At 66.4% G+C, this 57,671-nt stretch carries 28 protein-coding genes and 1 riboswitch (1 of these 29 running past the window's edge); of the genes, 19 read left to right on the top strand and 9 right to left on the bottom strand.

Annotated elements, in window-relative coordinates:
• On the top strand, positions 1 to 18,812 hold an 18,812-nt coding region (locus A9W99_RS24970), incomplete at its 5' end, for a non-ribosomal peptide synthase/polyketide synthase (RefSeq protein WP_253870404.1).
• Positions 18,813 to 18,823: 11 nt separating this feature from the next.
• On the opposite strand, the gene A9W99_RS24975 is transcribed toward A9W99_RS24970, so the two are convergent.
• A complete protein-coding gene (locus A9W99_RS24975) occupies positions 18,824 to 19,498 on the bottom strand; it encodes an isoprenylcysteine carboxylmethyltransferase family protein (protein ID WP_067384893.1) in 675 nt (224 codons plus the stop codon).
• 37 nt (positions 19,499 to 19,535) lie between these two features.
• On the bottom strand, positions 19,536 to 25,787 hold the full coding sequence (locus A9W99_RS24980; RefSeq protein WP_067384896.1) for a type I polyketide synthase: 6,252 nt from the start codon (positions 25,785 to 25,787) through the stop codon (positions 19,536 to 19,538).
• 301 nt (positions 25,788 to 26,088) lie between these two features.
• Between A9W99_RS24980 and A9W99_RS24985 the strand changes: the two genes are divergently transcribed.
• The 5 genes from A9W99_RS24985 (at position 26,089) to A9W99_RS25005 (ending at position 33,005) form a co-directional block, all read left to right on the top strand.
• A complete protein-coding gene (locus A9W99_RS24985; protein ID WP_067384899.1) occupies positions 26,089 to 27,828 on the top strand; it encodes an AMP-binding protein in 1,740 nt (579 codons plus the stop codon).
• A 314-nt stretch (positions 27,829 to 28,142) separates the two neighbouring features.
• Complete coding sequence (locus A9W99_RS24990) at positions 28,143 to 29,561, top strand: MFS transporter (protein ID WP_067384902.1); 1,419 nt, start codon at positions 28,143 to 28,145, stop codon at positions 29,559 to 29,561.
• Positions 29,562 to 29,619: 58 nt separating this feature from the next.
• Entirely contained in the window at positions 29,620 to 31,341 is a 1,722-nt protein-coding gene (locus A9W99_RS24995) for an AMP-binding protein (RefSeq protein ID WP_067384905.1), read from the top strand.
• A gap of 3 nt (positions 31,342 to 31,344) precedes the next feature.
• Entirely contained in the window at positions 31,345 to 32,433 is a 1,089-nt protein-coding gene (locus tag A9W99_RS25000; protein WP_067384908.1) for a zinc-binding dehydrogenase, read from the top strand.
• 8 nt (positions 32,434 to 32,441) lie between these two features.
• Entirely contained in the window at positions 32,442 to 33,005 is a 564-nt protein-coding gene (locus A9W99_RS25005; RefSeq protein ID WP_067384911.1) for a carboxymuconolactone decarboxylase family protein, read from the top strand.
• A 216-nt stretch (positions 33,006 to 33,221) separates the two neighbouring features.
• Here the strand turns inward: A9W99_RS25005 and A9W99_RS25010 are convergent, their stop codons facing one another.
• Positions 33,222 to 33,656, bottom strand: a complete 435-nt coding sequence (locus A9W99_RS25010) for a PaaI family thioesterase (protein ID WP_067384914.1) — start codon at positions 33,654 to 33,656, stop codon at positions 33,222 to 33,224.
• A gap of 58 nt (positions 33,657 to 33,714) precedes the next feature.
• On the opposite strand from A9W99_RS25010, the gene A9W99_RS25015 reads away from it, so the two are divergent.
• The 4 genes from A9W99_RS25015 (at position 33,715) to ileS (ending at position 39,739) form a co-directional block, all read left to right on the top strand.
• Complete coding sequence (locus A9W99_RS25015) at positions 33,715 to 34,839, top strand: nitronate monooxygenase family protein (RefSeq protein WP_067384917.1); 1,125 nt, start codon at positions 33,715 to 33,717, stop codon at positions 34,837 to 34,839.
• Positions 34,836 to 35,504, top strand: a complete 669-nt coding sequence (locus tag A9W99_RS25020; RefSeq protein WP_067384920.1) for a TetR/AcrR family transcriptional regulator — start codon at positions 34,836 to 34,838, stop codon at positions 35,502 to 35,504. The genes A9W99_RS25015 and A9W99_RS25020 overlap by 4 nt, the downstream gene beginning before the upstream one ends.
• Before the next feature lie 76 nt (positions 35,505 to 35,580).
• Positions 35,581 to 35,750: riboswitch (M-box (ykoK) riboswitch) on the top strand.
• Positions 35,751 to 36,039: 289 nt separating this feature from the next.
• Positions 36,040 to 36,288, top strand: coding sequence for an Rv1535 family protein (locus tag A9W99_RS25025; RefSeq protein WP_067384923.1), 249 nt, complete (start codon positions 36,040 to 36,042; stop codon positions 36,286 to 36,288).
• A 319-nt stretch (positions 36,289 to 36,607) separates the two neighbouring features.
• Complete coding sequence (gene ileS / locus A9W99_RS25030; protein ID WP_067384927.1) at positions 36,608 to 39,739, top strand: isoleucine--tRNA ligase; 3,132 nt, start codon at positions 36,608 to 36,610, stop codon at positions 39,737 to 39,739.
• A gap of 65 nt (positions 39,740 to 39,804) precedes the next feature.
• On the opposite strand, the gene A9W99_RS25035 is transcribed toward ileS, so the two are convergent.
• A complete protein-coding gene (locus A9W99_RS25035) occupies positions 39,805 to 40,371 on the bottom strand; it encodes a class I SAM-dependent methyltransferase (RefSeq protein ID WP_067384930.1) in 567 nt (188 codons plus the stop codon).
• A gap of 48 nt (positions 40,372 to 40,419) precedes the next feature.
• Here A9W99_RS25035 and A9W99_RS25040 point away from each other — a divergent pair, with 48 nt between their 5' ends.
• Entirely contained in the window at positions 40,420 to 41,817 is a 1,398-nt protein-coding gene (locus A9W99_RS25040; protein WP_172828950.1) for a DNA polymerase IV, read from the top strand.
• Here the strand turns inward: A9W99_RS25040 and A9W99_RS25045 are convergent.
• On the bottom strand, positions 41,782 to 42,717 hold the full coding sequence (locus A9W99_RS25045; RefSeq protein ID WP_067384936.1) for an asparaginase: 936 nt from the start codon (positions 42,715 to 42,717) through the stop codon (positions 41,782 to 41,784). The two genes, A9W99_RS25040 and A9W99_RS25045, sit on opposite strands and share 36 nt — an antisense overlap.
• Positions 42,718 to 43,363: 646 nt before the next feature.
• On the opposite strand from A9W99_RS25045, the gene tnpB reads away from it, so the two are divergent.
• The 3 genes from tnpB to A9W99_RS25065 are packed head-to-tail and all read left to right on the top strand — an operon-like array spanning position 43,364 to position 46,424.
• Positions 43,364 to 44,887, top strand: coding sequence for an IS607 family element RNA-guided endonuclease TnpB (tnpB, locus tag A9W99_RS25055; RefSeq protein ID WP_253870407.1), 1,524 nt, complete (start codon positions 43,364 to 43,366; stop codon positions 44,885 to 44,887).
• A 14-nt stretch (positions 44,888 to 44,901) separates the two neighbouring features.
• Positions 44,902 to 45,501 (top strand): signal peptidase II, encoded by a 600-nt coding sequence (gene lspA, locus A9W99_RS25060; RefSeq protein ID WP_067385262.1) that lies wholly within the window; start codon positions 44,902 to 44,904, stop codon positions 45,499 to 45,501.
• Entirely contained in the window at positions 45,498 to 46,424 is a 927-nt protein-coding gene (locus A9W99_RS25065) for an RluA family pseudouridine synthase (protein WP_067384939.1), read from the top strand. Before lspA ends, A9W99_RS25065 begins: the two co-directional genes overlap by 4 nt.
• A 6-nt stretch (positions 46,425 to 46,430) precedes the next feature.
• On the opposite strand, the gene A9W99_RS25070 is transcribed toward A9W99_RS25065, so the two are convergent.
• From A9W99_RS25070 to A9W99_RS25080, 3 genes are all read right to left on the bottom strand, one after another.
• Complete coding sequence (locus A9W99_RS25070) at positions 46,431 to 47,189, bottom strand: class I SAM-dependent methyltransferase (protein ID WP_067384942.1); 759 nt, start codon at positions 47,187 to 47,189, stop codon at positions 46,431 to 46,433.
• A 39-nt stretch (positions 47,190 to 47,228) separates the two neighbouring features.
• Complete coding sequence (locus tag A9W99_RS25075; protein WP_253870410.1) at positions 47,229 to 48,194, bottom strand: Ldh family oxidoreductase; 966 nt, start codon at positions 48,192 to 48,194, stop codon at positions 47,229 to 47,231.
• Between the two features lie 115 nt (positions 48,195 to 48,309).
• Positions 48,310 to 48,720: a group 1 truncated hemoglobin gene (locus A9W99_RS25080; protein WP_067384948.1), complete on the bottom strand. Its 411-nt coding sequence runs from the start codon at positions 48,718 to 48,720 to the stop codon at positions 48,310 to 48,312.
• A 237-nt stretch (positions 48,721 to 48,957) separates the two neighbouring features.
• Between A9W99_RS25080 and A9W99_RS25085 the strand changes: the two genes are divergently transcribed.
• The 5 genes from A9W99_RS25085 to dnaE all read left to right on the top strand — a co-directional run bounded on the left by A9W99_RS25085 (position 48,958) and on the right by dnaE (position 57,201).
• Entirely contained in the window at positions 48,958 to 49,974 is a 1,017-nt protein-coding gene (locus tag A9W99_RS25085; RefSeq protein ID WP_067384951.1) for an SDR family NAD(P)-dependent oxidoreductase, read from the top strand.
• A gap of 4 nt (positions 49,975 to 49,978) precedes the next feature.
• Positions 49,979 to 50,782 carry an SDR family oxidoreductase gene (locus tag A9W99_RS25090; RefSeq protein ID WP_067384954.1) on the top strand — a complete coding sequence of 268 codons (804 nt, stop codon included), beginning with the start codon at positions 49,979 to 49,981 and terminating at the stop codon, positions 50,780 to 50,782.
• A 55-nt stretch (positions 50,783 to 50,837) separates the two neighbouring features.
• The gene (locus tag A9W99_RS25095; RefSeq protein ID WP_067384957.1) at positions 50,838 to 53,084 is read left to right on the top strand and encodes an MMPL family transporter; all 2,247 of its coding nucleotides are present in this window, start codon (positions 50,838 to 50,840) and stop codon (positions 53,082 to 53,084) included.
• A 63-nt stretch (positions 53,085 to 53,147) separates the two neighbouring features.
• Positions 53,148 to 53,579: an SRPBCC family protein gene (locus A9W99_RS25100; protein WP_067384960.1), complete on the top strand. Its 432-nt coding sequence runs from the start codon at positions 53,148 to 53,150 to the stop codon at positions 53,577 to 53,579.
• A 67-nt stretch (positions 53,580 to 53,646) separates the two neighbouring features.
• Positions 53,647 to 57,201: a DNA polymerase III subunit alpha gene (dnaE, locus tag A9W99_RS25105; RefSeq protein ID WP_067384963.1), complete on the top strand. Its 3,555-nt coding sequence runs from the start codon at positions 53,647 to 53,649 to the stop codon at positions 57,199 to 57,201.
• 76 nt (positions 57,202 to 57,277) lie between these two features.
• Here the strand turns inward: dnaE and A9W99_RS25110 are convergent, their stop codons facing one another.
• On the bottom strand, positions 57,278 to 57,671 hold the 3' end of the coding sequence (locus A9W99_RS25110; RefSeq protein WP_067384966.1) for a class I SAM-dependent methyltransferase. Its footprint extends 452 nt past the window's final position; 394 of the gene's 846 nt are visible here — the last part of the coding sequence; the start codon falls outside the window, past its right edge; the stop codon is at positions 57,278 to 57,280.

Consider the following 57,671-nt stretch of genomic DNA (forward strand, 5'->3'; position numbering starts at 1 on the left):
TCGTCGCCATGTTGGCCGTGCTGAAAACCGGGGCGGCATACCTGCCGATCGACCCGGCGCATGGCGCAGCGCGGATGGAGTTCATGGTTGGCGATGCGGCGCCGATCGCCGCGATCACCACCGAGGGCCTGCGGTCGCGGCTGGATGGATGTGACCTGCTGGTCATCGATTTCGCCGACCCAGTTGTTGACACCCAACCCAGCACCGCACTACCGCTGCCGGCCCCCGACGACATCGCCTACCTCATCTACACCTCCGGCACGACCGGTGTACCGAAGGGCGTGGCGGTCGCCCACTGCAACGTGACCCGGCTGCTGGGAACATTGGACGCCGAGCTGGCGCCGGGACGCGTTTGGTCGCAGTGTCACTCGTTGGCTTTCGACTTTTCGGTGTGGGAAATCTGGGGCGCGCTGCTGGGTGGCGGGCGGCTGGTGGTGGTGCCCGACGAGGTGGTCCGCTCACCGGAAGATATGCACGCCCTCCTGGTCGCTGAACAAGTCAGCGTGTTGAGCCAGACCCCATCGGCGTTTTACGCGCTGCAAACCGTCGACGCTCAACTGTGGTGGCAAACCGAGATCACGTCGTTCGAGCGCTCGGTGACGCACTGGCTCGGCATGAGCCAATCGCGCTCGGCTGAGACCGAAGGTCAGCTCAAGCTGCAGACTGTGGTGTTTGGCGGTGAAGCGCTCGAACCCCGACGCCTTGAGACATGGCTGGACAACCATCCCGGATCACCGCGGCTGCTCAACATGTATGGCATCACCGAAACGACGGTGCATGCCTCGATCCGGCAGATCGTCTACCGCGATGTCGCCAGCACCGCCAGCCCCATCGGCGTGCCGTTGGCGCATCTGGCCTTTTTTGTGCTGGATAACTGGTTGCGTCCGGTGCCCGTCGGTGTGGTCGGTGAGTTGTATGTGGCCGGCGCCGGATTGGGCGTCGGGTATTGGCGTCGGGCCGGTTTGACGGCGTCGCGGTTTCTGGCCTGTCCGTTCGGCGGTGCGGGGACGCGCATGTATCGCACCGGGGATCTGGTGCGTTGGGGCGCCGATGGGCAGCTGCAGTATCAGGGTCGCTCCGATGAGCAGGTCAAGATCCGCGGGTACCGCATCGAGCTCGGTGACGTGCAAGCCGCCCTGAGCGGGCTGGACGGCGTGGAGCAGGCGGAGGTCATCGTCCGCGAGGACCACCCCGGCGACAAGCGGCTGGTGGGGTATGTGACCGGGACCGCAGACCCGGTTCTGGTGCGCACCGCGCTCGCCGAGCGGCTGCCGGCCTACATGGTCCCGGCGGCGGTGGTGGGGTTGGAGGCGCTGCCGCTGACTGTCAACGGCAAACTCGACAAACGAGCCCTTCCGGCACCGGAATACCAGGAAGGCGATCGTTACCGCCCCCCGGCCAACGCGGTCGAGGAGATCCTGGCCGGCATCTACGCCGGGGTGCTGGGCTTGGAGGGGGTCGGGGTCGACGACTCGTTCTTCGAGCTGGGTGGGGACAGCATCCTGACGATGCAGGTCGTGGCGCGCGCTCGTGCGGCCGGCCTGCTGTGCAAGCCGCGCGATGTTTTCGCCGAGCAGACCGTGGCCCGGCTGGCCAGAGTGGCCCAGGTGGCCGACGCTGCCCGTGGCGTCATCGACGAAGGCATCGGGCCGGTGCTGGCCACCCCGATCATGCGGTGGCTGCAGGGCGTGGATGGCCCGATCGATCAGTTCAACCAGGCGGTGGTGATCCAGGCTCCCGCTGATGTGACCGACGCCGACGTGGCGGTGGTATTGCAGGCGTTGCTGGATCGGCATGCGATGTTGCGGCTGCGCGTCGACGACGACGGCGCCGGTGGTTGGTCGTTGCACGTGCCCGAAGCGGGATCCGTGCAGGCGAGCGGGTGCCTGCACGCGGTGGACGTGCTGTCGGACAACGCGCTGCGGCAGGCGCGCGCCCGGTTGAACCCAGCCGCCGGGGCGATGGTGAGCGCACTGTGGGTGACCCCCACCAGCCAATTGGTCGTGCTCATCCACCATCTCGCCGTCGACGGAGTGTCGTGGCGAATTCTTCTGGAAGACCTCAACGTGTCCTGGGGCCAGCATCGCGCCGGGAAGGCGGCGAGCTTGCCGATGGGCGGGACGTCGTTTGCCCGGTGGGCGAAGCTGCTGGTCGAGTATGCGCGCCGCCCCGAGGTTGTGGAGCAAGCCGAGACGTGGCGGCGGGTGGCGGCGACACCGGCCGCGCTTCCGCCGGTGCGCCCCCAGACGGATACCTATGAACGCGCCGGGCACCTGTCAGCGGATCTGGATGTCGAGACCACCCGCATGCTGCTGGGAGAGGTCCCCGCGGCGTTCCATGCCGGGGTGCAGGACGTTCTGCTGATCGCGTTCGGCCTGGCGTTGGCACAGTTTTTGGGCACCGGTCGGACGCCGATCGGCATCGATGTGGAGGGCCACGGCCGCCAAGAGGAGCTGGCCTCCGATGTGGATTTGTCGCGCACGGTGGGTTGGTTCACCAGCAAATACCCGGTGGCGTTGAACGTCGCGAGGACGGTTGTTGGCCCGTCGTGGGAGCAGGTGGTGGCCGGCGAAGCCGTGCTGGGGACGGTGATCAAGGACGCCAAAGAGCAGCTGCGAGCCCTTCCCGACGGGTTGACCTACGGTGTGCTGCGCTATCTGAACAGCGAGGTCGACCTAGACGGCGCCGACCCGCCGATCGGGTTCAACTATCTGGGGCGGCTGGGCGTTGCTACCGAGCTTTCCGACGACCTGTGGCGGGTTAGCCGAGAAGGCTTATCATCGACCCGCGCGGCCGCGGCACCCATGCCGCTGATGCACACCCTGGACCTCGACGCCGGCACCGTGGACAACGGCATCGGCCCGCAGTTGCGCGCCAACTGGACATGGGCGGCGTCGGCACTGGATCACCCACAGATCAGCCGCCTCAGCCAATTATGGTTCGAAGCCCTGGCGGGCATCTGCGCGCATGTGCGTCGCGGTGGCGGCGGGCTGACCCCGTCCGATATCGCACCTGCCCGGTTGAGCCAGCCTGAAATCGACGAGCTGTGCCGGCAATATCGAATCGCTGACGTGCTCCCGCTGACGCCGGTTCAGCAGGGGCTGCTCTTTCACGCCAGCGCCGCGCAGGGCGGCACTGACGATATATACGCGGTGCAGTCGGCTATCACCGTGACCGGCCCGCTGGACCCCAACCGCCTGCGCGATGCGGTGCAGACCGTGATCAGCCGGCACCCCAACCTGGCCGCCCGATTCTGCTCACAGTTCGACGAGCCGGTGCAGATCATCCCGGCCCATCCCGAGGCGGGGTGGCGGTATGTCGAAATGGACGGCGCCGCCGGCGTAAAGGCACTCGACGCTGAGGAGCAGATTCAGCGGCTGTGCGCCGAAGAGCGCGCCGCGGTCTGTGACCTCGCCAATCCCCCGGCGTTCCGGGCGACTTTGATCCGCACGGCAGCCGACCGGCATCGCGCCGTGTTCACCTTTCACCACATCGTGCTGGATGGCTGGTCGTTGCCGGTCCTGCTGCAGGAAGTCTTCGCCAGCTACCACGGACACCGACTGCCTGCCGCCCCGCAGTACCGCAGGTTTGTCAGCTGGCTGGCCGATCAAGACCTCGATGCCGCCCGCGCTGCCTGGCGCGAGCTGCTGGCCGGATTTGACGCCCCCACCTTGGTGGGCCCGGCGGGCCGGCTAGAGCTCGGGCAGCGCGGGGTCGCGTCGTTCCAGGTGCCGGAAGCGACCACCGAGGCGCTGGGCCAGCTGGCCCGCTCGCACCAGACCACCGTCAACACCGTGCTGCAGGGCGCCTGGGCGCAGCTGCTGATGTGGCTGACCGGCCAGCATGACGTCGCATTCGGGATTGCGCTGTCGGGCCGCCCGGCGGAGGTCGCCTGGGCGGAATCAATGGTGGGCCTGATGATCAACACCGTGCCGGTGCGCGCACACAGCACGCCGGCAACCACGTTCGCAGACTTGCTCGACCAGCTGCAGCGTGCCTACAGCGACACCCTCGACCATCAGCACCTGGCGCTCAGCGAGATTCACCGCATCACCGGCCACGATCACCTTTTCGACACCCTCTTCGTCTACGAGAACTACCCGATCGATAGCGCCGCGATGTCGAGCGCCGACGGACTGACCATCGCCGAGGTCACCGGCCGCGAATACAACCATTACCCCCTTGCGGTGATGGTGTTGCCCGGCACCGAACTGGGCCTTCGCGTCGAATACGACACGGACGTGTTCAACGCGGCCGCCGTCGACAAGCTCATCGACAGGTTGCAGCGGCTACTGCTGGCGATGATCGCCGACCCCACCGCGCGGTTGTCGTCGGTGGATCTGCTCGACGGGCCCGAGCATGCCCGGCTGGCTGAGTGGTCCAACCGAGCGGTATTGAACCAGCCTGTGTCAGCCTCCGCCGCGTCGATTCCGGCGGTGTTCGCCGCGCAGGTGGCGCGTGCCCCAGGTGCGGCGGCGTTGACGTGTGGGCAGCGCTCATGGAGCTACCAAGAGTTGGATGAGGCTTCTAACCGGTTGGCGCACTTGCTGATTGGGCACGGTGCGGGCCCGGGCCAGTGTGTGGCGTTGATGTTTTCCCGGTCGGCTGAGGCGATCGTGTCGATTCTGGCGGTGCTCAAGACGGGGGCGGCGTACATGCCAGTCGACCCGGCACTGCCGGTGGCGCGGGTGCAGTTCATGGTGGGCGATGCGAGGCCGGTTGCCGCGCTGACGACCGCGGCGCTGACCGATCGGCTGGCTGGGTGTGAGCTCGTGGTCGTCGACGTCGAGGACCCCCGCGTCCAGGCGTATCCAGGCACGGGGCTGCCGGCACCGGCGCCCGACGAGCTGGCTTACCTGATCTACACCTCCGGCACCACAGGTGTGCCCAAAGGGGTTGCCGTTGCCCACCGCAACGTGACCCAGTTGGTGGAGTCGCTGCCCGCGGGCCTACCGGGCCAGGTGTGGTCGCAGTGGCATTCCTACAGCTTCGACGTGTCGGTGTGGGAGATTTTCGGAGCGCTGCTGCACGGTGGCCGCCTGGTGGTGGTGCCCGAGTCGGTGGCGCGATCACCGGAAGATTTTCATGCCCTGCTGGTCGCTGAAGAAGTCAGCGTGTTGGGCCAAACCCCTTCTGCGGTAGGCATGTTGTCACCGGAGGGCCTGGGCTCGATGGCGTTGATGGTCGCCGGTGAGGCGTGTCCGGTCGAGCTGATGGACCGGTGGGCTCCGGGGCGGGTGATGATCAACGCCTACGGCCCGACCGAGGCCACGGTGTACGCGGCCATGAGCGCGCCGCTGAGGGCGGATTCGGCGAAAAACGGGATTGTGCCGATCGGCTCGCCGATGCCACGCGGAGCATTGTTCGTGCTGGACGGATGGTTGCGTCAGGTGCCCGAAGGTGTGGTCGGCGAGCTGTATGTGGCCGGCAGCGGAGTGGCCTGCGGGTATATGCGCCGGGCCGGGCTGACGTCGTCGCGCTTTGTGGCCTGCCCGTTCGGCGGACCCGGGGCGCGCATGTACCGCACCGGGGATCTGGTGCGCTGGGACGCCGACGGGCAGCTCGAGTATCTGGGCCGCGCCGACGAGCAGGTCAAGATCCGCGGCTACCGGATCGAGCTCGGCGAGGTACAGGCAGCGCTTTCCAGCCTCGACGGTGTCGAGCAGGCGGTGGTGATCGCCCGCGAGGACCGTCCCGGCGACAAACGTCTCGTCGGCTACGTCACCGGAACCGCGGATCCGGCCGCGGCGCGCGCAAAGCTCGCCGAGCGACTGCCGGGCTATATGGTCCCGGCCGCGGTGGTGGTAATCGACGCGGTGCCCTTGACCGTCAACGGGAAACTCGACAGGCGCGCCCTGCCGGCGCCGGAATTCCAGGATGCCGCCGGCTACCGCGCCCCGACCACGGCGATCGAGGAAATCCTGGCCGGCATCTACGCCCAGGTGCTGGGCTTGGAGCGGGTCGGCGTTGATGATTCGTTTTTCGATCTCGGCGGGGATTCCCTGTCGGCGATGCGCGTCGTCGCGGCGATCAACGCCGGCCTGGATGCGCACCTGGGTGTGCGCGGCTTCTTCGACGCGCCCGCCGTCGCCAAGTTGGCGCCCCTGATCGGTGCCGAAGGCGGTGGCCTCGAGCCGCTGGTGCCGGCCGAGCGACCCGCGGTGGTCCCGTTGTCGTTTGCCCAGAGCAGGTTGTGGTTCCTGGATCAGCTGCACGGGCCGTCGCCGATCTACAACATGCCGGTGGCGTTGCGGCTGCGCGGGCGCCTCGATGTCGAGGCGCTGCGTGCGGCGATCGCCGACGTGGTGGACCGCCACGAGAGTCTGCGGACGTTGTTCCCGGCGGTCGATGGCGTACCGCATCAGCAGGTGGTGCCGGCGCTGCGGGGCGACTTCGGTTGGGCTGTCGTTGACGCCACCGGGTGGCCGGCGAGCCGGCTGGCGGAGGCCATCGACGCCGTGGTGCGCCACCCCTTCGACTTGGCGGCCGAAATCCCTTTGCAGGCAAGGCTTTTCCGCATCAGCACAGAGGAGCACGTGCTGGTCGCGGCGGCACATCATATCGCCGCTGACGGCTGGTCGATCACCCCCTTGGTGCGTGACCTGGGGATGGCATATGCCAGCCGGTCTGCGGGTCAGGCCCCCGGCTGGGCGCCGTTGGCGGTGCAATATGTCGACTACACGCTGTGGCAGCGGGCGCAGTTCGGCGACCTGGACGACAGCCACAGCCGCATCGCCGCCCAGCTCGCGTATTGGGAAGACGCACTGGCGGGGCTGCCGGAACGGGTGCAGCTGCCCACCGATCGCCCCTACCCGCCCGTAGCCGATTACCGCGGCGCCACGGTGGCTGTGGACTGGCCCGCCGAGCTGCAGCAGCGGCTGCACGCTTTGGCCCGCGAGCACAACTCGACCAGTTTCATGGTGGTTCAGGCCGCGCTGGCGATATTGCTCTCCAAGATCAGCGCGAGCAGCGATGTGGCAGTGGGATTCCCGATCGCCGGGCGGCGCGACCCGGCCCTCGACGACCTGGTCGGGGCGTTCATCAACACCTTGGTGTTACGCGTCGATCTGGGCGGTGACCCCACCATTGCCGAGTTGCTCGCCCAGGTTCGCGGTCGCAGCCTGGCCGCCTACGACCATCAGGACGTCCCCTTCGAGGTGCTCGTCGAGCGGCTCAACCCGACCCGCAGCCAAACCCATCACCCGCTGGTCCAGGTGATGCTGGCCTGGCAGAACTTCGCCGGACAGGAGGGGGCCGGACAAGACGAGCTGTCCCTGGGCGATTTGCAGGTCGCGCCGCTCTCGGCCGACACCCACACCGCGCGGGTCGATCTGACGTTTTCGCTGGCTGAACGCTGGAATCAGGCGGGGGAGTCTGCCGGAATCGGCGGGACTGTGGAGTTTCGGACGGATGTGTTCGACGCGTCGAGCATCGAGGCGCTGATCGCGCGGTTCCGGAGGGTGTTGGCGGAGATGACCGCCGACCCCGGCCGGCGGCTGTCGTCGATGGATCTGCTCGATGCCGACGAGCATGCCGCCCTGGATGGGTGGGGCAACCGGGCGGTATTGAACCAGCCTGTGCCGGGCTCCGCCGCGTCGATTCCGGCGATGTTCGCCGCTCAGGTGGACCGTGCCCCGGAGGCCGTCGCGCTGGTATGCGGGGAGCGTTCGTCTACCTATCGCGAGTTGGACGAGGCTTCTAACCGGTTGGCGCACTTGCTGATTGGGCAGGGCGCGGGTCCAGGTCAGTGTGTGGCCCTGCTGATGGAGCGTTCGGCCGAGGCCGTCGTGTCGATTCTGGCGGTGCTCAAAACCGGGGCGGCGTATTTGCCGATGGACCCAGCGCACCCGTCGGCGCGGATCGAGTTCATGGTGGCCGACGCCGCCCCGATCGCGGCGATTGCGTCGACCGGGCTTGCTGAGCGGCTGGGCGGTGGTGGCCTGTGTGTCATCGATCCCGATGACACCCGCATCGGCAGCTACCCGAATACCGCGTTGCCGGCGCCGGCCCCCGACGGGATCGCCTACATCATCTACACCTCAGGGACCACCGGCGTCCCCAAGGGCGTGGCAGTCACCCACCGCAACGTCCACCAGCTGCTGGAGGCCCTGGATTCCGGGCTCGATCTGTTGCCGGGTCAGGCATGGACGCAGTGCCACTCGTTGGCGTTCGACTACTCCGTGTGGGAGATCTGGGGTGCCCTGCTGCACGGCGGGCGGCTGGTGGTGGTGCCCGACCGTGCGGTGCGCTCGCCGCAGGACCTGCATGCCTTGTTGGTCAATGAGCAGGTCAGCGTATTGAGCCAGACGCCGTCTGCGTTCTACGCATTGCAGACCGCCGACACGCTGGCCCCCGAATTAGGGCAGCGGCTGCAGCTGCAGACGGTGGTGTTCGGCGGTGAAGCGCTGGAACCACAACGCCTCCGCACCTGGCTGGACCGTCATCCACGATCGCCGCGACTGATCAACATGTACGGCATCACCGAGACGACGGTGCATGCCTCGTTCCGCGAGGTCACCGACGGCGACGTCGCCGGCAATGCCAGCCCCATCGGGGTTCCGCTGGCCCATCTCGGCTTTTTCGTCCTGGACCAGTCGTTGCACCAGGTGCCCACCGGCGTGGTCGGTGAGCTGTACGTGGCCGGTGGTGGGCTGGCGTGCGGGTATGTGGGCCGTTCGGATCTGACGGCGACGCGGTTTGTGGCGTGCCCGTTCGGGGCGTCCGGACAGCGCATGTACCGGACCGGGGACCTGGCGTCGTGGGGCGCTGACGGGCAGCTGCAATATCTGGGGCGCGCCGACGAACAGGTCAAGATCCGCGGGTACCGCATCGAGCTGGGTGAGGTGCAGGCCGCGCTGGCCGGGCTGGCCGGTGTGCAGCAGGCGGTGGTGATCGCCCGCGAGGACCGTCCCGGCGACAAACGTTTGGTGGGATACGTCACCGGGACCGTTGACCCGGCCGGGATGCGCGCGGCGTTGGCCGAGCGACTGCCGGCCTATATGGTGCCGTCCGCCGTGGTCGCCATCGATGCGCTGCCGGTGACGGTGAACGGCAAACTCGACAAGCGCGCTCTGCCGGCTCCCGAATACCAGGAGACCGACCGCTACCGCGCCCCCGCCACGGCCATCGAGGAGATCCTGACCGGCGTCTACGCCCAAGTCCTCGGGATCGAGCGGGTCGGAGTCGACGACTCGTTCTTCGACCTCGGCGGGGACTCACTCTCGGCGATGCGGGTCGTCGCTGCGATCAATACCGCCCTGGAGGTCGGCCTGGCGGTGCGCACGGTCTTCGAGGCACCCACCGTGGCGCAATTGGCGCCGCGCATCGGTGCCGACGGCGACCGTCTGGACGCGTTGGTGCCCGCCGAGCGGCCTTCGGTGCTGCCGTTGTCGTTTGCCCAGAGCCGGTTGTGGTTCCTCGACCAGTTGGAGGGGCCGTCGCCGGTTTACAACCTAGCTGTGGCATTGCGGCTGGTCGGGAGGCTGGATCCCGAGGTGCTGAGAACGGCGCTGGCCGACGTGGTGAGCCGCCACGAGACCCTGCGCACCGTCTTCGTCGCCGCGGAGGGAACCCCGCACCAGGTGGTGTTGTCGCCCGAGCGGATCGACTTCGGCTGGCAGGTCGTTGACGCAACGGGGTGGTCGACGGGCCGGCTGGCCGAGGCCGTCGGCGCCGCGGCGCGGTACCCGTTTGACCTGGCGAGCGAAATGCCTTTCCAGGCAGAGCTTTTCCGTGTCGCCGACGGCGAGCACGTGCTGGTCGCCGTGGTGCACCATATCGCCGCTGACGGCTTGTCGGTGACGCCGTTGGTGCGTGATCTGGGTGTGGCCTATGCCAGCCGGTCCGCGGGTCAGCCCCCAAGTTGGGCGCCGTTGCCGGTGCAGTACGTCGACTACACGCTGTGGCAGCGCGAACAGTTCGGCGAGCTGCAGGATCCGCACAGCCGAATCGGCGTCCAGTTGGCTTACTGGCAGGACGCGCTGGCCGGGATGCCCGAGCGGGTGCAGCTGCCCACCGACCGGCCCTATCCGCCGGTCGCCAATCAGCGCGGGGCCACCGTCGCGGTGGACTGGCCGGTCGAGTTGCAACAGCGGGTCCGTGCGACGGCGCGTGAACACAACGCCAGCAGCTTCATGGTGATGCAGGCCGCCCTGGCGGTGCTGTTGTCCTCGCTGAGTGCCAGCAGCGACGTGGCGGTGGGCTTCCCGATCGCCGGGCGGCGCGATTCCGCACTGGACGACCTGGTGGGCTTCTTCGTCAACATCCTGGTGCTGCGGCTGGACCTGAACGGTGATCCCACCGTCGCCGAGCTGCTGGCGCAGGTCCGTCAGCGCAGCCTGGCCGCGTACGAACATCAGGATGTGCCCTTCGAGGTGCTGGTGGACCGGCTCAACCCGATCCGGTCGCTGACCCACCACCCGCTGGTACAGGTGATGCTGGCCTGGCAGAACTGGCAGGACACCGATCCCACCGCTGGACTGGCACTGGGAGATCTGCAGGTCAGCCCGGTTCCGGTGGACACCAATACCGCTCGCATGGATTTGACGTTCTCGCTGGCCGAACGCTGGACGGCGGCCGGCGAACCCGCCGGGATCGGCGGGACTGTGGAGTTCCGCACCGATGTGTTCGACGCGGCCGGCATCGAGGCGCTGGTCGAGCGGCTACGCCGGGTGCTGGCGGCCATCACCGCTGACCGCGGGCTGCGGTTGTCGTCGATGGATCTGCTGGATTCCGCCGAGCGCACCCGGCTGGAGCGGCTGGGCAACCGGTCGGTGCTGGCCCAGCCGCTGACGGCCCCGTCGATCCCGGCGGTGTTTGCCGCCCGGGTGGCGAGTCACCCGGACGCGCGGGCACTGACCTTCGCAGGCCGCTCGATGACGTATCGCGAGCTCGACAAGGCGGCGGACCGGTTGGCGCAGGTGTTGGCCGGGCAGGGCGCCGGTCCGGGACAGTGTGTGGCCGTGTTGATGGAGCGCTCGGCGCGGGCCGTCGTGGCGATCTTGGCGGTGCTCAAGACCGGGGCGGCGTATCTGCCGATCGACCCGGCGCATCCCACGGCACGAATGGAATTCATGATTGCCGACGCCGCACCGGTTGCCGCGATCAGCATGTCGGGGCTGGCCGACCGGCTCAAGGGATCCGGCCTGCCGGTCATTGACGCAGACGACTCCGTCGCCGACATCCATCCGAAGGCAACGTTGCCGACGGTGAACCCCGACGAGGTTGCCTACCTCATCTACACGTCGGGGACCACCGGCATCCCCAAAGGCGTGGCGATCACCCATCGCAACGTGACTCAGCTGCTGGAGTCACTGGACGCCGGCCTGCCGCCGGCGGCGGTGTGGACACAGTGCCATTCCCTGGCTTTCGACGTTTCGGTGTGGGAGATCTTCGCTCCGCTGCTCGGCGGTGGGCGGCTGGTTGTGGTTCCCGAGGCGGTGGTCCGTTCGCCGGGCGACCTGCAGACGTTACTGGTCGACGAACAGGTCACTGTGCTCACGCAGACGCCGTCGGCGATCGCGGTGCTCTCGCCCAAGGGCCTGGAATCAATGGCCTTGGTCCTGGTCGGTGAGGCCTGCCCGGCCGAGGTGGTGGATCGGTGGGCGCCGGGGCGGGTGATGATCAACGCCTACGGCCCGACCGAGACCACGATGTGTGTCGCGATCAGTGCGCCGCTGCAGGCGGGGCAGGGCGACAAAGGGCCGGTGCCGATCGGATCGCCGGTGCCGGGTGCGGCGTTGTTCGTGCTCGACGGCTGGTTGCGGCCGGTCCCGGTCGGTGTGGTTGGCGAACTGTACGTCGCGGGTGCCGGCCTGGCGCGCGGGTATGTGCGCAGGTCGGGGTTGACGGCGTCGCGGTTTGTCGCTTGCCCGTTCGCGACCGTGGACAGTGCGGGGCAACCGGGACAGCGGATGTATCGCACCGGCGATCTGGTGTGCTGGGGTCCCGGCGGCCAGCTGCAATACCTGGGCCGCGCCGACGATCAGGTCAAGATCCGTGGACATCGGATCGAACCGGGCGAAGTCCGCACGGCGTTGGCCGGCGTGAACGGGGTAGAGCAAGCGGTCGTCGTCGCGCGAGAGGACCGGCCCGGAGACAAACGGCTGGTCGGTTATGTCACCGGCACCGCAGACCCGGCGGCGGCCCGCGCCGAGCTGGCCGAACGACTGCCGTCGTACATGGTTCCGTCCGCGGTGGTGGTGATCGGCGCGCTGCCGCTCACTCCCAACGGCAAACTCGACACCCGCGCCCTGCCGGCTCCCGACTATCAGGACGACGGTCGTTACCGCGCCCCGACCAACGCGATCGAGGAGCTGCTGGCCGGCATCTATGCGCAGGTCCTCGAAATCGAGCGGGTCGGCGTCGACCATTCGTTCTTCGACCTGGGTGGGGATTCGTTGTCGGCGATGCGGGTGGTCGCAGCGATCAACACCGCGCTGGATACCCGCCTTGCGGTGCGGACCATGTTCGAGGCACCCACGATTGCCCAGCTGGCGCCCCGGATCGGTGTGGGTGGGGCCCAGGTCCCGCGCTTGGTGGCGGTGGAGCGGCCCGCCGTGGTTCCGTTGTCGTTCGCGCAGAACCGACTGTGGTTTATCAGCCAGCTGCAGGGGCCCTCGCCGATTTACAACATCCCGGTCGTGTTGCGGCTGGGCGGACGGGTTGACGGGGACCTGCTCGGTGCGGCGCTGGCCGATGTGGTAGGCCGCCATGAGAGCCTGCGCACGCTCTTTCCGGCGCCCGACGGGATACCTCAGCAGCTGGTCATTCCGGTCGACCGGCCCGATTTCGGCTGGCAGGTCATCGATGCGGGCGACTGGTCGCCGGCTCAGCTCGGTGCGGCCATCGACGCCACGGCCAGTTACCCGTTCGACCTTGCGACCGAAATCCCGGTGCAGGCAAGGCTTTTCAGGCTCTCCAGCGAGGAACACGTGTTGGTGGCCGTGGTTCACCACATCGCCGCCGACGGGGTGTCGATGGCCCCGCTGCTGCGCGATTTGGATGTGGCGTATGCCGGCCGCTGTGCGGGTGGGGTACCGGGATGGGCGCCGTTGCCGGTGCAGTATGCCGATTTCACCCTGTGGCAGCGCGGGCATCTGGGCGATCTGACCGATAGCGACAGCCCTATCGCCGCGCAGCTGGCGTACTGGCAGCGTGCGCTGTCCGGGATGCCCGAGCGGCTGCAGCTTCCGACCGATCGGCCCTATCCGCCGGAGGCTGACTACCGCGGGGCCCGGGTTGCGGTGGACTGGCCGGCGCAGGTGCAGCAGCAGGTTGCCCAGGTCGCCGGTGCGCACAGCGCGACCAGTTTCATGGTGGTCCAGGCCGCCCTGGCGGTGCTGCTGTCGAAGATCAGCGCCAGCAGCGATGTGGCCGTCGGGTTCCCGATCGCCGGGCGCCGCGATCCCGCCCTCGATGACCTGGTGGGCTTCTTTGTGAACACCCTGGTGTTGAGGGTCGATCTGTCCGACGATCCCACCGTCGCTGAGTTGCTGGCCCAGGTGCGTCAGCGCAGCCTGGCCGCCTACGAGCATCAGGACGTGCCCTTCGAGGTGCTGGTGGAGCGTCTCAATCCCACCCGGAGCCTCGCCCATCACCCGCTGGTGCAGGTGGTGCTGGCCTGGCAGAACTTCGGCCGCCAGCTCAGCGACCCTGGACTGGCGTTGGGCAATCTGCAGGTCACCCCGCTTGGCGTGGACACTCGCACCGCTCGCGTGGACCTGACATTTTCACTGGCTGAACGCTGGACCGAGGCAGGGGAGCCCGCCGGCATTTCCGGTGAGGTGGAATTCCGCACGGATGTGTTCGAAGCGGCCAGTATCGAGGTGCTGGTCGAGCGGTTACGGCGCGTGTTGCTGGCCATGACCGCTGACCCGGGCCGGCGGCTGTCGTCGCTGGACGTGCTCGACGGCGGCGAGCGCGCCGGGCTTTACGAGTGGGGTAACCGTGCGGCGCTGACCGCGCCCACGCCGCGCGCGGCATCGATCCCGGCTTTGTTTGCCGCGCAGGTCGAGCGGGCGCCGGAAGCCGTGGCGCTGACCTTAGACGGTCGCTCCATGACCTATCGCGAGCTGGATGAAGCCGCCAACCGGTTGGCGCACCTGCTGATCGGGCACGGCGCGGGCCCGGGCAAGCGGGTGGCGCTGCTGTTGCCCCGCGCGACTGAGGCGGTCGTGGCGATTTTCGCGGTACTCAAAACCGGAGCCGCGTATGTGCCGATGGACCCGGCGCATCCGGCGGCGCGGATGGGATTCATGCTCGACGACGCCGCGCCGATCGCGGCCGTCACGAGTGCCGGGCTGGCCGACCGGCTGGACGGGCGCGGGGTGCCCGTCGTCGACGTCGACGATCCGAGGATCGACACCCAACCCGTCACCGCGTTGCCGGCGCCGGCGCCCGATGACGTCGCATACCTGATCTACACCTCGGGAACCACAGGTGCGCCCAAAGGTGTTGCAGTTTCGCATCAGAACGTGAGCTGGCTGCTCGAGACGCTGGACCACGACCTGGACCTGTCGCCGGGCCAGGTATGGACGCAATGCCATTCGCTGGCATTCGACTTCTCGGTGTGGGAGATCTTCGGTGCGCTGCTGCACGGCGGGCGGCTGGTGATGGTGCCCGACCATGTGGTCCGCTCACCAGAAGACCTGCACGCCTTGCTGGTTTCCGAACACGTCAGTGTGTTGAGCCAGACACCGTCCGCGTTTTATGCGTTGCAAACCGCCGACGCCCTACAGGCGGAAACGGGACGTCAACTCAAGCTTCAAACGGTGGTGTTCGGCGGTGAAGCGCTGGAGCCGCAGCGCCTTGGCAGCTGGCTGGACCGCCATCCGGGATCGCCCCGCCTGATCAACATGTATGGAATCACCGAGACGACGGTGCACGCCTCGTTCCGGGAAATCGTCGGCAGCGACGTCGGAGCTTCGGTGAGCCCGATCGGGGTGCCGTTGGCGCATCTCGGCTTTTTCGTGTTGGACGCGTGGCTGCGGCCGGTGCCGGTCGGTGTCGCCGGTGAACTTTATGTCGCTGGTCGCGGGCTGGCGCACGGGTATGTCGGCCGCGCGGGATTGACGTCGTCGCGGTTTGTCGCGTGCCCGTTGGGCGCGCCCGGACAACGGATGTACCGCACCGGGGATGTGGTGAGTTGGGGAGCTGACGGACAGCTGCACTACATGGGCCGCGCAGACGATCAGGTCAAGATTCGTGGGTACCGCATCGAGCTGGGGGAGGTGCGCGCAGCGCTGGCCGGCCTGGCCGGAGTGGAGCAGGCGGTGGTGATCGCCCGCGAAAGCCGTCCGGGTGACAAACGTCTGGTGGGCTATGTGACCGAGTCGGTAACCGGGACGGTGGACCCCGCGACTGCGCGGACTGCGTTGGCCGAGCGGCTCCCGGCGTACATGGTTCCCGCTGCGGTGGTGGTGATCGACGCGCTGCCCCTGACCGTCAACGGCAAACTCGACACCCGTGCGCTACCGGCGCCGGAATACCAGGAGGCCGACCATTACCGGGCTCCGGCCAGCGCGGTCGAGAAAATCCTGGCCGACATCTACGCGCAAGTCCTGGGCCTCGAGCGAGTCGGAGTCGACGAGTCGTTCTTCGAGCTGGGTGGGGACAGCATTCTGTCCATGCAGGTGGTCGCCCGGGCCCGGATGGCCGGGGTGGTCTGTCGGCCTCGCGATATCTTCGTCGAGCAGACGGTGGCCCGGCTGGCCCGGGTGGCGCGGGTGGCCGACACTGCCGGTGCCGTGGCCGACGAGGGCGCCGGGCCGGTGGTGACCACCCCGATCATGCGGTGGCTGCAGGGCATGGACGGCCCAGTCGACCGGTTCAACCAGACGATGGTGGTGCAGGCTCCCGCGGGCGTGACCGAAGGCGACGTGGTGGTGCTGTTGCAGGCGTTGCTGGATCGGCATGCGATGTTGCGGCTGCGCGTCGAGGACGACGGCGCCGGCGACTGGTTGCTGCAGGTGCGCGAGGCCGGGTCCGTTGCCGCCGGCGGCTGCCTGCAATCGGTGGACGTGTTGTCCGAAGAGGTTGTGACACAGGCGTTGTCGCGGCTGAACCCGGCCGCCGGGGCGATGCTCAGCGCGGTGTGGGCGAGTGCTGCCGGTCAATTGGCGTTGATCGTTCACCATCTGGCGGTGGACGGCGTGTCGTGGCGAATTCTGTTGGAGGACCTCAACATCGCCTGGGCTCAGCATCGTGACCGTCAGCCCGTGGCGCTGACGGGGGAGGGTACGTCGTTCGCGCGATGGGCGTCGCTGCTGGCTGACTATGCGCAGTCGACGGCGGTAGTAGCCCAGGCCGAGGTGTGGCGCCAAGTGGCGGCCACGCCCACGGTGTTGCCGGCGGTGCAGCCTGGAGTGGACACCTTCGCCAGCGCCGGACATTTGTCGGTGGAGTTGGACGTCGAGACGACCCGGATGCTGCTGGGCGAGGTGCCCGCGGCGTTTCATGCCGGCGTGCAGGACGTCTTGCTGATTGCGTTCGGCTTGGCTGTCGCCGAGTTCCTGGGCACCGGTTCTGGGCCGGTCGGTATCGACGTCGAAGGTCACGGGCGCCACGAGGAGCTGGGCGACGATATCGATCTGTCCCGCACGGTGGGCTGGTTCACTACAAAGTATCCGGTGTCCTTGCATGTCGGGGCGGCCGTCGGTGAGCTCACGTGGGAGCAGGTGATCTCCGGTGAGGCGGCCCTGGGAGCGGTCGTCAAAGACGTCAAGGAGCAGCTGCGCGCTTTGCCGGACGGGTTGACCTACGGGGTCCTGCGCTACTTGAACCCCGACGTTGACCTGGACGGCGCTGACCCCCCGATCGGGTTCAACTATCTCGGGCGTCTGGGTGCTGCTGCCGCCGAACTCTCCGAGGATTTCTGGCGCGTCGCCCAAGACGGCTCGGCGGGCGCCAGCATGGATCTGCCTCTGACGCTCGCCCATACCATCGAGGTCAATGCCAGCACTGCTGACACTGATAGCGGTCCAAGTCTGCACGCCAACTGGACGTGGGCGCCCTCCGCGGTGGACCGCGCACAGGTCAGCCGCCTGAGCCGGTTGTGGTTTGAGGCCCTGGCGGGCATCTGCGCCCATGTCCGCCGCGGTGGGGGCGGGTTGACGCCCTCGGATGTCGCGCCGGCCCAACTGAACCAGCAGCAGATCGACGAGCTGTGCAGGCAATACCGCGTCGCCGATGTACTACCGCTGACGCCGCTGCAGCAGGGGCTTCTGTTCCATGCCGGCGCCGCGCAAGAATCCGGCGACGACGTGTACGCGGTGCAGCTGGACATCGCCGTTTCCGGGCCGCTCGACCAGCGCCGGCTGCGCGATGCGGTACACACGGTGGTCGGCCGGCATCCCAACCTGGCGGCCCGATTCCTTGCACAGTTCGAGGAACCGGTGCAGATCATCCCGGCCGACCCCCAGCCCGCCTGGCGGTATGTCGACTTGGCCCACAACGTCGACGCGGATGAGCAGCTAACGGGGATATGCGCCGCCGAACGCGTCGCTGTCTGTGACCTGGCCGAGCCGCCGGCCTTCCGGGTGGCGTTGATCCGCACCGCACACGATCGACACCGGATCGTGCTGACGTTCCACCACATCTTGATGGATGGCTGGTCGCTGCAGATCCTGCAGCAGGAGTTGTTCGCCAGTTATGGCGGGCATCGGCTGCCTGCGGCCGTGCCGTACCGCAAGTTTGTGACCTGGCTGTCCGGTCAGGACCGCGCCTCGGCCCGAGCGGCTTGGCGCACGGTGCTGACCGGTCTCGACACTCCCACGTTGGTGGGTCCGCCGGACCGGCTAGGACTAGGGCAGCGAGGGGTACAGTCCTTCCTCGTCCCTGAAGAGACCACGCGCGCCATCGGCGAGCTGGCGCGCTTGCGCCACACCACCGTCAGTACGGTGCTGCACGGCGCCTGGGCGCAGATACTGGCTTGGCTGACCGGCGCGCCGGATGTCGCCTTCGGTGCAGTGGTTTCCGGTAGGCCCGACGAGGTGATCGGCGCCGAAGCGATGGTGGGGCTGTTGATCAACACGGTCCCGGTGCGGGCGCGGATCGCGGCTACAACCACCACCGCAGACCTGCTCGAGCAGTTGCAAACCGCGCGCAACGACACCCTTGAGCACCAGCATCTGGGGCTGCGTGAAATTCATCGGATCGCGGGTCATCACCAGCTGTTCGACACCGTTTTCGTATACGAGAACTACCCGGTTGGCCAGGACGCGTCGTTCGCCGCGGACGGACTGGTCGTCGACGAGGTGACCAACCGTGACCCCTACCACTACCCGTTGACCATCCAGGCCGTCCCCGGCCGTGAAATCGAGCTCCGTGTCCAATTCCGCACGGATGTATTCGACACGGCCGGCATCGAACGGCTGATGGAGCGATTCAATTGGTTGCTGGCGCTGATGGCCGCCGAACCCACTCGGCAACTGTCGTCGATCAACCTGCCGGGTAGCAGTGATCGGCCACGGATCGGCGAACACCGCAACCACGCGTTGCCGACCCAGGCGGTCAGCACGTCGCCGTCGAAGCCGGAAAACTCGGAGAACGGTCATCGCGCACCGGCCACTCTCGTCGAGCAGATCCTGGCCGACATCTACGCGCAGATATTGAAGCTGGACCGGGTCGGGGTTGGTGAGTCGTTCTTCGATCTCGGCGGGGATTCGCTTTCCGCGCTGCGGGCAATCGCCGCGATCAACGCGGCATTTGATATCCACCTTCCGGTGGGTGCCCTGTTCGAGGCCCCGACCGTTAGCGACCTGAGCGAGCAGTTACGCAGTATGCCGGCCTGGGAGAGAAAGCTTCCCGAGTGAGCACGCGGCCGCTACCACATGCACGGCACCAGGCGACTGCGAACTTTCTGCGTGTACTCCTGGTATCCGCGCAATTCTTCCCGGAGCAGCTCTTCCTCATCGCGGATGCGCCAGGTGAGTATCAATAGGCCAGTCACGACGAAGACGAGTCCCCAGTACGAACCGAGAGCAAGCGGGACGCCGACCATCAGAATCACGTTGCCGGTGTACATGGGATGGCGTACGACCCTGTAGAGACCGGTGGAGATAAGCTCCTGGCCTGACTCGACCCGGATCGTTGCGGACGCATAGCTGTTCTGAACGACAACCAGCATCATCACGCTAACGCCAACGGCTACCAGGACATCACCGACCACACAAATTGCCGTTGGCACGTGCGACCAGCCGAAGCGATGGTCGAGGGCGCTGACCACCATCATCGCGGCCAGCGACAACCATGCGATACCCATGACCGCCTTCTGCGCCGGTCTGGCCTCCGCGGTTGGTCCCCCCCGCCTGCGACGCTCCAGCGCAGCCGGATTCGTACGCAGCAAGTAGATGCCGAAAAGGTAGCCCGGAACGGTGAATGCTGCCAGGAAAACCCATCCTTGCCAGTAATTGAGCGTGAATGCCGCCGAAAAGATCAACAAGCCGAACTCAACAGGCTCCAAAAGCGCTAATAGTAACTTTTTGAGCAAGCTCTTCACGATTCTCCGTCCAATCGGCTTCGCGAATAGCGCGACGTCACGCCACTTGCCTGGCGGTTAGTTTTTCGTGCAGCAGTTCGGCCAGGCCGCGGATGGTGCTGATTTTTGCGAGGTCGGTGGATGTGACGCGGATTCCGGTTTCGGTTACGAGGCGGGTGCGTAGTTCGTGGGCGCCCAGTGAGTCCATGCCGTATTCGGGGAGGGGCCGGTCGGGATCGACCTCGCGGCGCAGAATGAGGCTGACCTGGTCGGAGATCAGTCGCCGTAGCCGGGCGGGCCATTGGTCGGGGGGTAGTCCGTCGAGTTCGGCGCGGAGCTTTTTGCTGCCCGTGCTGTGGTGGATGTCGGCGCGGAACGCTTCAGCGAAGGGGCTGCGGTGGGCGAAGGCGCTCAGCCACGTGGTGGCGGCGGGGGGTGCGTAGCCGGTGGTGGCGCGGTCGTGACGGAGCAGGGTTTGAAACGCGTGAGTGGCTTGCTCGGCGGTGATGGTGCTTGGGTCGGGGCTGTCGGCGGTGGGGGCCCAGGGACCCCACGCGATGGTGGTCGCGGTCAGGCCCCGGGTTCGGCGCCATCGGGTGAAGGCGTCCAGCCAGCTGTGTGCTGCGGCGGGCGCGGCGGGGGGGGCCGCGCCGAGCAGTGCGCTGGCCGAGGTGAACACGCAAAACCAGTCCAGCGGGTGCGCGGCGCTGGCCAGATGCAGGTTCCAGGCGCCATAGACCTGGGGCGCCCAGCTCTGCGCGAGCAGCTCGTCGGTGAGATCGCTCGCGGTGGGGTCGTGGCGCAGCGCGGCGGCGTGTAACACCCCGCGCAGCGCGAGCCCGGTGGCCGTCGCGGCGGAGACCAACCGCTGCGCGGTGTCAGCCTCGGCTATGTCGCCGCACTCCACCACGACCTCCGTGCCGTGCCCGCGGATAGCCTCGACCCTCGCCAATGCGTCGGGGGCGGGTTGTGAGCGCGAACCCAGCACAATGCGCTTACAGCCGGCCTCGGCCAGGTGTGCAGCAAAAAACAGCCCCGGCTCGCCCAGCCCGCCGGTGACGATGTAGGCGCCGTCACCACGAAACACCCGGGCCTGTTGCGGCGGCACCGTCACGCGGTTGGTGCCGGCGCGTGGGATGTCGAGCACGAGTTTGCCGCTGTGATCGGGATTGCTCATCTCCGCCAAGGCGGTGGCGGCCTGGGTCAGCGGGTAATGCGTGGCCTCGGGCACCGGCAGCACCCCTTCGGCGCTGAGCCGATACACCGTGCTCAGCAATGTGTGCACCCGGTGGGGGTGGCTCTGTGCCAGCACCGCGAGATCCATGGCGTAGAAGGTGAGGTTGCGCCTAAAAGGTGCAAGTCCTAGCCGGGTGTCGGCGCACAGGTCAGCCGCGCCGATCTCGACGAATCGCCCGCCGGGGGCGAGCAAGTCCAAGCTGGCGCGCCGGAGCGTGCCGGTAGCCAAGTTGAGCACCACGTCCACCCCGTAGCCGCCGGTATGAGCACGGATCAGCTCAGCGAACTCGATGCTGCTCGCGTCGTACACCTGCTCAATGCCCAACTCGCGCAACCATTGCCGATGCGCCTCGCGGGCGCCGGTGGCAAAGACCTGGGCTCCCGCCGCGCGGGCGATCGCGACGGCCGCCTGCGCGATATCGTGGGTCGCCGAGTGAATCAACACCTTGTCGCTCGCCTCGACACGGGCCAACTCCTGCAAGGCGTACCACGCGGTGGCGTTCGCGGTGGTCAACGCGGCGGCTTGCGGCTCCGACAACCCGTCCGGCAACGCCGCGACCAGGCGCGCATCACAGGTCACAAACCCGGCCCAAGCGCCGCCGGGGCACAGGCCACCGACCCGCTCACCCACCCGATGGGCCTCCACTCCAGGACCCACCGCGGTGATTACCCCGGCAAAATCAGTCCCCAACTGCGCTCCGTCGCGGGAGCGGCCCGCAGCGGCGCGCACCTCGGCCGGATTGACACCGCAGGCGCTGACACCGACCTCGATCTGCCCTAGCCCGGGCGCAACCCGATCACAGGCAGCCAGTTCCACAGTTTTCAGGTCTTCCGGTGCGCGGAGCTGCACGCGCACCCCGTCACGGGCATAATCGACCACCGCAATACGGCGCTCCTCGGCACGCAACGGGCTGCGCACCAACCGGGCCACAAACCACCCCCCGCCCCGCCACGCCGTCTCATCTTCCCCCGACCCGCCAAGCATCTGCGCCGCCAACAGTTCGACGTCGGTGCCCTCGTCGACGTCAACTTGAATGGTGTTCAGGTGCAAATGCTCGGCCGCGATTGCCCGAGACAAGCCTCGCAGTCCCGCCTGCTCCAAGTTGACCACATCACCCGCCAGCACACTCTGGGCATTGCGGGTCACCACGTACACACGGGGCGGCGCACCGGCACTCGGCGGAAACTGCCGGACAATCCGCATCAAGTGCCGCACGTACTCACGGCCCACCACCGGCGGTTGATCGACATCGTCACCGTCCTGCGGTCCAGTCAGGATCACCACTCCGCTGAATTCAGCGGTCCGCAGCTGATTTCCAAGCTGTTCGGAGTTTGACGGCTGATCGGCGTCCACCGGCCACCACATGGTGGTGCATTGCGCGCCATGATTCTTGAGCGCGCCGGGCAAGGTCCCGGCGAGCCCGTCCGCGGTGTCGCTGGTGTTGATCAGCAGCCAGTTTCCGGCGTCGGTCTTCTCCAGCTCGGGCAGTTCTCTCCGCTGCCACTCGATCGTCAGCAGCCGCTCGGCCAGCGAGCGGTCGTAACCTCCGCTGTCGGAGGCGTCCGTGCCCAGTCGCAGTCCCCGCACGCTCACCAGGACAACACCGTGCTGGTCAAGTACGTCGAGGTCCGCCTCGATCCCTAAGGCATCGGCCTTCGTCACCCGGGTGTAGCAGTACTTTGCGTTCCGGGCAGCAGCGTAGGAGCGGAGTCGACGGATACCCGACGGCAATCCCAGCGCACCTTCGCGGAGGGCCTGGACATCCGGGTGAGCCGCGACGGACTGAAAACATGCATCCAGCAGCACCGGGTGCACGACGAAAGCGCCTTGTTGCGTTCGGATTTCGCCTGGCAGCGCGACCTCGGCAAGGACCGTGCCCGTCGCGTCGTCACCGGTGTGCACGGTACGCAGACCACTGAACGCCGGACCATACTGGACATCACGCTGGTTGAGGCGGCTGCGCAGCGCCGAGCCGTCCTCGCTTCCCGGGTGCGCGGCAAGAAGCGTGGCCATGTCTTGCGCGGGGGGCTGCTCGTCGTCAGCGGCATGCAGCACAGCACTGGCTTGCCGCCTGTGCTCGCCGCCCTGATGCGTCTCGACGCTGAAGTCGACGACGCCCGGCAATACGCCAGTTGCCACCGCGCCCACGGTGGTCTGCTCCTGCAGCTGCAGCGCCTCGTCGAAGCGGAGGTCGCGGACCTCGCACGCCCCGCCCAGCACGGTGCGCGCCGCCGCCAACGCCATCTCGCAAAAGGCCGCCCCCGGCAGCACCGCCACATCCCCGACCAGGTGATCGCTTAGCCAGGGCTGGACGGCGGTTCCCACCTGCCCTTGCCAGACGTGGCGTTCCGGCTCCTCCTGCAAATCCACGTGCTGGCCCAGCAGCGGATGGACCGAAACGGTGTAGCCGCCGTGGGTGGTGGAGGCTTCCTGACCGTCGCGGTCCAGCCACAGCCGACGGCGGGTCCACGTCGGCAGCGGTGCATCCACCAACCGCCCGTCCGGATACAGCACCGAGAAGTCCACCGCGCCACCCGCGCTGTGCAGATCCGCCAGAAAACCACGCAGCCCGTGGGTCAGGTCCTGGTCGCGGTGCATGCTGGCCAGCGCCGCCACCGACATGTCGAGGGTCTGGGCGTTCTGCTCGACCGCGTCGATCAGCAGCGGGTGTGGTGCCAACTCAGCGAAGACCAGGTAGCCGTCCTCCAACGCGGCTCGCACTGCTGCAGCGAAGCGCACAGTGTTGCGCAGGTTCTCCGACCAGTACCACGCGTCGCACACCGGTTCCTCGCGTGGGTCGAACCCGGTTGCCGAGTAAAAGGGAACTTCCGGGGTCATCGGACGGATATCGCCGATCGAGTCGGTCAGCTGGTCCAGGATTGCATCGACTTCAGGCGAATGCACGGCGACGTCGGTGGCGATCTCGCGAGCCATCACGTCACGCTGCTCCCAGGATTCGACCAGCTCGCGGACCGCTTGGGCGGCACCGCCGATCACCGTGGACTGCGGCGAGGCCACCACCGAGACAACGACGTCGTCGACTCGCCGGCTCACCAGCTCCGAAAGTACTTGCTTGGCAGGCAATTCCACCGATGCCATCGCCCCGGCACCGGCAATGGCCGACATCAACCGGGAACGGCGGCAGATGACCCGCACTCCGTCTTCCAGCGACAGGGCACCCGCGACCACTGCCGCGGCAGTCTCACCGATGGAGTGCCCGATGACCGCGCCCGGTCGCACCCCGTGCGCCTTCAGGGTGGCGGCGAGGGCAACCTGCATGCTGAACAAGGTCGGATGGATCCGATCTATGCCGGAAACGATCTCGGTCGACGACATCGCCTCGGAGACGGAGAACCCTGACTCGCGGGCGATCAGCGGTTCGATCTGGGCGACAGTCGCGGCAAACACCGGCTCGGTCGCCAGCAGGTCAGCACCCATCCTCGCCCACTGCGAGCCCGGCCCCGAGAACACCCACACCGGCCCCCGGTCATCGCCGCCGACCGCCGGCTGAAAACGGGCATCGCTGCCGGCGACCCTGCGCAAGCCGGTGGTCAGCTCTTCGAGAGTCCGGGCGACGACCGCCGCCCGGATCGGCCGGTGCACGCGCCGGCGCGCCAGGGTGTAGGCAAGATCCGGCAGCGCCACCTCGTCATGAGCCTGCACCCAGTCGGCGAGCCGGCCGGCGGTACGTCGCAGTTCATCCGGCGAGGTGGACGAGATCGGGAACAGCAGTGGTGATTCGAATAACGTGGATTCGGGCGCGTCGGTAACCGGAGAATTCAAGGGCGGCTGTTCCAGGACGGCATGCACGTTGGTTCCGGAAAGACCGTACGACGACACCGCCGCCCGCCGGGGGTGCGCACCGTTGCTAGGCCACTCAGTAATCTGTTGTGGCACAAAAAGTTTGGTGCTGATGCGGGCAACCTCGTCGGGCAGACGGGTGAAGTGCGGATGCCGGGGTACCGCACCGTGCTGCAGCGCGAGGACCGCGTTCATCAACCCGAGAGCTCCGGACGCGGACTGCGTGTGGCCGAAATTGGCCTTCACTGTGGTCAGGGCGCAGGGGCCGTCGGTGCCGTATACCTCCGCGAGGCTGGCGTACTCGATCGCGTCACCCGCCGGGGCGCCCGGGCCGTGCGCCTCAACCATCCCGACGGTCCGCGCGTCGACGCCCGCAGCCGCCAACGCCGACCGGTATACCGCGGTCTGGGCCGTCGCCGAGGGTATGGCGAGGTCGCTGGTGCGGCCGTCCTGATTAGCGGCCGTGCCACGAATCACCGCCAGGATCCGATCGCCGTCGGTCAACGCGTCCGGCAAGCGCTTGAGCAACACCACGACGCAAGCCTCGCCGAACACATATCCGTCGGCCGCGACGTCGAAGGCACGGCAGCGTCCGGTGGGAGACAGCATGTTCTGTGCCGAGCCGGCAACGAATTTCCGTGGTTCGAGCATGGCGAAGGCGCCCCCGGCGAGGGCCAAGTCGGTTTCGCCGTCGTTCAGGCTGCGACAAGCCATATGCACGGCGAGCAGGCTGGACGAGCATGCGGAATCGACTGTGAGCGCGGGACCGCGCAGTCCCAAGGCATAGGCAATCCGGCCCGACGCCATGCTGAAGGTGTTGCCGTGGAGCCCATAAGGCCCTTCCATCGCCTCGGATTCAGCGCCCATCACTTGATAGTCGGAATGAGTCAGGCCGACGTACACACCGGTCAGGGACTCGACCATCGCCTCTCGCGGGATTCCGGCATGCTCCATGGCCTCCCAGGAGGTTTCGAGCAACAACCTGTGCTGCGGGTCGAGCGCGATCGCCTCCCGCTCCTCGATCCCGAAGAATTCGCGATCGAACCCGGCGATGTCGTCGAGGAATCCGCCCCATTTGCACACCGACCGACCCGGGACTCCCGGCTCGGGGTCGTAGAACTCGTCGGCGTCCCAACGGTCCGGCGGCACTTCGGTGATCGCGTCATCGGCCCGCAACAGCGCTTCCCACAGCCGTTCCGGAGAGTCGATCCCCCCTGGAAGCCGGCAGGCCATGCCGATAACCGCGACCGGGGTCACAACATCAGAACCCATCCCGACTCCTACGACGACCGGCCAAGTAGCCTTCCCTCCGCTGCCTCAAGCAAGTCGTGGCAACTCAGACGGCTAATTACGATCTCATGTCCCCTGAACTGCCAGCCTCCCGTCGTTTTCGTACTGTAGGCGACCAGCGCTCCGGGGGTACCCAATTCAACCGAAGTGTTATAGGCGGCGATCCCCGGATCAGCGACAACCAAGCAAGCCATTACGTTCGGGACCCACGGGGCCGGTCGGGCCGGCGCTCATCTTTTTTCATTCGCCCGTGCGATGGCATCGGCCACGGTAATCTAACGCCGTGGTTGAGACCTCCGTTCCGGCTGTGCTGCGCGAACGTGCGAGCTTACAGCCCGATGAAACAGCCTTCACGTTTGTCGATTACGAGAATGACTGGAATGGGGTTCAGGAGAGCCTGACGTGGTCGCAGCTTTATCGGCGGGCGCAAAACGTTGCACGGAAGCTCAAGGATTGCGCGTCAATAGGCGATCGCGCTGTCATATTGGCACCGCAAGGGCTTGACTACATTGTTGCCTTTGTCGGCGCATTGGAGGCAGGACTGATTGCGGTGCCGCTTTCGGTTCCATTGGGTGGTGTCAGCGATGAGCGGGTCAGCTCCGTGCTGCGCGACGCGTCGCCGACTGTCGTTCTCACGACGACTTCTGTCGCCGAAATCGTGGCTGACTATGTCAAGTCGCAGTCCAGCCATCCGACCGCTGAGGTCGTCGAGGTTGACTTACTGGACCTCGACGCTCGGCCGGGTTCCGGCGCCCGGCGCGGCACGCTGCCCGAGACCGCGTATTTGCAATACACGTCCGGATCGACCCGTCTGCCCGCCGGAGTGATGATCTCGCACCGTAACCTGGTGGCCAATTTCAAGCAGATCATCTCCGACTATTTTGCAGATTTCGGCGGTGTTGCCCCGCCGGACCTGACCATCGTTTCGTGGCTGCCGTTCTACCATGACATGGGCTTGGTTCTGGGAGTTTGCGCACCGATCCTGGGCGGATTCCGCACCGTGCTGACGAGTCCGGTGGCGTTTTTGCAGCGCCCGGCCCGATGGATTGAATTGCTGGCCAACAATACTCACGTATTCACCGCGGCGCCGAACTTTGCTTTCGAGCTTGCGGCACGGAAAACGTCAGACGAAGACATGGCCGGACTGGACCTCGGGGAAGTCCTGGTCATCCTCAGTGGTAGTGAGCGTGTTCATCCTGCGACGCTGCGGCGTTTCAATCAGCGCTTCGGGCGCTTTAATTTGCCCTACACCGCGATACGACCGTCATACGGGCTCGCAGAGGCAACTGTCTACGCAGCAACCCGCAACCCGGCCCAACCACCTCATATCGTGCACTTCAATTCCGAGAAGCTCTCTGTTGGCGACGCGGAGCGCTGCGAAAGCGGATCCGGTACGCCGCTTGTCAGCTATGGGGTCCCTCGTTCACCGATGATTCGAATCGTCGATCCGGATACCCGCATCGAGTGCCGTCCGGGAATGGCCGGCGAAATTTGGGTGCACGGCGGGAATGTCGCGATGGGCTACTGGCAGAAGCCGCAGGAGACCGAACGCACGTTCGGCGACCGGCTTGCCACTTCGTCGGCCGGCACGCCTGAAGGTCCTTGGCTGAGAACGGGAGACCGGGGATTTTTCTTCGAAGGTGAGCTGTTCATCATCGGCCGCATGAAGGATCTTTTGATCGTCTACGGGCGCAACCACTCACCCGATGACATCGAGGCGACGATCCAAGAGATCACGCGGGGCAGGTGCGCCGCGATCGCGGTTTCGGACGACCATACAGAGCAGCTCGTCGCCATCATCGAAGTCAAGCACCGAGCCGACTCACACGAGGAGGCGTCCGACAAGCTCGTCGCTGTAAAGCGTGACGTCACGTCGGCTATATCCAACTCGCACGGGCTGGGGGTCGCGGATCTTGTTGTGGTGCCGCCCGGTTCGATTCCGATCACCACCAGCGGCAAAGTCCGGCGGGCGGCGTGTGTGGAACACTATCGGGACGGTCGGTTCGCCCGCCTGGACGCCTGATACAGCTGCGCGGGCGCAGACCGCATATGGCAGAGCTATGTGGTGATGACGACGTGGTTCAGCCCGGTGAACACCAGGTACGTCATCAAAGCGGTTCAGGGTCAGGGATTTCCAAAACGGCGGCTGCGCAGCGTTGGTTTGCGGTACCGTAGCCCGCTATGGCGCGGGGTTCTCACCGACCCAGAGCAGGCACTATTTCGCTGGATGACATAACTCGCCGGATTAACGACTCCGATGCTCGGTACACCAACCAAGCTGTAGCTCAGGAGACCTACGTGCCCACGGAACCGCGGGCCCGCCGGTTCATCGGCGCCATGATCGCGCTCGGCAGCATGGAGCTGATGGCATCGATGGAACTCACCATCGGAATCGTGGCGCTTCCCAAGGTTCAGAACGACCTGAATCTTTCCAGCGCAGGGCGAACCTGGATTGTGTTCGCCACACTGCTCACCTGCAACGGACTGATCCTGGTGGGCGGTCGCTTGGGGGATGCCATCGGGCGCAAGCGCACCTTCATCATCGGGGTCGCGCTGTCCATTATCAGCTCAATACTGTCCGCGGTTGCGTGGGACCAGGGCAGTCTTATTGTGGCCCGGGCATTGAAGGGCGTAGCTATCGCGATCGTCGCACCCACCTGTCTGGCATTGGTGGCGACGACATTCCCGAAGGGTCGGGTGCGAAACAGCGCAATGGCGGTGTTCGCCGCGATGACGAGTGTCGGCTCAGTCCTTGGCTTGGTGGTGGGCGGGATACTCACTGATATCTCGTGGCGGCTGGCGGCTTTTTTCACTGCGCCCATCGGACTGCTGGCGCTTTATCTAGCCCGTACGGCGCTGCGAGAAACCCAGAAAGAACGGATGCCCCTCGACGTCACCGGGGCTGCACTGGCCACATCGGGCTTCGGCGCGGTGGTTTTCGGCTTCTCGGTCGGGGCCGAGAAGGGCTGGTTATCGGCCACCACGATTGCGTCCGTTGTGCTGGCCGTGATGGCTTTCGTCGCGTTCGCTGTGGTCGAGCGCCGAGCGGAAAACCCGTTGCTGCCTTTCAACCTCTTCGTTGACCGCAACCGGGTGGCCACCTTCGCGGCGTTGTTCCTCAGTGGCGGGGTGCTGACAAGCCTGATGCTGGTGATCACGGTGTATGTGCAGGACATCATGGGCTATAGCACGCTGCAAGCGGGCGTCGGCTTCATCCCCTTCGTCATAGCTGGAGGCATCGGGCTGGGCGCGGCCTCGCGGTTGGTGATGCGGTTTCCGCCGCGGGTGGTGGTTATCGTGGGCAGCGTTCTGGCGTTCAGCGCCATCCTGTACGGCTCGACGCTGAACCGCGGGATTCCGTACTTCCCGAATTTGGTGCTGCTGATCGTCGTCGGCGGTATCGGTATTGGGATGATTAGCATCCCGCTCCCGCTGTCGGTGATCGCCAGCGTCGGCTTCGACCGGATCGGGCCGGCGTCCGCGGTCACAGTTGTGCTGCAGGGTCTTGGCGGGCCGGTGGTGCTAGCCGTCATCCAGGCCGTCATTACATCCCACACGTTGTCCCTCGGCGGAGTCATCGGACCGGTGAAGTCCATGAACGCTGCACAGTTGCACGCCTTGGACGCTGGCTATACGTACGGCCTGTTGTGGCTGGCTGGAGTGGTCGTCCTGCTCGGGGCGGCGGCATCGTTCATCGGCTACTCGGCGCAGGAGGTGGCGCGGGCCCAGGAAGCGAAAATCGCCGCGGAGCTATAAGTCGCGACCTTGCTGCTTTCCAACATCCAGGGGCGCTGGCTGCGGTAACCTCAGCCACGTGTTCGAGACGTCCATTCCGGATGTGTTGCGCGAGCGTGCCTATTTGCAGCCGAATGACTCAGCGTTCACGTTCATCGATTACGACCAGGACTGGGCCGGAGTAACCGAACGCCTCACGTGGTCTCAGATATATCGGCGAACTTTGAATGTTGCACGCGAGCTCAGCCGTTGCGCAGCCAGCGGCGACCGCGCGGTGATTTTGGCACCTCAGGGGCTCCACTACGTCGCCGCATTTTTCGGCGCATTGCAGGCCGGGCTTGTCGCAGTCCCGCTGTCGGCTCCCGCTGGCGGCGCCCATGACGAACGGGTTCAGTCGGTCCTGCACGACACATCGCCGTCGGTCATCCTCACGACGTCCGCAGTTGTCAGCGAGGTGGCCAAGTATGTCCAAGCGCGAAACGGCGATTTCAGTCCGTTGATCATCGAGGTTGACTTGCTGGATCTTGACGCCAGATCGGCGTCTGACAGCAGAGGCAGTCTGCCCGATATTGCATATTTGCAGTACACGTCCGGATCGACTCGTCGGCCCGCAGGCGTCATGATCTCGCACCGAAACGTGCTCACCAATTTCCACCAGTGGATGCAGGAGTACTTCGCCGAACCGGTGACCGACATGACGATCGTGTCGTGGCTGCCGTTCTACCACGACATGGGCTTGATGCTGGGGATCTGCAAACCGCTTCTGGGCGGATTTCACGCTGTGCTCACGAGTCCGGTGGCCTTCCTACAGCGGCCGGCCCGCTGGATGCAACTGACCGCGAGCAATCGTCGCGCCGCCACGGCAGGACCCAACTTTGCCTTCGAATTGGCGGTGCGAAAAACCAGTGACGACGACATGGCCGGGCTTGACCTTGGAACCGTTATGGGAATCGCCAGTGGCAGCGAACGGATACACGCTGCCACGCTGCGCCGCTTCACCGAGCGGTTCGCCAAGTTCAACCTGAACCCAGCGGCAATTCGGCCCTCCTACGGGCTTGCCGAGGCAACTGTGTATGTGGCGACCCGCGCGCCCGGTGACCCACCACAGTTCGTCCGCTTCGAATCCGAGGCGTTGTCCGCCGGCCAGGTGAAGCGTTGTGCCAGCGGTGGGACCCCGCTGGTCAGTTACGGGGTGCGCCAATCCCCGATGGTGCGGATCGTCGATCCCGACACCAGAACCGAGTGCCCGGACGGAGCGACGGGTGAAATCTGGGTGCACGGCGACAATGTCGCGATGGGGTACTGGAGAAAACCCGAACAGTCGGAGCAGACGTTCCGCGCAAAGCTCGTCAACCCTTCGACGGGTACACCCGAAGGGCCGTGGCTGCGCACCGGCGATCTTGGCTTTTTCTCCCACGGCGAGTTGTTCATCATGGGCCGCATCAAGGACCTTCTGATCGTCTACGGGCGCAACCATTCTCCCGACGACATCGAGGCGACGATCCAGGAGATCACGCGGGGCCGCTGCGCGGCGATAGCGGTTCCCGACCGGGAGACCGAAAAGCTGGTCGCCATCATCGAATTCAGGCACAACGGTGATTCTCCGGAGGTTGCGTCGAACAAGCTCGTGGACGTCAAACGTGAAGTGGCCTCGGCGGTGTCGAATTCGCATGGCCTGGGAGTGGCGGATCTCGTTGTGGTAGCGCCTGGTTCGATTCCCATCACCACCAGCGGAAAGGTCAGGCGGGCTGCCTGCGTCGAGCAGTATCGGCAGAATCAGTTCGCCCGCTTGGACGCTTAGGCGGTGGCGCGGGCGCTGGTCTTGGAGGCGCCACGCCACCTCGTGGTCCGCGACTTTCCACTGCCAGAGGTTGGCGACGACGACGCGGTGGTGCGAGTCGCCGCCTGTGGGCTGTGTGGGACCGACCATGAGCAATACACCGGCCAGCTGTCCGGCGGGTTCGCCTTTGTTCCCGGTCACGAGACGGTCGGGACCATCGTCGCGGTCGGGCCGCAGGCGGCACAGCGATGGGGCGTGACGGAAGGCGACCGGGTAGCGGTCGAGGTGTTCCAGTCGTGTCGCCGATGCGCCAATTGCCTTGCCGGCGAATACCGGCGCTGCGAACGTCACGGCCTGGCGGACATGTATGGCTTCATCCCGGTCGAGCGCCGGCCCGGACTCTGGGGCGGCTACGCCGAATACCAGTACCTGGCACCGGACTCGATGCTGTTGCCGGTGGCCGCTGACCTCAGCCCGGCGGTCGCCACTTTGTTCAACCCGCTTGGAGCTGGAATACGTTGGGGAGTAACGGTTCCCGGCACCGGCCCGGGTGACGTGGTGGCCATCCTGGGTCCCGGCATCCGGGGGCTGTGCGCCGCCGCGGCCGCAAAGGAGGCCGGCGCCGGGTTCGTGATGGTCACCGGCCTGGGCCCGCGCGACGCCGACCGGCTGGCGCTGGCGCCGCAATTCGGGGCCGACCTCGTCGTCGACGTGGCCGTCGAGGACCCGGTGGCCGCGCTGACGAAGCAGGCCGGTGGGCTGGCGGACGTCGTGATCGACGTGACGGCCAAGGCGCCGGCGGCGTTCGCGCAGGCGATCGCCCTGGCCCGGCCCGCCGGGACGGTCGTCGTCGCCGGCACCCGCGGATTCGGCAGCGGAGCGCCGGGCTTCACCCCCGACCTGGTCGTGATGAAGGAGTTGCGCGTGATCGGGGCCCTCGGCGTCGACGTCACCGCTTACCGGGCCGCCCTGGACTTGCTCGGGTCGGGTCGCTACCCGTTCGCGAGCCTGCCCCGTCGTTGCGTGGGGCTCGGAGAGGCGAAGGAGCTGCTGGCTACCATGGCCGGTGAACGCGACACTATCCCGCCGGTACACGGAGTGCTCACCCCATGACCCAACACATGAAGCCGGCTCGCGTGCCCCTGTTGCCGCTCGGCGAGGCCAAGGCCGCTGCCGACGAGGCCGGTGTGCCCGACTATATGGCCGAGCTCAGCATCTTCCAGGTGCTGCTGAACCACCCGAGACTGGCGCGGACGTTCAACGACCTGCTCGCCACCATGTTGTGGCACGGTGCGCTCGACTCACGGTTGCGCGAGCTGGTGATCATGCGGATCGGCTGGCTCACCGGATGTGACTACGAGTGGACCCAACACTGGCGGGTCGCTTCGGGCCTCGGTGTCTCGTCCGAAGATCTGCTGGGCGTCCGCGATTGGCAGGGATACAACGGATTTGGCGCCGCCGAGCGGGCGGTGCTGGCAGCCACCGACGACGTGGTGCGCGATGGCGCGGTGAGTGCCGCGAGCTGGACGGCTTGCGAACGCGAGTTGCATTGCGATTCAGCGGTTCTCATCGAACTGGTCACCGCGATCGGTGCCTGGCGCATGGTCGCATCGATGCTGCGCAGCCTCGAGGTCCCGCTGGAGGAGGGCGTGTCCAGCTGGCCGCCCGACGGGAAAGCCCCGTGACTGCTGGCGAATGTGGGCTTATGCGACGGCCGTGGCCGAACGGCGTGTTGGGCGTTGGGTGTGCATCCTGGGCTTTCGGCGTGAGCACACGGCTTTCGGTGTGAACGCACGGCTTTCGGTGTGACAACCCGGTGGGGATCGGCGCGATTTTCCCGCCCAGGATTCACGCGCAAAGCCCAGGATTCACGCGCAAAGCCCAGGATTCACGCGGCCCGCTCACACGATCCGGTAGGTCTGCACCGCGTGGGCCACGACATTGCCGTCGGAGTCGGACGCGGTGATCTCGGTGAACGTGAGTTCCTTGCGCCGGCGGGCCGTTCGGGCCTGGCAGATGAGATCGCAGCGCTTGGCGGCCCCGGTGTACTGGATGCTCATCGCGACCGTCGAGGCCCGCATGCCCTTGTCGAAGTCGTGGTTCGACCACGCCGCCGCCGCACCGGCGGTGTCCATCACCGATGCGATCACCCCGCCGTGGAAGTACACGCCGTCATTGGTGAGGTCTTCGCGGAAGGGGAGCCGGATCGCGACATCGTCCGGTTCGTAGCGCTCGAACACGATGCCCAGGCCGCCGATGAACGGCGTGGTGGTCATCAGGTCGCGCACCGCTTGGCGGCGGCGATGCTGCTGTTCGGCGGTCAATGGCTCGGACATGGGTGGCAGCGTACTCCAATAGATTGACATATCAATCAATAACTCTTAACGTCGGGCAATGCGGACCCGAGTCGCCGAAATGCTCGGCGTTGAATTCCCAATTTGCGCCTTCAGCCACTGCCGTGACGTCGTTGCCGCGGTGTCCAACGCGGGGGGCTTCGGCATCCTCGGCGCTGTCGCGCACAGCCCCGAACGGCTGCAAAACGAGCTGACCTGGATCGAGGCGCAGACCGGCGGCAAACCCTACGGGGTCGACCTGCTGTTGCCGCCCAAGTACGTCGGCGCCGAACAAGGTGGGATCGAGGCCGAGCAGGTGCGCGAGCTGCTGCCCGAGGAGCACCGCGCGTTTCTGGACGACCTGCTGGTGCGCTACGGCATAGCGGTGCAAGACCAGCAACGCGAACCATCCGGACGCGGGCTGAACATATCGCCGAAGGGATACCAGCCACTGCTCGATGTGGCTTTCGCCCACGACATCCGGTTGATCGCCAGCGCGCTCGGGCCGCCGCCGCCCGATCTGGTTCAGCGTGCCCACGACCAGAATGTGCTGGTCGCCGCGCTGGCAGGCACCACACAGCACGCGCGACGGCACGCGGCGGCGGGCGTCGACTTGATCGTCGCGCAAGGCACCGAGGCCGGCGGTCACACCGGCGAGGTGGCGACCATGGTCCTGGTGCCCGAGATCGTCGATGCAGTAGGCCCGGTGCCCGTATTAGCCGCGGGCGGGATCGCCCGGGGCCGTCAGATCGCCGCAGCTCTGGCCCTGGGTGCTGAAGGGGTGTGGTGCGGCTCGGTGTGGCTGACCACTGAGGAAGCCGAAACACCGCCGGTGGTCAAGGACAAATTCCTGGCCGCCAGTTCCTCTGACACGGTGCGGTCGCGGTCGATGACGGGCAAACCGGCGCGGATGCTGCGCACCGCCTGGACCGACGAGTGGGACCGGCCCGACAGCCCTGACCCGCTCGGCATGCCGCTGCAGACCGCGCTGGTCGGCGAGCCGCAGCTGCGCATCAATCAGGCCGCCGGTCACCCCGGCGCCAAGGCGCGTGAGCTGGCGACCTATTTCGTCGGGCAGGTAGTCGGATCGCTGGACCGGGTCCGGCCGACACGTGCCGTGGTGCTCGACATGGTTGAGGAGTTCATCGACACCGTCGGGCGCCTCGAGGGCTTGATAGACAGGTGAGCACCACCACCCGCCGGCGTCGCGCGGTCAGTGCCGAGGACAAGTCGCAGCGGCGCGAGCAGATCATGACCGCTGCCAAAGAAGTGTTCGGCCGCAAGGGCTTTCACGCCACGACCATAGCCGACATCGCCAAACAGGCCGGCTTGGCCTATGGATCGGTGTATTGGTACTTCGACTCCAAAGAAGAGCTTTTCCACGCGTTGATGGCGGTTGAGGAGCTGGCGTTGCGCGCGCGTGTCGCGACAGTGCTGAACGACCTGAACGGGCTACCGCATAGGGGAGAAGCGTCGTTGCGGGCCTTGCTGAAAGCCTCCGTGCAGGCGACGTTCGAGTTCTTCGAAGCCGACAAAGCCACCGTCAAACTGCTCTTCCGTGACGCCTATGCACTTGGCGACCGATTCGAAAAACACCTGGGCGGCATCTACGAGCGGTTCATCGACGATATCGAGACCATCATCGTCGCCGCTCAACAGCGCGGCGAGATGGTCGACGCCCCGCCGCGGATGGCGGCGTACACGCTGGCGGCACTCGTCGGCCAGTTGGCGCACCGGCGACTCAGCACCGACGACGACGTCACCGCAGGTCAGGTTGCCGACTTCGTGGTTGCACTGGTGCTCGACGGCCTGCGCCCCAGAACGAAGGTGAACATCGCCAGCAAAGACTGAAGAAAACGTAAATATTCGAAAACGCGCGCTGAAACGGTTTGACCCGAGCACATCAACTGGTGCATCATCGGTCGGGTAAGCACCTCGTTAGGTGAGGCGGCTACACGAACACAGGCCACTGACCCCGAACGTCGAAAGACGCCCCGGGTCAGGACAGCTCCTCCCGGATTAAGGGTTGAGCCCAGGTGGCTTCCGGTTTGCCGGACACGTCGTGTGGTGCCAAAACTCTGACGAGAGGGGTGCCGGTTTCCGACGGTCGTCGGGATCTCTGTACTCCTTTGTGCACGCCTAGATCGTGCGGGTAGCCGCGCATCGTGACCGCGAGGGAGGTGAGGGACGCATGAGTTCCAGTGATAGTCCGGGTCGATATCCGGACTGCGTTTCGTCCCGATCCGGTCTGCGGCGCAACGTTTTCAGCGTTCTCGGCTGAGCCGTCAAAGCCAGATCCTCATTGGATCGGAACCACTACGGGACGAACGACGTCAGTTCAAGTCAGTCCACTAGTGCTCGTTCGATCTTTCAACAGGAGGCGATCATGACCGCTGCTCTCTACGACGAAGTGTCCGTAACCGCCGCGCCCAAGCTGCACGTTGTGCGCGACGGAGCTTCAATCCAGCCCGCTGCACCCAAGAAGCCCGCTGCACCCAAGAAGGTTGCCCGCCGCGTCGAGAACCGGCCGTACAGCGACCCACTGGCCGACGGGGCTGCCCGGTTGCTCACCGTTCCGGTGCGTCACGTGTACGCGGCGCTGCTGCGCATCGGCGTGCTCGAAGTCCAGACCTAGTGCCATGGCGGGCGAGCAGACACAAAATCGCCCTTTTCCGCATCGAAATGGGCGATTTTGCGTCTGCTCGGCACATGAGAGCCGCGGTCGTTACTAAAATTTGCGGCGCTCAGTAGAATCTGTGCATCGGCATCGATCCGGCTATCACCGGGGAGCCTTCGGAAGAACAGCTAGACAAGCCCAGTAGAACCGAACGGGTGGGCCCGTCACAGCCTTGAACGAGTGGCCGCGCGGCAGCGTGGCAAGCGGGGTGGTACCGCGGCGCTCGCGCCCCAGCGCGTCGTCGTCCCCGTGCCTGCACCGATGGCACAGGAGACGGATGAGCGACAGCGCCTACCCACGAACCGACCTGGGCGCCGACCAACATGGCGGCTCCCCGGACTTTCCCGCGCTGGAAGCGCAGGTTCTGGACTACTGGTTCCACGACGACACTTTCCGGGCCAGCATCGCCCGTCGCGAGGGGGCCCCGGCCTACGTGTTCTACGACGGGCCGCCGTTCGCCAACGGTCTGCCACATTTCGGTCACCTGCTCACCGGATACGTCAAAGACATCGTGCCGCGGTACCGCACCATGCGCGGCTACAAGGTGGACCGCCGTTTCGGCTGGGACACCCACGGGCTGCCGGCCGAGCTCGAGGTTGAGCGCCAACTGGGCATCACCGACAAGTCCCAGATCGACGACATGGGGATCGCCGCCTTCAACGACGCCTGCCGTGCGTCGGTGCTGCGCTACACCGACGAATGGCAGACCTATGTGACCCGCCAAGCTCGCTGGGTCGACTTCGACAATGACTACAAGACCCTGGACCCGACCTACATGGAGTCGGTGATCTGGGCCTTCAAGCAGCTGTGGGACAAGGGGCTGGCCTATGAGGGCTACCGGGTGCTGCCCTACTGCTGGCGCGACGAAACCCCGCTGTCCAATCACGAACTGCGGATGGACGACGACGTCTATCAGAGCCGCCAAGACCCCGCTCTGACAGTCGGATTCAAGGTTTCCGGTGGGCAGCTGAACGGTGCCTATCTGCTGGTGTGGACGACCACGCCGTGGACCCTGCCGTCGAACCAAGCGGTCGCCGTCCACCCGGACGTCACCTACGTTCAGGTCAGGTCCGGCGATCGCCGTGTGGTGCTGGCCGAGGCGCGGCTGGCCGCCTATGCCCGTGAGCTGGGTGAAGAGCCCGAAGTGCTCGCAACCTATCGCGGCGATGAGCTGCTGGGCGTGCACTACCTGCCCCCGTTCCCGTATTTCATGGACTCGGCCAACGCATTTCAGGTGCTTGCGGGAGATTTCGTGACCACCGAAGACGGCACCGGCATCGTGCATATGGCGCCGGCCTACGGCGAAGACGACATGAGCACGGCTGAGAAGGCCGGCATCACGCCGGTCACGCCGGTCGACGCCAGGGGCCGCTTCGACGCCACCGTCCCGGATTATCAGGGGCAGCACGTTTTCGACGCCAACCCGCAGATCATCCGTGACCTGAAGAGCCAGACCGGCCCGGCCGCGGTGAACCGACCCGTGCTGATTCGCCACGAAACCTACGAGCACCCTTACCCGCACTGCTGGCGCTGCCGTAACCCGCTGATCTATCGGGCGGTGTCGTCGTGGTTCGTCACTGTGACCGAGTTCCGTGACCGCATGGTGGAACTGAACCAGCAGATCACCTGGTATCCCGAACATGTCAGGGACGGCCAGTTCGGCAAATGGCTGGAGGGTGCGCGGGATTGGTCGATCTCGCGAAACCGCTACTGGGGCACGCCGATTCCGGTGTGGAAATCCGATGATCCGGCCTACCCGCGGATCGACGTCTACGGCAGCCTGGACGAGCTGGAGCGCGACTTCGGGGTGCGTCCGGACAACCTGCACCGGCCCTACATCGACGAGCTCACCCGTCCCAACCCGGATGACCCGACGGGCCGCAGCACCATGCGCCGCATCCCCGATGTGCTCGACGTGTGGTTCGACTCGGGCTCCATGCCCTACGCGCAGGTGCATTATCCGTTCGAGAACCAGGATTGGTTCGACGCTCATTACCCCAGCGACTTCATCGTCGAGTACATCGGGCAGACGCGCGGCTGGTTCTATACCCTGCATGTGCTGGCCACCGCGATCTTCGACCGGCCGGCGTTCAAAACCTGTGCGGCGCACGGAATTGTGCTGGGCTCCGACGGGCAGAAGGCAAGCAAGTCGCTGCGGAATTACCCCGACGTCTACGAGGTTTTCGATCGCGACGGCTCCGACGCGACACGGTGGTTCCTGATGGCCTCGCCGGTGCTGCGCGGCGGCAACCTGATCGTCAGCGAGCAGGGCATCCGCGAGGGCGCACGTCAGGTGCTGCTGCCGCTGTGGAACGCCTATACCATCCTGCGCCTGTATGCGCCGAAAGTCGGTGTCTGGCGCACCGATTCGAAGCATGTGCTGGACCGCTACATCCTGGCCAAGCTGGCAGTGCTGCGTGACGATCTGACCGAGGCGATGGAGGTCTGCGACCTGCCCGGCGCCTGTGAACAGCTGCGCCTGTTCACCGAGGCACTGACGAATTGGTATGTGCGACGGTCACGTCCGCGATTCTGGGAAGAAGACACCGACGCCATCGACACCCTGCACACCGTGCTGGAGGTGACGGCGCGGCTTTCCGCGCCGCTGCTACCACTGGCCACCGAGGTCATTTGGCGCGGGCTCACCGGAGAACGGTCGGTGCACCTGACCGATTGGCCCGAGGCAGATCTGCTGCCCGCCGATGCGTACCTGGTGGCCGCGATGGATCAGGTCCGCGAAGTGTGTTCGGCCGCATCGTCGCTGCGCAAGGCCAAGAAGCTAAGGGTGCGGCTTCCGTTGCCGAAACTGACTGTGGCAGTGGAGGATCCGAAGCGCCTGCAGCCGTTCACCGACCTGATCGGCGACGAGCTCAACGTCAAGCAGGTGGAACTGAACGACGCGATCGACACCTATGGCCGCTTCGAGCTCACCGTCAACGCCCGGGTGGCCGGGCCGCGGCTGGGCAAGGATGTGCAGGCGGCGATCAAAGCGGTCAAAGCCGGCGAAGGCGTGGTCAACGCCGACGGCACCCTGACGGCCGGTCCCGCGGTACTGCAACCCGACGAGTACAGCTCACGGCTGGTGGCCGCCGACCCCGAGTTCACCGCGCCGCTACCCGGCGGGGCCGGGCTGGTCGTGCTGGACGGCACCGTGACTCCCGAGCTGGAGGCCGAGGGCTGGGCCAAGGACCGCATCCGGGAGTTGCAGGAGTTGCGCAAGTCCACCGGGCTGGATGTCTCCGACCGGATCCGGGTGCTGATGTCGGTACCCGCAGAGCGGGCCGACTGGGCGCGCACCCACCGCGACCTGATCGCCGGCGAGGTCCTGGCCACCAGCTTCGAATTCGGCGAGCCCGGCGACGGCGTGGAGATCGGCGACGGCGTACGAGTGAGCATCGCCAAGGTCTAGCTTCGCGAAAGTGCAACTGCCCACGCATTTCCAGAGAACGCCCGTCGGCAGTTGCACTTTGGCGGCTAGGGTTTGACCGCCCGCCAGCGCTGCCTACCGGCGCCGGCGTTGACGACGACGTCCTGAAAGCCCGCTGCGCGCAAGCGATCCGGCAACGTCTCGGGCGGAACGGGGTTGTAAGTGTCGCGAAAATGCAGGATGCGTAACTTCAGCGACGGCACGCTGTCGCTGCCGACAAAGATGCCACCCGGGCGCAGCACGCGAAAAGCTTCGGCGAACAACCGGTCCTGCAGTTCGGCCGTGGGAACGTGGTGCAGCATGGTGAACGACAACACCGAGCTGAACTCGTTGGCGGGCAAACCGGTATCGGTGCCGTCGCCGTTGATGATGCGCGCCCGGTCCCCGTACAGGCTTTGGAGCCGCTGGGCCATCGACGCATCGATCTCGACCGCGGACAGGTCTGGCGTCTTGTCGATCAGCACTCGCAGAAACGCGCCGTAGCCCGGTCCGATTTCGAGAGTCTTGTCACCGAGTTCCACGTCGGCAAGCACCGTCGGCAACATGTGGTGTTCGACTTCCCTCGCCCAGCGATCCGAGCTGCAGCACAGCCGGTGACAAAGGTTCATTGCCATGCTCAAAACCGTAGCCCAATAGCATTGCTCGCTGTGGAGTCCCGTTGGGTGCTGCACCTGGACATGGATGCGTTTTTCGCCTCCGTCGAACAACTCACCCGGCCCACCCTGCGGGGGCGACCGGTGCTGGTGGGCGGTCTGGGTGGCCGGGGTGTCGTGGCCGGCGCGAGCTACGAGTCCCGGGTGTTCGGTGCCCGGTCGGCCATGCCGATGCACCAGGCGCGACGGCTGGTCGGCGTGACGGCGGTGGTGCTGCCGCCGCGCGGCGTGGTCTACGGCGTCGCCAGCCGACGCGTCTTCGATACCGTCCGCAGCCTGGTGCCCGTCGTGGAGCAGCTGTCCTTCGACGAGGCATTCGGGGAACCGCCCCAGCTGGCCGGGGCGTCGGCCGAGGACGTCGAAGCCTTCTGCGAAAACCTGCGGCGACGGGTACGCGAGGAGACCGGCCTGGTCGCCAGCGTCGGCGCCGGATCCGGTAAGCAGATCGCGAAGATAGCGTCCGGCCTGGCCAAACCCGACGGTATCCGGGTGGTCCATCGCACCGAGGAACAGTTGCTGCTCGGTGGGTTGCCGGTACGCCGGCTGTGGGGCATCGGACCGGTCGCCGAGGAGAAGCTGCACCGGCTCGGCATCGAGACCATCGGCCAGCTGGCCGCGCTCACCGACGCCGAAGCAGCCAACATCCTGGGTGCAACCGTCGGGCCCGCCCTGCATCGACTGGCCCGGGGCATCGACGATCGACCCGTCGCCGAGCGTGCCGAGGCCAAGCAGATCAGCGCCGAGTCCACCTTTGCCGTCGACCTGACCACCCTGGACCAGTTGCGCGAAGCGATCGACCCCATCGCCGAGCATGCACATCAGCGCCTGCTGCGCGACGGCCGTGGTGCGCGCACCGTCACGGTGAAGCTGAAGAAGTCCGACATGAGCACACTGACCCGGTCCGCGACGATGCCCTACGCCACGACGGAAGTGGGCACCCTCGTCGCAGTAGCCCGTCGGCTGCTGCTCGACCCGATGCAGATAGGTCCCATTCGCCTTCTCGGCGTTGGGTTTTCGGGGCTGAGCGATGTGCACCAGGAATCGCTGTTCCCGGATTTGGAACTCTCGGAGCCGGAGTCGGATTCCCAACATCCCGTCGAAACCGCGAACGAGGCGATGTTCGCACCGGGTTCCGAGGCCTCGCCCTGGCGGATCGGTGACGACGTCACGCACCCCGGTTTCGGCCACGGCTGGGTGCAGGGTGCGGGCCACGGGGTGGTCACCGTGCGATTCGAGACCCGGGGTTCGGGGCCGGGACAGGCTCGGACCTTCCCCGCCGACACCGGCGACCTCGCCCGCGCCAACCCGATCGACTCGCTGGACTGGCCGGACTACGTCGGCGCACTACGTGACGAGCAGCCGGCGGAAGGCTCAACCCCAGCGGTCGACGACGTCGGCGACGGGTAACCCCGCCGCCAGCGCGGCCATTACCAGCACCCGGGTCTGCGGCGGTGCCAGGTTCGGCACCATGATCGCCCCGGCCTCCACCAAATCGTGTCCGGGACCGTATCCCGCACTGACCCGTCCGCCGGGGACTCGCGTGGACACCGCGACCGTCACCCCATCGCGGCAGTGCCGGCGAACCCCCTCGACCACGGCGTCCCCGGCATTGCCCGACCCGACCGCCTCCAGCACCACGGCGCGTGCCCCGGCCGCCACACACGCTTCCAGCGCCACCGCGTCGCTACCCAGGTAGGCGGCGACGATGTCGACCCGCGGCGCGCCGCCAGCGCGCACATCGCCGACATATGGGCGGGTCTTAGCCCCAAGGGTGATCTCGCCGGAAACCGTGCCGAGCGTCTCACCGATAAACCCGCTCAGGTCGGCGGTGGCGGCTTTCCGCAGGCCCAACGGCTGCATGACCCTGCCGGCGAAACACACCAGCACGCCCTGGTCAACCGCCTGCGCACTGGCCGCCAGTGCCAACGCATCGCGCAGATTTGCCGGGCCGTCCGCGTCTGGCGCGTCGGCACTGCGCATGGCACCGGTCATTACGACCGGGGCCCGCCCGCAGTAGGTCAGCTCGAGCCACAGCGCAGTCTCCTCGAGGGTGTCGGTCCCGTGCGTGATGACGAATCCGCCGGCGCCGCGATCGGTCGCCGTCTGCATCGCAGCGCGGATCCGATCCCAGTCGGCCGGCGTCAGCTGCGAGCTGTCCAGCGCCATCAGGTCGACGATGTCGATGTCGAGGTCGCTGTCGAGACCCGCCATCAGGTCCGCGCCGCCGCGGCTGGGCCGGCGCACCCCGTCGGCGCCCCGGGTGGTGGCAATCGTGCCGCCAGTAGTGATGACGGTGACGCGGGCCATGCTGGGATCTTCGCGCAGGGCATTGGTTTACTCGCATGCGGGGTCCTGTGATGAACCGTACCGGTAAGTCCGGAGACATTCTGATGTCAAGTTGGCGGCGTGGGTGGGTGTGGATCCGCAGACGGCGTATTCGTGGGTGGGGGAGGATCGGATGTCGGTTCCGTTCGGGCGCTCGCCGTCGCGCACGATCCTGGTCGAGGCGGCGAAGTGGAGTGGGCCTCAGTGTGGTGGTGTAGGCCCGGATGTCCGGCGATGATCAGCCGCGGGGTCGGATCGTCGGGCCTCCCTGCTGACTGGGTGGCCACCGGCAGGCGGGTCAGGTGGTCGGGAGAGGCTAGGGCATGAATGGCATAGGCACGACGCCCGTATTTTGTCGGACCCGTCCGCCAGAGTGATGGTTGTGGAGCATCAGGGTCCGCTGGCCCGTATCGCGGTCGAGCATCTGGTACCGCGCTGGCGGCCCAGTGCCGGCGGTTCGTGGTCGTCGACGACGGTGAGAGCACCGCGCAATTGGTGCGCGACATGATCGAGGTGCTCACCAGCATTTGCGCCGGGTTGTATAGACGCCGCGGCCCCCGGAATCGGGTACCTCGCGCAGTGACCGCGATGAAGCACGTGGAACCCGCTACCAAGGCCGGGTGAATCCGTGGCGCGGTTTGAGATCCCGGAAGGCTGGACGGCGCAAGCGTATCGGTTTGCACTGGATCCGACGGCGGCCCAACTGCAGGCGTTGTGCTCGCATGCCGGAGCGCGCAATTTCGCCTTCAACACGATGTTGGCGGCGGTCAAAGCCAACCTGGATCAGCGGACCGCAGAGAAAACCTATGGCCTGGCCGCAGAGGAGCTGACCCCGTGTCTTGGCTGGTCGATGCGCTCGCTGCGTGATGAGTGGAACCAGCGCAAGCATGTCGTGGCGGTGGGTGAGGACGGCATGCCGTGGTGGGAGGAAAACAGCAAGGAGGCCTACGCGTCGGGGTGTCAGGCGTTGGCCAACGCGCTGCAGAACTGGTCCACCTCGCGCACAGCGCGCCGCAAGGGTCCGCGGGTGGGTTTTCCCCGGTTTAAGTCCAAGCGCCACTCGGTCAAAAAGTTTACCTTCACTACCGGGGCGTTGCGGGTCGAACCGGACCGCCGCCATGTGGTGTTACCCCGTATCGGGCGGGTGCGCACCCTAGAGTCGACCCGCAAACTGGCCCGCCGGCTTGAGACCAGCACGGCGCGGATCCTGTCGGCCACCGTCAGTTTCACCGGCGGGCGGTGGCACTGCGCCTTTCAGGTGATCGTTGCAGGTAAGACCCGGCCCGCGCACGCCTGCCGATCCCGGCATCCGGTGGTCGGTGTGGATGTCGGGGTCAAAGACCTACTGGTGATTGCCGCCCCGGACGGGACAGAGGTGGCCCGCATCCCCGCGCCCAAACCTTTGGCGCGGGCGCAATCACGGTTGCGAGCCGCTCAGCGTCAGGCCGCGCGCCGGTGCGGCCCCTATGATCCGAAGACCCAGACGCGCCGGGAGCCCTCGAAACGCTGGCAGCGCGCTATCGCGCGGGTGGGGCGGATTCATGCTTGGGTGGCCGCGATCCGCGCCCAGGAGATCCACCAGGCCACCACCGATCTTGCGGTGGCACATCAGGTGGTGGCGGTCGAGGAGCTCGCGGTCAAGAACATGGCGCGGCGGAGTGGGCGGCGCAAACGCGGTCTCAACCGCGCCCTGGGGGATGCCGCGCTCGGCCGCATCGCCACCCAACTGGGCTACAAGACCACCTGGTATGGCGCCCAATTGGTGAGAGCACCCAGATTCTTCCCGTCGACTCAACTGTGTTCGCGCTGCGCGGCGAAAACCAAGCTTCGTCTGCGCGACCGTATTTACCGTTGCCGCAACGGATGCCCGCCTTTGTGTCGAGATTTGAATGCGGCGATCAACCTCGCCCGCCTCGGCGACCCCACCCACGGCGGGGGAAGAAGGACCGGTACCGGCAGTAGGCCGGCCGCCAGCGTTTCGGCTGGAGATGGACGTGGAGCCTTCCACAAGACCAGCCCCATCACCACCTCGGGTGTGGTGGGGGACGGCAGGAGGCGACGAAGCGTCAACCCCGCACCCCGCGGGGACCGCTGCTCCGCAAGGAGAAGCTGCCTGAAATGCAAGCCACCCAAACGCTTACATTTCAGGTGACGGATGATGGGGGAGTGCCTGACGAACCCACAGGATCGGCTGAGCCGCAGACTGCGACCGCTGGTGAAAGCGAAGCCCCGCCGCAGAGTCCTCCCCGGCGGCTGCGCCTGCTGCTGACCGTCGCGGCAGTCGTCCTGACGCTCGACATCGTCACCAAAGTGCTGGCCGTGCGACTGCTCCCCCCTGGTCAACCGGTGTCGATCATCGGCGACACGGTGACCTGGACTTTGGTGCGCAACTCGGGGGCTGCGTTCTCCATGGCGACCGGATACACGTGGGTATTGACCCTGATCGCGACCGGTGTCGTGGCCGGCATCTTCTGGATGGGGCGACGGCTGGTGTCGCCGTGGTGGGCCATCGGCCTGGGCATGATCCTCGGTGGCGCGATGGGCAACCTGGTGGACCGGTTCTTCCGTTCGCCCGGGCCGCTGCGGGGACACGTGGTGGATTTCTTGTCTGTCGGCTGGTGGCCGGTGTTCAACGTCGCGGACCCTTCCGTCGTCGGCGGGGCCATCCTGCTGGTGGTGCTGTCCGTCTTCGGCTACGACTTCGACAGCGTGGGCCGGCGTAGACCCGGTGAAACCGGCCACCGAGAGGCCGACCAGGCCAAATGACGGACCGCTCGATGCTCGTCCCGGACGGCCTGGCGGGCATGCGTGTCGACGCGGGCCTGGCGCGCCTTCTTGGCTTGTCGCGCAGCGCAGCGGCGGCTCTCGCCGAAGACGGCGGTGTCGAACTCGACGGAGTGCAGGCCGGGAAATCGGACCGCCTCACGTCGGGGGCCCTGCTGCAGGTGCGGCTGCCCGAACCGGCAGCGCCGCTGGAAAACACGCCCGTCGACATCGAGGGCATGACGATCCTGTACTCCGACGACGACATCATCGCCGTCGACAAACCAGCCGCGGTGGCCGCGCACGCGTCGGTCGGCTGGACGGGCCCCACCGTGCTCGGCGGCTTGGCCGCCGCCGGTTACCGGATCACCACGTCGGGTGTGCACGAGCGGCAGGGAATCGTGCATCGCCTGGACGTCGGAACGTCGGGGGTGATGGTGGTGGCGCTCTCCGAGCGCGCCTACACCGTGCTCAAGCGCGCGTTCAAGCAGCGCACCGTGGACAAGCGCTACCACGCGCTGGTGCAGGGACATCCGGATCCGTCCAGTGGGACCATCGACGCCCCCATCGGCCGGCACCGCGGCAACGAGTGGAAGTTCGCGGTCACCAAGAACGGCCGGCACAGCATCACCCACTACGACACCGTGGAAGCATTCGTCGCCGCCAGCCTGCTCGACGTGCATCTGGAAACCGGTCGCACGCACCAGATCCGGGTGCATTTCGCCGCGCTGCATCACCCGTGCTGCGGCGACCTTGTCTACGGGGCCGATCCGACGTTGGCGAAAAAGCTTGGGCTGCAACGTCAATGGTTACACGCACGGTCGCTGGCATTCGCTCATCCGGCCGATGGGCGCCGCATCGAGATTGTCAGTCCATACCCACCGGACCTGCAGCACGCGCTTGACGTATTGCGCGGCGACGGCTGATCGGAGTCATTCGGGCTTCCGGACGTCCACGAGCACCCGTGTCGCGTGCGCGACGAAGGGCCCTTCCGCCTCGATCTGGTCGTGGAGTTCGCGCAATCGTGTGCGATAGCGCTGCACGCTGAAGTCCGGCACCGCCCAAATCACCTTGCGCAGGAAGTAGACGACGGCGCCGATGTCGAAGAACTCGGCGCGCAGCCGCTCCATGCGCACATCCACGATCTGCAGCCCAGCGGCTTGCGCCGAGGCGCGCACCGCGTCCGGGTGATACTCGGCCCATTTCTGGGGTTGCGGCCCGACGAAGTACTCGACCAGCTCGGACGTCGTGGCGGGTCCGATGTGCTGCGCAAAGTAGGTGCCGCCCGGGCGAAGGACCCGGGCGAGCTCGGACCACCACACGGCAGTGGGATGACGGCTGGTTATCAGATCGAACGCCGCGTCGGCGAACGGGAGCGGCGGCTCATTCGCCGTCGCGACCACCACCACACCCAGCGGATGCAAGCGTCGGGTCGCGATCGCCGCGTTCGGAGGCCACGTCTCGATGGCCGCCATGGTGGGCGGAAAGGGTCCCGCGCCGGCCAGTACTTCGCCGCCACCGGTGTGAATGTCCAGGGCGGCCGACACCGTCGCCAATCGCTGCTTCAACAGCCGTTGGTAGCCCCAGGAAGGCCGTTGCTCGGTAGCGCGGCCGTCCAGCCAGGAGAAATCCCAGCCGTCCACGGACACCGCGTCGGCTTCTGCAACCAAATCCTCGAATGTGCGCGCCATACGGGCATTGTGACGCGGGCCGAAGCGTCTCTGGTTCGCCTATCCGGCAAACACGGACCGCGGACCGGGCACTCCGAAGTATTCGGCGAGCGGGAACAGCACGTCGGCAGTGCGCGCGTCCAGGGGAATCGCCTGCGAGCGAGGTGTACGCGGCAAGTCCGCATCGGCGCGACAGCCGCCCAACAGATCGGCCAGACCGCTGCCCAACTCGGCGTGCCCGCCGAAGGCGGCCGGATCCACCGCGATGAGCAGGTGGCCCACGCCGCGGCTTTCCCCGGCCGGCTCGCGATCCAGTGGCGCTCCGGTCAGGACGCGGCCCAGCAGAGCTCCCGCCATGGCCAGTGCTTGGTGGCTGTCTGCTGTCTCGAGGGCGAACTCGTCATTCTGAACCAGGCTGTTCGGGTCGGTCCCGAACAGCGGTTCGACCCCGCCGCACGACGCTGACGTGACCACAATGCCCACCAGCCCGTCTCGGGCGAGTTGGCGGGTGTAGACCGAAGCGGCGCCGAAGTCGTTGCAATTGCGGACAGCGACGGCGGCGACGCCGAATTTTGCGGCGCGTTTGGCAGCCAACTGGGCGGCAGCCATCCCAGCGACGACGCCGAGCGCCCCGTCGGCGTCGATCAGCAGTCCGGCGCCACGGTCGGAAACCACCCTTGTCGTGGCAGTCGGATCGGCGACACCGGCGGCCAGTTCGTCGAGATAGTGCGGCAACAGCCGCAACCCGTAGTTCTCGATCCCGCGTAACGATGTGTCCACCAGCGCGTCGGCGACCTGCCGGGCGTCAGTGGCGCACAACCCGGCATCGGCAAGAGCGGCCCGGGTCAGTAATCGGGCCTCGTCTTCACCGATGACCAGGGCTTCCCGGTGCGGCTGTGGGGCATCCGGGCCTGCCTGGTCGACCGTGTCGCGAGACACCTCGACATGCGGGGAAGGCCCGAAGAATAGGTGGTCATTGCTGCAGTAGGGGCGTAGTTGCGGACGGTCCAAAACCTCTGGCGTCACAGCCGTCACCTCTCTAACGTCGGCGTTCTCCGATGGAGAAGCCCAGGCTGCCACCACCTCCTTGACGGATCCTTCGCGGATTCTTGACGGATTCTTGGAACGCGGGGGCCCCGCCTCAGACGGGAGCGGCGGTCGTCTCACCCGATGCGATATCGGCGGCCAGTGGCGCGATGGCGCCCAGTATTTCTGTGACTGTCTCGGCGGGGACCCCGGCCGCCGTCAGCGCGTCGCTCAGGTGTCCGGCCACCAGGGTGAAGTGGTGCATGGTGATTCCGCGGCCCTGATGCACCTGCTTCATCGGGGCGCCGGTGTACGGCTCGGGGCCGCCGAGTGCGGCGGCGAAGAACTCCGCTTGCTTGCCCTTGAGGCGACTCATATTGGTTCCGCTGAAGAATCCCGACAGTTGGTCATCGGCCAGTACCCGGGCGTAGAAGTCCTCGACGACGACTTCGATCGCCTCGTGTCCGCCGATCTTGTCGTAGATGCTGACCGGCCGGCGCTTGCGGAAGCGCGACAGTATTCCCATTGGGCCAGTGCAACATTGCGGCATTGCGGATCGGTTAGTGAGCCGTCACACCCGGATTATTCGGTGTAACAAGCGGATTGCGCGCACGTTGAACAGGTCGTGGGAAATGACACGGCGGGTGGCCTCATGCCGTCAATCGGTACCGATTGGCCCGTTGATGTCATAGGTTGACTTTATGACCTATGTCACACCACCCAGAGCCGTCCCGCAGGGCGATACCGTCAGGAGCCACAGCCGATGAATCTCGGTGATCTAGCGAATCTGGTCGAAAAACCGTTCGCGACGATGTCCAACATCGTCAACACGCCGAACTCGGCCGGGCGGTATCGACCCTTCTATCTGCGGAATCTGCTCGACGCGGTGCAGGGTCGCAAGCTCAGCGATGCGGTCAAAGGCAAGACCATTCTGATCACGGGTGGGTCGTCGGGCATCGGGGAGGCCGCCGCGAAGAAGATCGCGGAAGCCGGTGGGAAGGTGGTGCTGGTCGCGCGCACCCTGGAGAACCTCGAGAAGGTCGCCGAAGAAATTCGTGACGACGGCGGGACCGCCCATTTCTACTCGTGCGACCTGACCGACATGGACGCGATCGCGGACATGGCGGACAAGGTGCTCGCCGACCTCGGCGGCGTCGACATCCTGATCAACAACGCGGGCCGATCGATCCGGCGTTCATTGGAGTTGTCCTACGATCGAATTCACGACTACCAGAGGACAATTCAGCTCAACTACCTCGGAGCGGTCCAGCTCATCCTGAAGTTCATCCCGGGGATGCGGGATCGCGGCTTCGGCCAGATCATCAACATCTCGTCGGCCGGCGTGCAAACTCGCGCACCCCGGTTCGGCGCCTACATCGCCAGCAAAGCGGCGCTCGACACGCTGTGCGACGCGCTGCAGGCCGAAACCGTCAACGAGAACGTCCGGTTCACCACGGTGCACATGGCATTGGTGCGCACGCCGATGATCAGCCCGACCACGATGTACGACCGGTTCCCGACGCTGACGCCGGATCAGGCGGCCGGGGTGATTGCCGACGCGATCGTGCATCGGCCGCGACGGGTCAGCCCGCCGTTCGGACAATTCGCATCGGTGGCCGACGCGGTCAACCCGGCGGTGATGGACCGGGTACGCAACCGCGCGTTCGGCATGTTCCAGGACTCCGCCGCGGCTAAGGGAGCCGAATCCGCCACTGACACATCAGAATTCGACAAACGCAGCCAAACATTCGTGCAAGCGACCCGAGGGATACATTGGTGACGTCATGAGTCTTCCGAAACCGAACAGCCAGACAACCGTCGTCATCACCGGCGCCTCTTCGGGCATCGGTTCCGAATTGGCCCGCGGGCTGGCCCGCCGCGGGTTTCCGTTACTGCTGGTCGCGCGGCGCCGTGAGCGCCTCGACGAACTGGCCAACGAAGTCGGCAAGGAATACTCGGTCGGCGTCGAGGTGATGCCGCTCGACCTCAGCGACCCACAAGGCCGCGGCAAGTTGGCCGACCGGCTACGCAACGAACCGATCGCCGGATTGTGCAACAGTGCGGGTTTCGGCACCAGTGGCGTCTTCTACGAGCTGCCGGTCGAACGCGAAAGCGACGAGGTCACGCTCAACGCGCTGGTATTGATGGAGCTGACCCACGCGGCGCTGCCCGGCATGGTCGAGCGCGGGGCCGGGGCGGTGATGAACATCGCCTCGATCGCCGGTTTCCAGCCGATCCCCTACATGGCGGTGTATTCGGCCACCAAGGCCTTCGTGCAGACGCTTTCGGAAGCCATCCACGAGGAGCTGCACGGTACCGGCGTGTCGGTAACGTCCCTGTGTCCGGGCCCGGTGCCGACGGAATGGGCCGAGATTGCCAACGCGGAGCGGTTCAGCATTCCGCTTGCCCAGGTGTCGCCGCACGACGTGGCCGAAGCCGCGATTTCGGGCATGCTGACCGGTCGGCGCTCCGTGGTGCCGGGCGTGGTGCCCAAAGTGGTCAGTACCGGCGGCAGGTATGTGCCACGCAGCCTGCTGCTCCCCGCGATCCGGATCGGCAACCAATTGCGTGGAGGACAGGGCCGCTAAGCCGCTCGCTGACACCGCGCGGCCGGGCCCACCGACAAACTGAGGAGGGCACCAGGTGCTGCGCGGAGTTGCCCGGCTGGCCATTGCCGCGCCACGCAGAATCATCGTCGCGGCCCTTCTGATCATGGTCGGCGCCGGAGTTTTCGGCTTCTCCGCCGTCGACGTATTGTCGGCGGGCGGCTATAAGGATCCGGCGTCGCAGTCGTCGCGGGCTCAACGGGTGCTCGCCCAGAAGTTCGACAGCGGCGACCAGGAGCTGATTCTCTCGCTGACCTCCGAGGCCGGTGCGCAAAGCCCGGCCGCCCGGGCCCTGGCCAGCGATCTTGTCGCCCAACTGAGAGCGTCGCCCGACGTAGCCCGGGTGAATTCGGCATGGACCCTTCCGCCGCCGGGGGCGGCGGGCCTGACCAGTAAGGACGGCAAGACCGGACTGATCATCGCCGGTATTCGCGGTGGCGAGACCGGCGCCCAGAAAAACGCCGCGGCGCTGGCCAAAAGGCTGGTGCACAATCGCGACGGCGTCACGGTCAGGGCCGGCGGCGAGGCCCTGACGTACGCCCAGATCAACAAGCAAAGCGAAAAAGACCTACTGGTAATGGAATCCATCGCGTTTCCGCTGAGTTTCGTCGTGCTGGTCTGGGTGTTCGGCGGCATCCTCGCCGCGGCGATACCGATGGCGGTGGGTGGCTTCGCGATCGTTTGCACGCTGGCGACGCTGCGGGCGATCGCCCTCGCCACCGACGTCTCCATCTTCGCGCTCAACCTCACCGTGGCCATGGGCCTGGCCCTGGCCATCGACTACACGCTGCTGATCATCAGCCGATACCGCGACGAGCTCGCCGACGGCAATGAGCGCGACGACGCACTGGTCCGCACCATGTGCACGGCCGGTCGAACCGTGCTGTTCTCGGCGACAACGGTCGCACTGTCGATGGTCACCATGGTGATGTTCCCGATGTACTTCCTGAAGTCGTTCGCCTATGCGGGCGTCGCAGTGGTGGCGCTGGCGGCCGTCGCCGCCGTGTTGATCACACCCGCTGTGATCGTGCTGCTCGGCGACCGGCTGGACTCGCTCAACGTGCGGCGGCTGATTCGCCGGGTACTCAACCGCCCCGAGCCGGCCCCCCGCCCGATCGAACAGAGTTTCCTGTACCGCTCGACGAAAGCCGTTATGCGACAGCCGATTCCGATAGGTACCGTGGTCATTGCGGTACTGCTGGTGTTGGGCGCGCCTTTCCTGGGAGCGAATTGGGGGTTCTCCGACGAGCGGGTGTTGCCGGCGTCGGCGTCGGCGCGGCAGGTGGGCGACCAGCTGCGCTCCGATTTCGCGACCGACATGGGGAACGACGTGACCGTCGTGATCCCCGATGCCACCGGGCTGGCGTCCGGCGAGATCGAGCGCTATGCCGTCCAGCTCTCACAGGTACCCGACGTGGTGTCGGTGTCGGCACCCGGCGGGACCTTCAGGAACGGCTCGCCGGCCGGGCCACCGTCAGCGGCCACCGATATCAGAGACGGCGCCGCGTACCTGACCGTGTCCAGTACGGCCCGGCTGTTCTCCACCGCCTCCGAAAGGCAGCTGGATCGCCTGCAGGCTGTCGGCGGTCCCGGCGGCCGCGACGTGCAACTCACCGGCCGGGCGCAGATCAACCGCGACAGCGCTCAGGCGGTGACCACCCGGCTGCCGCTTGTCCTGTCCATCATTGCCGTCATCACGTTCGCGTTGCTGTTCTTATTGACCGGGAGCGTGGTGCTGCCGCTGAAAGCGTTGGTGCTCAACGTCTTATCGCTGACCGCCGCCTTCGGCGCGCTGGTGTGGATCTTCCAGGACGGTCACCTCGGCGCATTGGGCACCACCGCCAACGGCACCCTGATGATCCATATGCCGGTGCTGTTGTTCTGCATCGCGTTCGGCCTGTCGATGGATTACGAGGTTTTCCTGGTGTCCCGGATTCGTGAGCACTGGCTGGCCTCCGACCGCACCCCGGCGGCCAACGACGAGGCCGTCGCACTCGGACTGGCCCGCTCCGGCCGGGTGGTGACCGCCGCGGCGCTGCTGATGGCGATCTCGTTCGCCGCGCTGATAGCCGCGCGAGTGTCCTTCATGAGAATGTTCGGCGTCGGGCTCACCCTGGCCGTGGTGGTGGACGCCACGCTGGTACGCATGCTGCTGCTGCCCGCGTTCATGCGCTTGATGGGCCGGGCGAACTGGTGGGCCCCCACAGCGCTGGCCAGCCTGCACGAGCGCATCGGCATCGACGAGGGCGAACAAATTACGCCGAGCAGACGCAAAATCGCCTAAATCACGGCAGATTTGAGTGATTTTGCGTCTGCTCGCCGTACTGGGCCGCGTTAGGCTCGCCGAATGGCTTCCGTTGAGTTGAGCGCCGACATGCCGATGAGCCCCCAAGAGATGTGGGAGCACGTTGCCGACCTGTCGGACCTGGGCGAGTGGCTCGTCATGCACGAGGGCTGGCGCAGCGAGCTGCCCGACGAGATCACCGAAGGAACACAGGTCGTGGGCGTGGCACGTTCCAAAGGCTTGCGCAACCGGGTGACGTGGACGGTGACCAAGTGGGACCCCCCGCACGAGGTCGCGATGTCAGGAGACGGCAAAGGCGGAACGAAATACGGCGTCCGGCTCACCGTGCAGCCCACCGACGACGGGTCCACCCTCGGGTTGCGCCTCGAACTGGGTGGGCGCCCGTTGTTCGGCCCGGTCGGTTCGGCGGCGGCCCGCGCCGCCAAAGGCGACGTGCAGAAGTCGCTGAAGAACTTCGTCGAGCTCTACGGATAAACCACGTAAGACACACATGGCGACACGCCGGGAAAGCGTCAGTGCTCGGTCATAGACTGGCGTCCCTATGAATCAGTCGAGCTTCGTGCACCTGCACAACCACACCGAGTACTCGATGCTGGACGGTGCGGCGAAGATCACCCCGATGCTTGCCGAGGTGGATCGGCTGGGGATGCCCGCGATCGGCATGACCGATCACGGAAACATGTTCGGCGCCAGCGAGTTCTACAACGCCGCCACCAAAGCCGGGATCAAGCCGATCATCGGCGTGGAGGCGTATATCGCGCCCGCTTCCCGTTTTGATACCCGGCGTGTCTCGTGGGGCGATCCCAGCCAGAAGGCAGACGACGTTTCCGGCAGCGGCGCCTACACGCACTTGACGATGATGGCCGAGAACGCCGCCGGTCTGCGCAACCTGTTCAAGCTGTCCTCGCTGGCCTCATTCGAGGGCCAGCTGAGCAAGTGGTCGCGGATGGATGCCGAGCTGATCGCCGAGCACGCCGACGGCATCATCATCACCACCGGCTGCCCATCGGGGGAGGTGCAGACCCGGCTTCGGCTCGGCCAGCGCCGCGAGGCGCTGGAGGCCGCCGCAAAGTGGCGGGAGATCGTCGGTCCGGACAACTACTTCCTCGAGCTGATGGACCACGGGCTTTCGATTGAACAGCGGGTCCGCGACGGCCTGCTCGAAATCGGCCGCACGCTCAACATCCCGCCGCTGGCCACCAACGACTGCCACTACGTCACCCGCGACGCCGCGCACAACCACGAGGCACTGCTGTGCGTACAGACCGGCAAGACGCTGTCGGACCCCAACCGGTTCAAGTTCGACGGTGACGGCTACTACCTCAAGTCGGCCGACGAGATGCGCCGGCTGTGGGACGACCAGGTGCCCGGCGCCTGCGACTCCACGTTGCTGATCGCCGAACGGGTGCAGTCCTACGCCGACGTGTGGGCACCTCGCGACCGGATGCCGGTCTTCCCGGTGCCCGACGGCCACGACCAGGCGTCCTGGCTGCGTCATGAGGTCGACACCGGGCTGACCCGGCGCTTCCCGGCCGGTCCGCCCGAAAGCTATCGCACCCGCGCGGCATACGAGATCGACGTCATCTGCGCCAAGGGCTTCCCGTCCTACTTCCTGATCGTCGCCGACCTGATCAACTACGCACGCTCGGTCGGCATCCGCGTCGGCCCGGGCCGCGGTTCGGCCGCCGGATCGCTGGTCGCCTACGCGCTCGGCATCACCGACATCGACCCGATACCGCACGGGCTGCTGTTCGAGCGGTTCCTCAATCCCGAACGCACGTCGATGCCCGACATCGACATCGATTTCGACGACCGTCGCCGCGGCGAGATGGTGCGCTACGCCGCCGACAAGTGGGGCCACGACCGGGTCGCGCAAGTCATCACCTTCGGCACCATCAAAACCAAAGCGGCGCTGAAGGATTCGGCGCGGATCCACTACGGGCAGCCCGGTTTCGCGATCGCCGACCGGATCACCAAGGCGCTGCCGCCGCCGATCATGGCCAAAGACATTCCACTGTCGGGTATCACCGATCCCGCCCACGAGCGGTACAAGGAGGCCGCCGAGGTCCGCACCCTGATCGAAAGCGATCCCGACGTGCGCACCATCTACCAGACGGCGCGGGGCCTGGAGGGTCTGATCCGCAACGCCGGCGTGCATGCCTGTGCGGTGATCATGAGCAGCGAGCCGCTGACCGAGGCCATCCCGCTGTGGAAGCGCCCGCAGGACGGCGCCATCATCACCGGCTGGGATTATCCCTCGTGCGAGGCCATCGGCCTGCTGAAGATGGACTTCCTGGGTCTGCGCAACCTGACGATCATCGGCGACGCGATCGACAACATCAAGGCCAACAGGGGAATCGAGCTCGACCTGGAGTCGGTGCCGCTGGACGACAAGGCCACCTACGAGCTGCTGGGCCGCGGCGACACTCTGGGCGTCTTCCAGCTCGACGGCGGGCCGATGCGTGACCTGCTGCGCCGCATGCAACCGACCGGGTTCGAGGACATCGTCGCGGTGCTAGCGCTGTACCGTCCCGGCCCGATGGGCATGAACGCCCACAACGACTACGCCGACCGCAAGAACAACCGGCAGGCCATCAAACCGATCCACCCCGAACTCGCCGAACCGCTGCGCGAGATCCTGGCCGAAACCTACGGCCTCATCGTCTACCAAGAGCAGATCATGCGCATCGCGCAGAAGGTCGCCAGCTACTCACTGGCCCGAGCCGACATTTTGCGCAAGGCGATGGGCAAGAAGAAGCGCGAGGTCCTGGAAAAGGAATTCGAAGGTTTCTCCGACGGGATGAAGGCCAACGGATTCTCGGCCGGCGCCATCAAAGCGTTGTGGGACACCATCTTGCCGTTCGCCGACTACGCGTTCAACAAGTCGCACGCCGCCGGCTACGGCCTGGTGTCCTACTGGACCGCTTACCTCAAGGCCAACTATGCCGCCGAATACATGGCCGGTCTGCTGACCTCCGTCGGCGACGATAAGGACAAGGCCGCCGTCTATCTGGCCGACTGCCGCAAGCTCGGCATCACGGTGTTGCCGCCGGATGTCAACGAGTCCGGCCTGAACTTCGCGTCGGTGGGGCAAGACATCCGCTACGGCCTGGGTGCGGTGCGTAATGTCGGCGCCAACGTGGTCGGCTCGTTGCTCAAGACCCGCAGCGACAAGGGCAAGTTCACCGATTTCTCGGACTACTTGAACAAGATCGACATCTCGGCATGCAACAAAAAAGTCACCGAATCACTGATCAAGGCGGGCGCTTTCGATTCGCTCGGCCATGCTCGCAAAGGTCTTTTCCTGGTCCACACCGACGCCGTGGACTCGGTGCTGGGCACCAAAAAGGCCGAAGCGATGGGACAATTCGACCTGTTCGGCGGCTGGGACGAGGAGGGGAAAGGCGCCGGCGACACTGGAGATTCCGTGTTCACCATCAAGGTGCCCGACGACGAGTGGGAGGACAAGCACAAGCTGGCCCTGGAACGAGAGATGCTGGGGCTGTACGTTTCGGGGCACCCGCTCAATAAGGTGGCCCACCTGCTGGCCGCTCAGGTCGATACCGCCATACCGGCCATCCTTGACGGCGACATCCCCAACGACACCCAGGTTCGCGTCGGCGGCATCCTGGCCTCGGTCAATCGCAGGGTCAACAAGAACGGGATGCCCTGGGCTTCAGCACAATTGGAAGACCTAACCGGCGGCATCGAGGTGATGTTCTTCCCGCACACCTACTCCAACTACGGCGCCGAGATCGCCGACGACGCGGTGGTGCTGGTCAACGCCAAGGTGGCGATCCGCGACGACCGCATCAGCCTGATCGCCAACGAGCTGGTGGTGCCCGACTTTTCCAGCGCGCAACCGGATCGGCCGCTGGCGGTCAGCCTGCCGACGCGGCAGTGCACCATCGACAAGGTGAGCGCCCTCAAGCAGGTACTGGCCCGCCATCCCGGAACGTCGCAGGTGCATCTGCGCCTCATCAGCGGGGATCGCATCACGACGCTGGAACTCGATCAGTCGCTGCGGGTGACGCCCTCGCCCGCGTTGATGGGCGACCTCAAAGAACTGCTGGGTCCGGGCTGCCTGGGCGGGTAGGCGCGCGGCCCGTCGCGAGGGCGCGCAAATGTACTCGATTTGCCGCGGAACGCTGTACAAATGTGGACGTTCGCGGCTAGAACTGATAGCGCAGAATGCGCGCCTTGCGGGCCGCGGCCTTGGACTTCCCGGATAGCTTGGTGGCCAAGCGAATCCAGCCCGGGAACAGGTCCACCTCGGGAGCGTGCGCCAGGCTGGCCTCCTCGACTAGCCGCAATCGCGGGTTCCACGACTCGGGCACCCGGGCGTCTTTGAACCCCGCGTATCCCCATTGGCTGCCGACTTGGGAGAACATCCGTTGCGGGGCAAGCTTCACCGCGGCGCGGCTGAACCAGCCGATGCGCCCGTAGTCGTTGAAGGCCAGTTCGCCGGACCGGAAATAGTCCGTCACGCGGCGGAAGATGCCGACGATCACCGCCTCGGGCAAGAACGCGAACAGCCCGTCGGCGATCACCATGGCGGGCCGGTCG

Origin of the sequence: Mycobacterium sp. 1164966.3 (assembly GCF_001665395.1) — a bacterium.
Lineage (GTDB): Bacteria > Actinomycetota > Actinomycetes > Mycobacteriales > Mycobacteriaceae > Mycobacterium.

Coding starts and splice junctions, on each gene's coding strand:
- A9W99_RS25015 (WP_067384917.1), top strand. CDS start 33,715: ATGCGGACCCGAGTCGCCGAAATGCTCGGCGTTGAATTCCCAATTTGC.
- A9W99_RS25090 (WP_067384954.1), top strand. CDS start 49,979: ATGAGTCTTCCGAAACCGAACAGCCAGACAACCGTCGTCATCACCGGC.
- A9W99_RS25025 (WP_067384923.1), top strand. CDS start 36,040: ATGACCGCTGCTCTCTACGACGAAGTGTCCGTAACCGCCGCGCCCAAG.
- A9W99_RS25010 (WP_067384914.1), bottom strand. CDS start 33,656: ATGTCCGAGCCATTGACCGCCGAACAGCAGCATCGCCGCCGCCAAGCG.
- A9W99_RS24990 (WP_067384902.1), top strand. CDS start 28,143: ATGATCGCGCTCGGCAGCATGGAGCTGATGGCATCGATGGAACTCACC.
- dnaE (WP_067384963.1), top strand. CDS start 53,647: ATGAATCAGTCGAGCTTCGTGCACCTGCACAACCACACCGAGTACTCG.
- A9W99_RS25070 (WP_067384942.1), bottom strand. CDS start 47,189: ATGGCGCGCACATTCGAGGATTTGGTTGCAGAAGCCGACGCGGTGTCC.
- A9W99_RS25035 (WP_067384930.1), bottom strand. CDS start 40,371: ATGGCAATGAACCTTTGTCACCGGCTGTGCTGCAGCTCGGATCGCTGG.
- A9W99_RS25080 (WP_067384948.1), bottom strand. CDS start 48,720: ATGGGAATACTGTCGCGCTTCCGCAAGCGCCGGCCGGTCAGCATCTAC.
- A9W99_RS25065 (WP_067384939.1), top strand. CDS start 45,498: ATGACGGACCGCTCGATGCTCGTCCCGGACGGCCTGGCGGGCATGCGT.
- A9W99_RS25100 (WP_067384960.1), top strand. CDS start 53,148: ATGGCTTCCGTTGAGTTGAGCGCCGACATGCCGATGAGCCCCCAAGAG.
- A9W99_RS25045 (WP_067384936.1), bottom strand. CDS start 42,717: ATGGCCCGCGTCACCGTCATCACTACTGGCGGCACGATTGCCACCACC.
- A9W99_RS25085 (WP_067384951.1), top strand. CDS start 48,958: ATGAATCTCGGTGATCTAGCGAATCTGGTCGAAAAACCGTTCGCGACG.
- A9W99_RS25005 (WP_067384911.1), top strand. CDS start 32,442: ATGAAGCCGGCTCGCGTGCCCCTGTTGCCGCTCGGCGAGGCCAAGGCC.
- A9W99_RS24980 (WP_067384896.1), bottom strand. CDS start 25,787: ATGGGTTCTGATGTTGTGACCCCGGTCGCGGTTATCGGCATGGCCTGC.
- ileS (WP_067384927.1), top strand. CDS start 36,608: ATGAGCGACAGCGCCTACCCACGAACCGACCTGGGCGCCGACCAACAT.